The sequence below is a fragment of the Bacteroidota bacterium genome, assembly GCA_039821555.1.
Lineage (GTDB): Bacteria > Bacteroidota > Rhodothermia > Rhodothermales > Rubricoccaceae > JBCBEX01.
Genome location: JBCBNX010000017.1, coordinates 1 through 57,671, shown reverse-complemented (window position 1 = coordinate 57,671; position 57,671 = coordinate 1). Strand labels below are relative to the sequence as shown.

Here is a 57,671-nt window from a genome sequence, read left to right as displayed (position 1 = left end):
ATGGCGTCGGGGCGATCGGTGGCGTCGTGCGCTTGGAGGAGGCGCCGCTCCCCACACAGGTCGGTGAGGTCAGCGGGCAGCTGTCGCTGCACTCGTTCTCGAACAGCCGTCAGGGCGTGGGATCACTCGAGATGGAGGGAGCGCCGCTGCCAGGCCTCGGTGTGCGCGTCCAGGGGAGCCTGCGCCGTGCCGGAGACGCCCACACCCCCGACTATGTCCTGGGCAACACGGCCTTCTTCGAGCGTGGAGCCAATGCCACCGTCGGCCTGGAGCGCGAGCGCTGGGGCGTCGAGGCGCACGGGAGCGTCTTCGCCACCGACATCGGTATCTACCGTGGCTCGCACTTCAATACGCTCAACGGACTCGACACCGTTCTCGAGCTCGGTCGCCCGCCTGTTGACTACGACTTTAGCTACGAGATCGACGCGCCGAAGCAGGACATCCAGCACTACATCGGGGCGGTCCACGGACATGTCGATCTCGGACGCGATGGCACGATCCGCGTCGAGGGCCGCTATGGCTTCCAGCAAAACGAGCGCGCCGAGTTCGACGCCGATCGCATCGGCGGGCGCGACCCGCTGGAGCGGGCCTCATTCGAACTCACCCTCCAGACCCACACCCTAGACCTCAAAGCGCGCACCACCCCCACAGCTATCGCAGGCGGCGACGGCTTCGCGGTCGTCGGCGTGAGCGGGATGCTCCAGCGCAACCTCAACACGCAGGTGGGCTACTTCATCCCCAACTTCCGCGCCTACACCGGCGGCGTGTTCGCCCGCGGTGAGTGGGTGCGAGGGCCGCTTGCCCTCGAAGCCGGGACCCGACTCGACTATCGTTGGCTGCGGGCGTTTCCCCGCGTACGGGCCGGCGGCGGCGAAACGCAGCGCATCATCACGGACTACGTGGGCCTGACGGGCGTGCTCGGTGCCACCTATCGGTTCGGGACGGCCTGGAGCCTCGGTGCCAACGTCGCCACGGCATGGCGTCCCCCGAGCGTCAACGAGCTCTACGCGCGGGGCATTCACCATGGCACGGCTCAGTACGAGGTCGGCGATCCCAACGTCGGATCGGAGCGGGCGCTCGAAGCAAGCCTCACGCTGCGTCATCAGACACCCACGCGCGAACTGGAATTCAGCAGCTACGTCAACCGCATCAACGACTACCTGTACCTGCGCCCCATCAACGACCTGATCGTCACCAACCGAGGCGTCTTCCCCGAATTCCTCTACACGCAAGACACGGCCGTGATCGTCGGCTTCGACGGCGTCGTCACGCAGGGATTGGGCCGCTTCACTCTCGGTGCAACGGTCTCGGTCCTGCGCGGCACCAACCTCACGCGGGACGAGGCGCTCCTCGGCATGCCCGCCGACCGGCTCGAACTCTCCGCCGGCGTGGACCTCGGGAGTTGGGGGGTCCTGCGCGACGTGACTGCAGAGACGAGCGTCGACCTCGTCCGCGAGCAAGACCGCTTCCCCACTCGCCTGGACGAGGATGGCGTCACCGTGATCCCCGTGGACTACGTCGAGCCGCCTGAGGGCTACGCGCTGCTCGGCTTCGACCTCGGTGGCGAGATCGCCATGGGGCCGTCGGTGATGCGCGTCAGCCTCAGCGTCGACAACCTCCTCGACACCCGCTACCGCGACTATCTGAGTCGCTACCGCTATTTCGCACTGGACCCGGGACGCAACGTCGTCCTGCGTCTGGCGCTTCCATTCGGAGCCTGATCCGTCTCTCTCGCGGCGCGCGTTCAGGCCCCGGCGCTCCGCACTCTCACCACGTACATCCCAATCCATCTCACCATGACTCTTACTCGACGCTTTCCCTCTTTCCTTTTTCCGCTAGGCCTGGCCGCGCTGCTACTCGTCGTGCTGCCTGCCTGTGACTCCGAAGACCCCGACGACACCCCCATCGCGGGCGAGGAGGAAGTCTTCTCGAACATCACCATCACGCTGACACCGGTCGGCGGCGGCGCGGCAATCACCGCCGATGCGGTCTTCGACGAGAACGGCGAGAACGGCCAGATTCCGAACATCGCGCTCATGGCCGGCACGGCCTACAACGCCGTTGTTGTCTTCAGCAACCGCTTCGAAGACGAGCCGCTCGAACTCAACGAGGAGATCACCGAAGATGAGGACTTCGCCCACCAAGTCTTCATCATCCCTGAAGGATCGAACAGCGGTGCGATCACCATCTCGGACCGCAACCTGGACCGGTTCAACCAGCCGCTCGGTACCGAATTCCTCCTCACCGTGGCCGCCAATGCGACCGGCTCGGGCAACATCCGCCTCGTCCTGCGTCACTACGAAGGCGGGGAGGAAATGGGCCCGAACAGTCCGCGTGAGCAGAAGGCTGGCGACCTTACGCCGTCTACGCAGGAGACGCCCAACGTCGTGGAGAACGACCTCAACTTCACCTACCCGGTGACGATTCAGTAGGTAAGGGGACTGAATCGACACGAAGCGCCCCGCTCGATCACATTCGGGCGGGGCGCTTTCTTGGTGTCTCTGTGGTGACGACAGTGCAGAATTTAGTAAGAGCCACTGCTTTAAGGTAAGTCAAATATGCTCGTCAGACCATGTTAGTAACGAAATTTGACAATAGCGACATAATCATATATAATGCCCGAGCGACCCCGCCTCACTAACCTGCAACCCTTGCCTAGATGCAATACCCTACGTACAAGTTTTACTGGACTTTTACAGCGACACTTTTTCTCATTTTTTCGACCTCAGTTGCTAACTTCGCGTTCGCTCAGCGCGGAGGGGAAGCAGCTCCAACCGTTTCAGAGAAGGGACCCAAGCCCGCACTAGCGCAGATTGTCGACATCTATGCCGGGGGTAGCTATGGGCTTGCTCTATCGAGCAACGGCGAGGTTTTTCAGTGGGGCAGAACGGATTGTTCCTTTCCATATGAGACTTTCGACAGCTTCCCTATCAAAATCGACTTTCCTGCTGGAGTAACCATAACACAAATTGCCGCAGGAGGCGACCATCGCCTTGCCCTGGACTCAGACGGCACCATATGGAGTTGGGGATGCAACAACAGAGGGCAGCTAGGGATAGGCTCGGTGGACGATTTTGCCTACAGACCTTTTCCCCAACCCGTTGGACCACCGGCTGACTACATTTCCGCTGGAAGCAGCCAGAGTTTTGGCATTAATCAGGACGGTATTCTTTTTGCCTGGGGCTGGAATCACGACGGGCAACTTGGGTTTCCACACCCATCTCCTTACTCAGACCAGGCATCTCCCTTTCAGGTCAATTTTCTACCCACAGCGGAAGTCGCTTCGGGGTTTGATTTTTCCTTGTTCAGGACGACCGACAATCGTCTGTACAGCGTAGGTGAAGGTAGAGATGGAGCCCTCGGTCTTGGTGACTATAGTGATAGGGAGGGCAATCCCACACCTGTAAACCTTTCTCAGGTTAGCGCCATTGCGGCTGGGTCTGGTCACTCTGCCGCCATCAGAGGAGGGGAGGTGTACGTCTGGGGCAACAATTTTGCTATCGGCGGAAGCCCATTGGACGGTCACACCTTGCGACCTATCGAACGCGGAGGATTCAGGAATGCTGTTCAGGTGGAGGCCAGCACAAGAGCTACATTCGTCCGAGTTCAAGATCCTTCTAGCTTTTATCAGGTCTATGCGATTGGGAGCCACAGAAACGGGGAGACTGGGCTAGGCCTTTTGAGTGGCTATAGCAATACGTTTGCCCCCCTAACCATCCCCTCCAGTGAGGATGTAATTGATATTTCTGCTAATGGCGATATGGGTCTGGCACTTACCGAAGACGGAAAAGTCTACTGCTGGGGTGGTAATAGATATTTCTCGTGCTCTCAACCGGGTGGTCCTGTATCCACTCCTGCGGAGATACTCGGATTCACTTCCACAGGAGGCCCCCCTGTTTCTTTCTTTTCGGAAGCTCTCGGCTCTGAGCCACCGGTACACCTTGAGGTTACAAACTACCCCAACCCATTTGTTCACCAGACTCGATTCAGCGTGACAGTTCCGGAGAGCGGTTCGTTCACCCTGGAGGTATTTGATGTGTCCGGTAGGAAGGTTAGTACGGTGTTGGACGGGATTCTAGAGGAGGGCGAACATAGCGTTGCTCTTAACATCCCTAGCCTTCCTGCAGGGATATACTTCTATCGCTACGTCTATGGAGATAGCGTTGGACAAGGGAAGGTGATCAAGACACACTAATCGATCAGTACTCACTTTTCAAGAAAGCGCCCCGCCCGGCTCAGGTCGAGCGGGGTGCGCTTCGCTGGCGCTAGGGGAACGCATCGTTCAACGGGGCCCCTCTCCCTACCGGCGCACCCGCCCCCGCGTAACACGCCACGGAGCTTGCAGTGCCTGTGGTCAGGGGAAGGAGAAGCGCTCGGAGAGGCCCAGGAGCGCCTTAGTGGCCCGGCGGAGGTGATTGGATGCCGTAGACAGCGGTAGCGTGGCGGGCGTCCGGTCGAGGACGGAGGCTGGCAGCCGCGCACTCCAGAGCCCGATTCCTGCGAGACGATCAGCAGCGGCAAGGCCGCGTAATCCTGCAGCAAGGCGATGTACGTGGCCCCTTGGTGATCGAGTGTGTAGAGGTCTGCGGCGAGGAGCGTCGGCGGGGCCTCAGCGGTGGCCTCAGCCAGGAGGCAGAGCGTGGGAACCACCACGACCTCGAACGTCTTGCCGAGGCAGTGCCCGGGGAACACCTGAAGCGAGGAGGCATCCGACACCATCACGACGAGCACACGCGAGGCCTAAGCGGCGTCGAGGTCGAGGCTTTCGTGGCATGCATCATTCGGGGAAACACGAAGTAAGGGGCCGTGCGATCGTGCAACAGGCGATAGAAGGTCCAGGTCATGGCCGAGGGCATTCAGAGTGGGCTTCCAGCAACGGGACCCTAGCGAGGCAGGCTCAATCAGAAATCGCTCACAAGTCTGCTTAATACATGTCCTGACGCGGACGGGCGTGCCCGCCGTGGACGCTCCAGTTGCGCGACGACTCCACCCACCTCGGGTAGTCGCCACGAATCTCCTTGACACGGATTGCCGCAACTACTTTTGTTCCTCTCGACACTTCACCCAAAGCTCCGGTCGCCCCATCGTGCCGCCGTTGATGGGTCTCCATCGCCTACCACCCCGTCAACCATGACGCCGTCTGTCCCAGCTCTGCCCCGTGCCCTCGCCCTGCTTCTCATTCCCGCCTGTCTCCTCGTGTTCGCCGCCTGCGACTCCAACGACGACAGTGCCAGCGACGAGAACGTGATCTCGACCGTCAACCTCACCTTCACGCCACGGGCTGGCGGGAACGGCATCACGTTCATCGCGAACTTCAACGACGCTGGCGTGCTCCAGAACACGACCAACATCATCCTGGATACCAACACGACCTACGACGTGAGCATCGAGCTGCTCAACACGTTTGTGACGCCCGCCGAAGACGTCACCGTTGAGGTCCGCGACAACGAGCCGGAGACGTACCGCTTCTTCTACACGCCCGGTGGCGGCGCCGCCCGCCGCCTCACGGTGTCTGACCTCGACCTAGACCGTGAGGGAGACGAACTCGGCGCTACGTTCGCCGTCACGGTCTCAGACGGTAGCACGACCACCGGCACGTTCCGCGTCAAGCTGCGCAACTACCTGGATCCCGACACACTCCCTGAAGCCAAGCGCGACGACACGGCGACGGCTCCTGAGGTCCCTGGCGTCGTGGGAAACGACCTCAACTTTACGTTCCCCGTCACGATTCAGTAGACGACCCGGACCAACCTGAAGCGCCTCGCTCATCTACTCTCGAGCGAGGCGCTTTTTTGTGTGGGGACACACGCAATGGGGCCCCTCCCCCTGCCGAGCACTCGCGTCCGCTCTAGCCTACGGAGCACGGCACTCGTGGTGGTGGTTCAGGGGGAGGGGGAACTCGTGGAGGTGGCGAGGAGCGCGGCGGCAGCGCGGCGGAGATCGGTGGGGCTCGTGGGCAAGAGCACCGTCGCGTAGGGGCGGCCGACCACCGCCGCAGGCAGCGTCTGCCCCCCCAGTGCCGACTCTTGGGACGCGATCAGCAGGGGAACCCCCCGGTAGGCCTCGCCCAGGAGGTCCAGATCCGGCTCCGTCTGGTGGTCAAGCGTGTAGAGATCCGCCACGAGCAGCTCGATGCCGGTCTGCGCGAGGGCATGTACGGCCGTAACCGCCACGACCTCGAACACTGGGTCCAGGCAGTGCTTCAGGAAGACCTGAAGCGACGGCGCATCCGACACTACGGCGGCGCGGACCCGTCTGGGCGCGTCCAGGTCGAGGCTGTCGATGGCGTGCTTCATGCGCGGGGACACGGCGTAGGGCGCCGTGGGAGTGACCGAAAGGCTCAGGGCAGCCCAGAGCATGAGGGGGAGGGTTCCGTGGTAGGGCTCTCAGTATCGGGAGCCACTGTGCGCGTGCGCGACCAGAAAGCGCGCATAACACTGTTCAGTACGCCCGTGCACGGATGCCGCAAGCCCCTGCGCGCTTTGTGCACAGCACTGCTCTGCTACCGCCTCATCGTGCAACACCAAGTTCCATCCAGAATGACACACGTCAGTGTGGAACTTGGTCGACCTACCCTATTTCTTTGCCCTCGGCGATGTAGGCCGTCGGCGTGCGACCATAGGCGTCCCCGAACGACCGAGTGAAGTAGGAGACGCTGTTGAATCCGACGGCGTAGGCCACCTCGGCCACCGTGCCTGACTCCTTCCGGAGAAGCAACGCTCCCTGGGCGAGTCGGTATGCCCGGATCGCCTCGGTAGGCGTCGCGCTGAGGAGCTCGTGGGTCCGGCGGCGCAGCTGCGAACCGCTCAGGCCGACCGCCTCCGCGAGGTCACGTGCAGAGAACGCGGGGTCCGCGAAGTGCTCGTGGATGGCCGCCTCAATGCGCGCCCGTAAGTCCTCATCTGCGGAAACGACTCCAGGGAACGCGTCGATGACCGGCGTCACAGCAGCGGCGTGACGCTCGCGCCAAGCCCGGCGCGAAGCCAGCAGGCTGGCCACGGTCGCGCGAAGCTCGCGGGGGTCGAACGGCTTGGCGAGGTAGGCATCGGCGCCCGACTCGAGCCCGGCGACGCGGTCTTCTACGTCGGCCCGCGCGGTGAGGAGCACAATTGGCACAAAGCCGAGGTCGGGGTCGGCGCGTAGCGCTTCGGCGAGCGCCAGCCCGTCCATGCGAGGCATCGCCACATCGCTCACCACGAGGTCCGGCGTCCGCTCGCGGGCCTTGGCCAGCCCAGCCTCGCCGTCGGCGGCCTCCACGACGAGGTAGTCGGCCCGAAGCAGACTCGCCAGGTAGGCCCGTACGTCAGCGGCGTCTTCGACCACCAGCACCGTCGTTCGGTCCGCGGCAGCGTAGCCCGCAAGTCGGCCTGTGACGGTAGGTGGCTGAGCGGGAACGGCATCGGCCAGGTCTGCCTGCGGCACGTAGGCTTCGCCGACGGGAGCCCCGTCTAGCTGAGCGTCCTGGACAGGAAGGCGCACGGTGAACGTGGTGCCAAAGCCTGGACGGCTCTCCACACCGACGGTGCCGCCGAGGAGTTCGACGGCCTCCTGCACGAGCGCCAGCCCGATGCCGGTGCTGCTCGCCTGCCCCTCGTCCACAAGCGCAAACCGCTCCCAGATGCGATCGATCTGGTCTGGGGGAATGCCGATGCCCGTGTCGCGGACCCGCAGCGCAGCGGTCGCGCCCTCGTCCTCGACCGAGAGCGACACACGCACCTTGCCACCCTCGGGCGTGTACTTGATGGCGTTGGCGGTGAGGTTGAAGAGGATGTGTTCGAGCAACGCCACGTCGAAGTCGCCGACCACGCGCTCGTCGGGAGTCCCCCAGGAGAGGACGAGTCCGCGCCGGGTGGCATGGCCTTCGAACGCGACCGCGAGCGCAGCAACGAACTCGCCGAGGTCGACGCGCTGGAGGCGGACCTGGGTCTGCCCGACTTCCATGCGCGAGAGGTCGAGGATCTGGTCGATGAGGTGGAGTAGCCGGCGTCCGTTTTGCCGGACGCGCTCCAGCATCGCACGCAGGTCGTCCGTGAGGTCGTCGCGAGCGAGCGTGTCTTCGACGGGGCTGAGGATGAGCGTGAGGGGCGTGCGCGTCTCGTGACTGAGGTTAGCAAAGAGGCGCCGCTGCTGCTGGTTGGCGACTTCGAGCGCTTCGGCCTGCCGGGCCGTCTGCGCCTGTTCTCGGGTGAGGTCGCTGGTCCGGTTTGCCACCTCGATGCGCAGCCTCCGCGCGCGGGCGCGCGCCTCGGTCGTTCGCCACTGGACGAGGGCGCCGATGGTCCCCAGCACTCCTGCAACGAGCAGCAGCTGGAACCACCAGGTAGCCCACCACGGAGGTGGCAGCACAAGGCGCGCCAGCGTCACGTCGTCGCTCCAGACGCCGTAGGCGCTGCGAGCACGTACACGAAACGCATAGGAGCCTGGAGGCAGGTGCGTGTACCGGGCCTCGCGGCTCGCCGTGAGAGGCTGCCAGTCCGCATCGGCCCCGTCGAGGATGAACTGGTAGCGGTTCTCCTCTGGCGCGGCGTAGTGCAAGCCGACGTACTCGAACGAGAGCACGTCTTGGTCGGACCGTAGGCGCAGTGACTCTCCGTCGTCCAGCATTGCGGCAAGCGCACCGGGACCTGGTACAAGGACGTCGGCGCCGGCAACGATCCGCCGAAGCTGCACAGCGGGCGGGTATGGGTTGTCGCGCAGCCGTGACGGCTTGAATACGTTGAGCCCGTCGATTCCGCCGAACATCAGGGTCCCATCGGCTGCTTTGTGGTAGGCCCCACGGTTGAACTCGCGGCCTTGCACCCCACGTGTTGCGCTGAGCGTGGTCACGGCGCCAGTAGCCGGGTCGAGGCGCGCGAGGCCGCCGTTGGTGCTCACCCAGACGTACCCCGTGTCGTCCACAAGCACGCCGTTGACGAAGTTGTTGGGGAGCAGCGAGTTGGACCGGGAGTAGCGTGTCGCTTGCCCGGTCGCCACGTCGAAGCGCGCGACGCCGGCGGCGCTGCCGAGCCAGAGCACGGAGTCGCCCTGTGCCGCGACGGCCTGGAGAGCGTCGTTCGGGATCGAGGCGGGGTCGGCGGGGTCGTGCCGGAACGAGGCGCGGGCGCCCGTTCGCGGGTCGTAGCGGAGGAGGCCGTCGTTCGAGGCGAGCCAGAGCACGCCGTCGGCGGCTTCGTGGACCGCGCGTACGATCGTGGGGAGGCTCTCCTCGAACTGCCCGGTCACCGGATCAAGCGTGGCGAGGACGCTGCCCCCTACCCACAGAGTGCCCGCCTGGTCCTCGTGCACGAACGCTGGGCGCCAGATACCATAGGCCGCGCTGGGGAATAGGTAAGTCTGCGCCACGGCGCCCGAGACGGTGTGCCGCCGCACGCCCCACTGTACCACCGACCACAGCCGCCCTTGCCGGTCGAAGTCGAGGCCGTACACCGTGGCGTCGTCCTGGTTGGTCCAGGGGACCCCCGGCGGCGGCGCAGGCAGCGGGTAGCGGGTCACCGTGCCGGTCACGCGGTCGATGCGGTTCAGGCCTTGCGAGTTCAAGCCCGCCCAAATCGCAAGCGAGTCCGACGCGATCGAGCGGAGACTCGGTGAGGCCAGAGCACCGGGCTCACTGCGGTAGACGCCGATGGGCGAGGTCTGGAAGTCCGCGTAGGCCACCCCACTGCCTGCCGTGGCGATCCAGAACATCCCTGCGGAGTCGTAGAGCACATCCAGCGCGGGGGCCTGCGGCAGGTTGATCGCGTTGCCCGGAGCGTTCGAGCGCACCGTGATGACCTGCTCGGTGTTCGTGTCGAAGAGCACAAACCCTTCGGGGGTGGAGAGCCACAGCCACCCGTTCGGCTCAGCAAAAAGCGTCTCGATCGGCTGCTGGAGCAGCGCCGCATCGAAGGCCTGTGCCGTTCCGGTACCTGGATTGTAGGCGCGCAGCCCGTCAGAAGTACCCATCCACAAACGGCCTTCGCGGTCGTGCAAGCTGACCACGCTCACTCCCGACGCTTCCACGCCAGCGAGGTCCTGACGCCGGAGCACGCGTGTGCCCGGGGCCACGTGGTAGAGCCGCCCGTTTTGCATACCCACCCAGAGGCCGCCCCCCTCGGCGTCCGCGAGCGCCGTGACGCTAAAGCGGCCGCCATCCCGCAGGTGCACTAGCGCTCCCGTCGCCGGGTCGCGCCGCACGAGGCCGTCGGCAGTTCCGATCCACAGCGCACCATCCGCACTCTGGTGGAGGGCGTTGACCTGGCCGTTGGGAAGATGCGCGGCGTCGGGCACACCGACCGGGATGCGCTCGAACTGCTGCGTGCTCGGTAGGAAACGCGCGGCCCCGGCGCTGTTCATCCCTACCCACAGGGTGCCGTCGCGGGCCACGAGCAGAGCACGCACGACCGGATCCGGCAAGGAAGCCGGGTCGTCCGGGTCTAGCTCGAAGACATCGAACTGATACCCGTCGTAGCGCGCTAGGCCGCCTGCCGTGCCAAACCAAAGGAAGCCGAGCGAATCACGAGCTACGGACGTCGCGAACGTCTGCGGCAAGCCGTCTTCGATCGTCAGATGCTCGAAACGCAAATCCGCACGCTGCGCGGCACCGCTTCCGACCGTCAGCGCGCCCAGCAATATGCAACCAATCCAGCGACCCAGCACCTTACCCCAGGGTACACGCTCTAACGACTTAGCCTCGCCGTCAGAATACGCACGGGCCCGGCTCGCTGCTAGACTTTTTGACAGTATTCAGGCCGCGAATCGTCGCAGAGTCAGCAGGTCGCTGGGGCGTCACCAAATTGCTCCCTTCGAGGAGACTGTCACGCCCGGTCCTTCGCCGCGAATCGCCGTAGTTTCTCGCCGTCTGCTTCGCTCATCAACCCCCGCCGCCATGGGCCGCGTCATCCAAACCGGCGACACGCCCGCCAAGCGCCGTCGCGCTCACCAGCGCTCGTGCGCCGAAGTCCTCCGCCTGCTTGCCCAGAACGCGGGCCTCGCCACGGGTCGCTTCGACGAGGAGGCGCGCGACATGGTAGCCTTCCTCGTCCACAACCTGCGCGGCATCTACCGCACCATCGACGAGAGCGCGCACGCCTGGGACGAGCGCAACTACTGGAAGAAGTCCGAGAAGCTGCGCGCCGACTGGCTCTGGGCGCGCTACGCCGCCGACGACCTCGAAGCGCTGCTGCTGGCGCAGGACTGGGCAGCCATCCCGCCCGCGCTGATTGCCCTCGTACCACGCTTCCAGGACGTGACCGTGACCAAGCTCACCCGCGACTCCGACTGGTGGTGCGGCGCCTACCGTGCATTGCAAAAAGCAGCGGCGAAGAAAGGGGAGGCGTAATGGGGCCGGTGCTCGTTTGCATCGCCGGTGCATTCCGGCACTCGTCCTGATCGGCGGCCTCGTCTGGCATGGCGTCACGCGGGCGCGCACCCGGGCGCACCAGCATAGCGGTTAGTAGCGAGCCGCCTCAATCGAACAGTGCGCCGCTGGCCAGGCGTGTCGGGAGCGTGCCAGTGGCGTCGAGGAGCGTGAGCACGGCCACGTTGTAGGCGCGGACCGCAGCGAGTTCAGCGGCGCGGGCGTCGAGGTCGGCGCGGACAGCAGCGACGAGGTTGTCCGTCGTCCCGAAGCCGAGGTCGGCGTTGATCTGCTCGGTGCGCAGCCAGTCGCCCGCGATGGAGGTCGCTTCCTGGCGAGACACAAGCGCCTCCTCGGCGATCACGAGTTGCCGGTAGGCCTCCTCGACGTCGAACAGGATGAGTTGCTCGGCGGCGGTGCGCTGGGCGCGGACCTCGTCGCGCTCGGCGATAGCCTGGGCGACCTTGGCGCGCGTCTGGTGGTAGGCGAGGTTGAGGCGAATGCCCACGCCAGCGCGGAGGCCCGTCCCCAGGAAATCATCGGAGACGTAGGGGTTGGCCTGCTGCCGACGTCCGGCCGCATAACGTCCGCCCTGGGTGATGCTGAGGAAGAGCTTCGGGTAGAAATCGGAGCGCGCCACCCGGACGAGCGCGTCGCGCGCGGCATAGCCTGCCTGCGCCCGGCGCATCTCCGAGCGCTGTGCCAGCGCGACGTCCTGGTAGACACCAAGGGCGTCCCGTTGAAAGGTCACCGCCGTGAGGTCGAGGTCGGCGGGCACGACGACGGCGTTGGGCGTGAGCACCTGCCGGGCGAGCGCGATCCGCGCCAGCGCCGCCTGCTCGCGCACTTCGGCTACCTGGCGGCGGTACTCCTGCTCGAAGAGCCGCAGTTGAAAGAGGTCGGCGTCGTCCACGTCCGGATCGCCCTCGTCGAGGAGCGCCTGAAGCTCGCGCTGCGCCACGCTGAGCGCATCGCCCGCCTCCGCGGTGAGCGCGTCGAGGCGCTGCGTGAGCAGGAGCGTGTAGTAGAGGTCGCCGGTCCGCAGCGCGACCTCGCTTGCCTTCTGGTCCACCTCCGCCGCTTCCAGACGGACACCGGCCTCCGCCGCAGCGATCTGCCCGCCCAACTCACCCGCGGTGTAGAGCGGCTGGAGGAGTTCGACCTCGTACTGGTTGTAGGGCCGCGGGTCAGCCCAGTCGTTGCGGAGTTCGGAGTTGAGGTACTGCGCGTTGGGATCCAGCACCGGGTCGACTCCTCTCAGGCCGGGTGCGACGGCATGGCCGGTGGTGAGCGTGAACTCGGTGGCATAGCGCGAGCGCCGCGCCTGCTGCGCGCGGGCCTCGGCGAAGTCCTGCCCCGCTGCTTCGATGGCAACCTCCGGGCTGTCGTTGAGCGCGCGCTGCATGGCCTCGGCGAGGTCGAGGCGGAGCGTGTCCGGCGAGGCGGACGGCTGGGCCGCCGCGAGCGGGGCCGTGAGCAGGAGCAGCAGGAGCAGGCGCATGAAACGAAACCGAAGGCTGATGGACGACGGCCGCAAAGTACCCGCGCGGTGCGAGTCGAGGACGAACCGAAGTCCCGGACAGCCGAGCCGCGACGCCGACGGGTAACGCCGCCGCGATTCTTCGCTTGACACGGCACCAGCCCACCAGCACCTTTACAGACCACCATCCCCCTCGCCTGATGTCCTCCAGCAGTCCCCAATCGCTCGGCGCCGTGCTCCAGTCCGTCATCGACCGGATGGGCGCCCGGCAACGCATCGACGAGGTGCGGGCCATCGAGCAGTGGGCGCACCTCGCCGGGCCGACGGTCAACGGCGTCACGTCGAAGGTGTGGGTGCGCGAGGGCGTGCTGTTCGTGCACCTCACCTCGGCGATGTGGCGGCACCAGCTCCACCTCCAGCGCGAGCGCTGGCGCGAGCGGCTCAACCAGCACCTCGGCCGCGAGGTCATCCGCGAGATCGTGTTCCGGTAGACGCAACGAGGCCACCGCGTCGGAACGCAGTAGCCTCGGTGTCGAGAACGTACAGCAGGGTATCACTCCACTCTTGGAGCTTGTCGCTGCCGTAGCATCTGAACGCTTCCTAGTGCGAGGGCACTTGCGAACACGATGAGCGGAAACGTCTCACCGCGCGCGAAGAGTGCATAACCAACGTAGAGCGCGAGCGGGGCCGCGATGGCGAGCCGCCACGAGGCGGGCAGCCGCTTCGAACCCACGTATATGCCTGTGAGGATGAGCGCGATGAGAAGAATTGAGATCCATTCCATGGCAATATGGCGTTTAGTTTTTGTCTGGCCGGCCGTTCCGTGATCAGCATTCTGCACAGAAGCCACAGTAGCACGATACACCGCAAAGCGTTGCCACGATGATAGTCGGAGAAGCTAGCCCACACGCTATAGCACAGGCGTAGCCGCCTAGCCCACAGCCATCTTCTTTCGCCGCAAATGCGGTGCGAGCGCTGTCTGCAACGAGAGAAGCCACGAGGTCGAGTTGGTCTGTACCCTGAGCACAACCCTGACGAGCTTCTTCTACAACTTCGTTCGGGTACTCATCGCGCAGCGTCTCAAACGCTTGCGAATAGGTCTGGTCTAGCAAAGACACCTCGGAGGGAGAGAGCGCGATCGATTCATACATCGCGTCATAGTTCTCGGCAGCATAATCGGCTTTCAGCTGCGCGATGTCTGCGCCGCTGCCGACGGCTGCCGACGGCTGCCGACAGGTGATTGTAGACCGTGCGCTGCGTCTACAGCATGGTCCTATAGGCTGGATGCTCGGCAATGCTGACGGAAGAACTAGCGCTTAAGCTCTGAACATTTGGCCCTGTCGGAGCTTGTTCGTCACATCCTGCAAACAGCGATATCGCTAGGCATAGCATCAGAGCCAGAGCACTACTGACGCTCGTAAGGTGGGGGGATTAGATTTAGCATCTGTGAGTAGTTGTAGATGAACCAGACTCCTCGAGTAGGAAGCCGTTACCCAAACTGTAATCAACTCAGACTACAATGTCGACTTTCATCTAGTTACTTCTTTGGAGTAGGCACCTATAGTCCCAAGCCAATACCAAGTCGCACGCTCGGGTCCTGTGCGCCGAGTTCGCCGTAGACCACGAGGCCGCTCTCGAACTGGTAGGCGCCGCGCACGAACGGATCGATGAAGACGCGAAACGCGCGGGCGCGGCTGGCCGCCGTCTGCTCGTAGAGCGCGAAGAGGAACGACGGCCCGAAGCGCAGACCCACGTCGAGGTCGGCACGCTCGGCGTTGAGCGCGCCGGTGAGGTTGCCGGCCCGCAGCACCCGAATGCTCCCACCGACGCCCGCCGCGATGCGCAGTTCGCCATCGGCGCCATCCTTGCGCGGGGTGAAGCCCGCGTAGAACGTCGCCTCGCGCGTGAGGAGCGTTGCGAGGGGGAGCGCATAGCTCGCCTGCAGGCCGATGCCGGGGACCGTCCCCGCGCCCAGCCACAGCACCGGCGCGTCGGGAATGCCGAGCGTCTCCTGTGCCACCGCAGAAGTCGGACCGAGAAGGAGCAGGACGAGCAGCGCGCGGCGCATCGGTTTGGGGCGGGCGTGTGGTGAGCAAAACCAGTCGCGATAGAGTACGCACAAGCCCTGCCAAGAGCGCGCCGTCGAATCCGGTCCTCCCAGTACCCCCGTCCCCTCACCACCGGCTTCTTCGCCGAGAATCAGAGGCGCTGGCGCGACCACTTCACCGGGGCAACGTATGCTGCCCGGCTGTGGCTTCAGCTACCTCCACACGTTCACACCCTCACACCTGCACACAGAACCATGGCGCTGCGCGTCGGCATCGTAGGCCTCCCCAACGTCGGCAAGTCCACGCTCTTCAACGCGCTCAGCGAGGCGGGCGCGGAGGCGGCGAACTACCCCTTCTGCACCATCGAGCCGAACGTAGGCGTGGTGCCGGTCCCGGACACGCGCCTCGACCGGCTCACCGAGCTCGCGGACTCCGCGCAGACGATCCCCGCCGTGATCGAGTTTGTGGACATCGCCGGGCTCGTGGCGGGCGCGTCCAAGGGCGAGGGCCTCGGCAACCAGTTCCTCAGCCACATCCGCGAGGTCGACGCCATCGTGCACGTCGTCCGCTGCTTCGACGACACCAACGTGGTCCACGTCAGCGGCTCCGTCGACCCCGCGCGCGACATCGAGGTCATCGACACGGAGCTGATCCTGAAAGACCTCGACACCGTCGCCAAGCGCATCGACCGCGTGCGCAAGCAGGTCAAGGTCGGCGACAAGGACGCGAAGGCGGAACTGACCTTCCTCGAACGCCTCGACGCGCACCTCGCCGAGGGCCTACCCGCGCGCACGCTGGAGACGACGGACCAGGAGCGCGACTTCCTGCGCCCAATGTTTTTGCTCACGAGTAAGCCGGTTCTTTACGCGGCCAACGTGGCCGAGGAAGACCTGCTGGACGGCAACGCCTACGTCGAGCAGGTCCGCGCGCTCGCGGAGAAGGAGGGCGCGGGCGTGGTGGTCGTCTCTGCCGAGTTCGAGGCGCAGCTCGCCGACCTCGACGACGAGGACCGCGCCGAATTCCTGGCGACGGCGGGCGTGGAGACGCCGGGCCTCGAACGCCTCGTGCGCGCCGCCTACGCGCTCCTCGGGCTCATCACCTACTTCACCGCCGGGCCGAAGGAGTCGCGCGCCTGGACGATCACGCGCGGCACGAAGGCCCCGCAGGCCGCGGGCGTGATCCACTCCGACTTCGAGCGCGGCTTCATCCGCGCCGAGACGATCAAATTCGCTGCCTACGACCAGCACGGCTCCGAGGCCGCCGCCCGCGACGCCGGCGCGATGCGCTCCGAGGGCAAAGAGTACGTCGTGGAAGACGGCGACGTGCTGCTCTTCCGCTTCAACGTGTAGTCTTCAACGCGTCCCCCCCTCCGATGCGCTGTTGGTTGCTCGTGCTCGTGCTCGCCGTCGCCGCGTGCGACCGTGCGGACTTGGGCGCAGCGGCCGACGAGGACAGCCCGCTCGATACCGTCGTAGGCACGTTCGAGGCCGAGGCGGGCAGCCTGCTCGGTGGCGGCTATGAGCGCCTGGAGGGCATCGCCCGCTTCTCCGTGGTCGAGACGCCCGGGGCCCCGACCGTACTCGTCGTGCGCCTCCGCTCGATCCTCGAGGACATCGTCCAGCCCGACTCGGTGGTCGTGGATACCTCGTTCGTGGACCTCGCTATCGGTCAGGCGACGGGGCCACCGATTGGCATCTACCCCATTGCCGACCTCGCCAAGGTCGCCGCCGCTACGGACACGACCTTCGCCGCGTGCTACCGGACTCGCGCGTTTCCCGACGGGGCCTACCGCTCCGACGTCGGCACCGTCGAGATCGTAGCAAGCGGCGAGCGCCTCATCGGCACGTTCGACGTGGAGGTCTACGCGCGCTACCGGACCAACACGGGCGCGACTGAGCGCCGCGTCCTGCCGATCACCGGACAGTTCGACGCGCTGACGGAGCGCCCGGATGAACTAGACGCCGCTGCCGTGTTTCGATGCCGCACGGACGGGTGAGGCGAACAGCTGGACGGAACGCCCGAACACGGATAGGTCCGCAGTATCGCGTATGCTAATTTTTTAGCATAAGGAGTAACTTAAGTCATGAGGCTCCGTACGGCGTCAGCGTTCTCGGGCACCCGCCTCTCACCTTCGGATCGCTCACCCCATGATCAACGCCCTGACTCGCCGCGCCGTGCTCCTTCCTGTGCTTTTCCTCACTGCGTGCAACGTGGCCCCGCAGACGGAAGACATCGCAGGGGTCTCGGCCGAGCGCGCCCTCGAGTTGGACCGCGCCCTTGCCGACGTGATGGAGCAGCACGAGATCAACACGGCCGGCATCGCTGTCATCAAACAAGGCGACGTCGTCTGGAGCACCTACTACGGCCAGCAATCACCGGGCATCCCAGCGTCCAGCCAGACTTTGTTCAACGTCGCTTCGCTGACCAAGACGGTGGTTGCGGAGACCGTGCTCCGGCTCGCCGCCGACGGCGAACTGTCGCTCGACGAGTCCATGTCCACGCACTGGCTCGACCCCGACCTGGAGGACGATCCGCGGCATGAGCAACTCACGCCCCGCATGGCGCTGTCCCACACCACCGGGTTCATGAACTGGCGGTACTTCTCAGAGGACGGCACGCTGGGGTTCGTCAGCGAGCCCGGAACGCGCCACGGCTACTCAGGCGAAGGGTTCAACTACCTCGCCCGGTTCGCCGAGGCCAAGCTCGGCGAGCCCTTCGAGGACCTGGCGCAGCGCTATGTCTTCGAGCCCGCGGGCGTCAGCGATGCGGCGCTGAGCGTGCAGCCCGATCTCTTCGAGCGGATCGCGCAGCCGCTGGACGCAGACGGGCAGTTCCCTGGTCACTATTGCCGCCCAGAAGGGCGGTGCCGAGATACCGGGAGCTTCTCTGCCGCGGGCGGTATGGTGATCACCTTGGAGGACTTTGCCCGCTTCCTGATCGCGACGATGTCTGGCGACGGCTTGACGTCCGACCTCCTGACCGAGCGCAACACCATGCATTCCGACCAGGAGTTGATCGACTGCAACCCGGTCCCCGAAGCACTATGCCCGACACGCGTTGGGTATGGCCTGGGGTGGAATATCTACGAGGTGGAGGACGCCAAGACCATCGGCCACCGCGGCTCGGATTGGTCGATGGTGACCCTAGCGTACTACTACGAAGACAGCCAGGACGCCCTCGTCGTACTGTTCAACGCCCCCAACCCCGCCGGAATGGCGGCGATGGTGGACGTGCTTCGACTGCTCGACCCCGACTCGCCGGAGTTGCACGGCTACATCGCCCGGCGAGACCGCACGCGAGGCTGAGGTACCCGTGTGGGCTAAACAGCGCGTGGGACGACCGCAGGGTCGTACGTTGGAGGGTCGTCCTCGTCACGTAGCCCTGGTCCCATGCGCTGGTTGCCGTTTGCCATCGCCTTGTTCATTGTTGCCGCTCCTGTTTGGGGGCAAGCCGGTCCTCGCTTCGAGGACGGCCAGGCGCAGATCGTCCCCGACTTCGAAGACGCCGACGCCTGGATCCGCGAGGAGCTCTGGGTCGAGACCGAGTCCGACTCCGATGGCGACGGTACGATGGACCGCGTGCACGTGGCCGTCGTGCGGCCTGCGCAGACCGAGACGGAAGGACTGAAGGTGCCCGTCGTCTACGAGACGAGCCCGTATTTCGCAGGCACAGCAGGCAACGAGCCGGGCCTGTTCTGGAACGTCGAGCACGAGATTGGCGAGGTGCCACCGCCGCGCAACGTCGGACCAGACGTGCCGCTGCGAGCACGGCCTGGCATCGCCGGGAGCCACATCCAGACGTGGGTGCCACGTGGCTTTGCCGTCGTCCACTCGTCGTCGCCAGGCACGGGGCTCTCGCAGGGCTGCCCGACGGTCGGCGGTCCAAACGAGTCGCTCGCACCGAAGGCCGTCGTGGACTGGCTCAACGGGCGCGCGCGGGGCTTCACGCAGCCCGAGGGCGGCGAGGCCGTCACCGCCGAGTGGAGTACGGGCAAGGTGGGCATGACAGGCACGTCGTACAACGGCACGCTCCCGCTCGCGGCAGCCACCACCGGCGTCGAAGGGCTGGAGGCCATCATCCCTGTCGCGCCCAACACGTCGTACTACCACTACTACCGCTCCTACGGCCTCGTCCGGCATCCCGGCGGTTACCTCGGCGAGGACATCGACGTGCTCTACGACTTCATCCACTCGCGCGACTCCGACCGCCGCGCCTACTGCGACGCGACCGTCCGCGACTCCGAGATGGCCGAGGGCATGGACCGCCTCACCGGCGACTACAACGACTTCTGGGCGGGCCGCGACTACCTCAACGTCATCGACGACGTGCAGGCGGCCACGCTCATGGCACACGCCTTCAACGACTGGAACGTGATGCCCGAGCACAGCTACCGCATCACCGAGGCGCTCAAGGCGCGCGGTGTGCCGGTGCAGATCTACTACCACCAGGGCGGCCACGGCGGCCCGCCGCCGCTGGAGCGCATGAACCGCTGGTTCACCCGCTACCTCTACGGCGTCGAGAACGGCGTGGAGGACGACCCCAAAGCCTGGATCGTGCGCGAGGACGACGACCGCCAGGAGCCGACGCCCTACGCCGACTACCCGAACCCGGACGCAGCGCCCGTCACGCTCTACCCTGTCGCTGCTGAGACGATGGCCGACGGCTCTGCTGATGATTCGGGAGCGACGCTGCACGGCGTCGGTACGCTGTCCCTCACGGATGCGCCCGATCAGGGCGTCGCGACGGTGACCGACAACGTCTCGTTCGGCGGGCGGGCGCTCTCGGCAGCCGAGTGGACCGAGCACCGGCTGCTCTTCGTCACACCGGAGTTGGCCGCGCCGTTGCACCTCTCGGGCGTCCCGCGCATCCAGCTCCGCGTGGCGTCCGACGAGCCCGCCGTCAACCTCTCCGTGTGGCTCGTATCGCTCCCGTGGACCGATGGGCGGCGTGCCCGCGGCGGCATCGTCACGCGCGGTTGGGCCGATCCGCAGAACTTCATCGCGTCTGCGGAGGGCGTGCTCACCGAGAGTGAACCGCTCACGCCGGGCGACTTTGTGGAGGTGACCTACGAGCTCCAGCCCGACGACCAGATCATCGCCGAAGGCCAGCGCCTCGGCCTGCTCGTCTTCGCCAGCGACCGCGACTACACGCTCTGGCCCGACCCCGGCACGAAGCTGATGGTCGACCTCGACGCGACGGCGCTTGACCTGCCGGTCGTCGGCGGCGCGGCCGCACTCAATGCGGCGTTCGACGGCGAGTAGGGCGTCCTACCCTGCGCAGAACTCGTCCAGGAGCGCCTGGGCATCAGCGCTGCGAGGACCCTGCTCTCGGACGACCCGCTCGAAGGCTACGCAAGCTTCGGGGCGACGGTCCTGGTAGAGGCGAATCGCACCAACAGCGAATTCGGCGTCGAGGGCGAGGTCGGGGGCGACGAGGTCCTGGGCGGTGACGTCCCGGAGGAGCACGGCGGCGCGATCCAGGCCAGCGCTGTCGTACCCGTCGAACAGACCAAGCACACCGGGCGCGTAGGCGGCGTCTACCTCGGCGAGGGCGTCGGCATACGCATCGCGGACGACTTCATACGAGAGCGTAGCGGCAGTCGTGTCGCTGGGAGAGGCACCGCGCACCGGCGCACGCAAAATTGGGAGGGCCGCCGTCACACTCTCCAGGTCGGCGCGCTGCTGATAGGCCGGCTGTAGCAGGGGCTCGGCAGCGAACAGCCCGATGCCCGCCACTGCAACGAGCACCACCGCTGCGACGGCCCATCGCGGGAAAGCGACACGGCGGAGCGGACGTGCCTGGCGCGCTGCGGGGCGGTCGATCGCGCGGGCCGGTGGATCTGGACGCGGTACAGCCGTGAGCGCCGGGGCATCGAGGCGGTGCCCCGTCAGCCGCTCGAACTGCGCGAGCGGTGACTCGCTTGCTTCGTGCAGAGCCTTGAGGCGGGCTTGCATGCGCTCGTAGGTCGCGCGCAGCGTGGGGTCAGCCTTCAGGGCCGCTTCAACGCGGGTTTGTTGCGCCTGGGTCTCCTCGGTCTGCGCTCCGAAGTGACGCGCTACAAGCGTCTCGGCGAGGTCTTCGTCGGTGAGGGTGGCGCGGGCACGGAGCCGCTCCGCAAGGGCGTGCAGGCGTTTCGCGTCGTCCAGGAGCAGGCGGAGGGTAGGGTTGGCAGCCACATACGCCTCCACCTCGGCCTGCTCGGTAGGCGAGAGACTGGCGTAGAGCGTAATTTTTTCTTCAGGCGTCATCAGTCCAGGAGGTGACCGCCGCGGGAGCGCGACAGCCAACGGCAACTGCTATGCATTGCGCCAAAACGGAGCGTCGGGGCGCATGAGGACGAGGTGGAGAGCGCGGTGGAGTCCGAGACTGAGCGGATTCAGCCTGGTAGACCCCTGTGCAGGCGGCGCATAACCTCGACGGTAAAAAAAGTCGATCACCATTCGTCCCACAGGGCCCGCACGGCGACGTCCTCGCGCAGCCGTGAGATTGCTTTGTTCACGTAGGTCCGGACGCTTGCCAGGGGCCTCCCGGTTGCTTCGGCAATCGCATCGTAGGCCTCGCGCTGAAGCAGTCTGCGCCGTGCAACCTCTTGCAGCGACGGCGGCAACCGGCCGATGGCACCATTCAGGGTATGGCGGATTACTGCGCGGTCGAGGTGCTCGGCGGCCTCCGGTTGGCTCGGCTCCAGGTGGGCGTCCTCGTCCAGGGCCGTGGTTCGACGGCTGCTACCGCGGAGGAAGTTGAGGAAGGTGTTGCGGCAGATCTTGCTCACCCACGCGGCGAAGCGGGCCGGGTCCTGCACGCGGCCGTAGTTCTGCCGGGCACGCATGAACGCCTTTTCGACGAGCGCGTCGATGTCGGTGATGCCCATCGATTCCTCGCGGAGGAACTTCGTGTGGTAGTAGCGCAGCACGTAGGCATAGGTCCAGAGATCGACCGTCTTGGCCGCGGGCGTCTGCGCAGCACCGGTGCCGGCAGACGCCGCGCGCATGGCGGCGAAGGCGGCGTTGGCCTCGTCGTAGGCGTCGAGAAGAAAGGGGAGCTGGGCGCACAACGCGTCGAGCGCGCGCCGGTGGGCCTGGGAGGACATACGGCCACAAGTGAGGTGGGAGCGGCAAGATACCGCGCCGTACGGTTTTTCCCGAACGACCGCTGCCGCGGTCTCCCATCGCCAATGCGCCTACTCTTCACGGACCCTGCCCAGGCCGTGCGTCTATATTTGAAGGCTCTGCGTGTCGCATAGAGGTCGGCTATCCCGTGCAGGTTGTCCCTCGCCACGCGCCCCCAGGCGCATCCGTCGCGCCGTCCCCCGACTCCGAACGTCCAGACCCGGACCTCCAGACTCAGACCCATGGACCACAATTCGTTCAAGACCTTCAGCGCCAAGCCCGCCGAGGTGGAGCGCCGCTGGCTCGTCATCGACGGCGAGAACCAGGTGGTCGGGCGCCTCGCCGCGCAGGTGGCCACGCTGCTGCGCGGGAAGCACAAGCCGACCTACACCCCCCACGTCGACACCGGCGACTTCGTCGTGATCGTGAACGCCGACAAGGTGCGCTTCACGGGCAAGAAAGAAACCGCCAAGCAGTACTTCCGCCACTCGGGCTATCCCGGCGGCGCGACCTACACGACGCCGAAGGAGTACCGCCAGAAGAAGCCGACCTTCATCGTCGAGAACGCCGTGCGCGGCATGCTGCCCAAGACCAAGCTCGGTCGGCAGATGATCAAGAAGCTCAAGGTCTACGCTGGCCCCGAGCACCCGCACGACGCCCAGCAGCCCGAATCGTTCGACCTCAACCAGTAGCAAGTGCCAAGTAGCAGGTGCCACGAGACGATGTCCGGCTGCTTGCTCCCTTGCCACTTGAGACTTGTCCCTTGACACTCTTCTCATGGCAGTTTCCACCCAGTACCAGGCCATCGGCCGCCGCAAGACCTCGACGGCGCGCGTCTACCTGCGCCCAGGCACCGGCACCGTGACGGTCAACCACCGTCCGCTAGAGCAATACCTCCCCACCGAGATCCGCCGCAAGGCCCTCCTCGCCCCGCTCGACGCGACGGGCACCCTGGGCCAGTTCGACGTGCTGATCAACGTGAAGGGCGGCGGCCTCTCCGGCCAGGCCGAAGCGTCGCAGCTCGGCATCGCGCGCGCACTCGTGCGGTTCAACGAAGAGCTGCGCAGCCCGCTCCGCCAAGGCGGCTACCTCACGCGTGACCCCCGCATGGTCGAGCGCAAGAAGCCCGGCCAGCCGAAGGCCCGCAAGCAGTTCCAGTTCTCGAAGCGCTAAACGCTTCAGTGGCGAGAGCCAAGTGTCACGCAGCAAGAGTTGCCTCTTGTCACGTGCTTCTTGGCACCTGTCACTCTCCTCATCCCTCACTCCGCTCGATGCCGCAGCGGGTGTCCGGGCCGAGCGTCGGTCCGGATCGCAGGCGGCGCGTGACAGCGGGGGTGGCCCAACCCGACACGACCCATGGCACGAGTATCCCTCGAAGACCTGCTGCGCGCAGGCTCCCACTTTGGTCACCTGACCAGCCGGTGGAATCCGAAGATGAAGTCCTACATCTTCATGGAGCGCAACGGCATTCACATCATCGACCTCAAGCAGACGCAGGCGATGCTGGACGAGGCTGCCAACGCGGCCGCCCGCTTCGCCGGGCGCGGCAAAGACATCCTCTTCGTCGGCACCAAGAAGCAGGCGCAGGAGATCATCAAGACCGAGGCGGAGCGCTGCGGCATGCCCTTCGTGGCGGATCGCTGGCTCGGCGGCATGATGACCAACTTCCAGACGATGCGAAAGTCGATCCGCCGGATGGAGACGCTTCAGCGCCAGGAGCAGGACGGCACCTTCCAGCAGCTCAAGAAGAAGGAGCGGCTCATGCGCCGCCGCGAGACCGAGAAGCTCGACCGTGTGCTCGGTGGCATCGCCCAGATGGGCCGCCTGCCCGGCGCCATCTTCATCGTCGACATCCGCCGCGAGCACATCGCCGTGGATGAGGCCCGCAAGCTCGGCATCCCCGTCATCGCGATGGTGGACACGAACGTCGATCCTGACCTCGTGGACTTCCCGGTCCCGGCCAACGACGATGCGATGAAGTCCATCCAGCTCGCCACGCGCACCATCGCGGACGCCGTGATGGAAGGCCGCAAGGCGAGCGAGCTGAAGCGGGCCGAGGAGTCCGCCGAAGCCCAGAAGCGCGCCCAAGACGCCGCTGAGCAGGAGGAAGCCACCGCCGACGCCTAGGCCCACTCTCCCAGCATACTCCCGGGGGCGGTCCGCGATGCGAGCCGCCCCCTTCGTCTGCCTACAACCTGCGGCAGGAAGCCCTTTCACACGTTCTCCCCGCCGCGCGCCAAAACCCGCCGACGGGCGGTGCGTACCCCAACCGCTATACCCGCCCCACATTTAAACCGACGTACGATACTCATGAGCATCAAAGCTGCTGACGTAAAACGACTCCGCGACGCCACCGGCGTTGGCATGATGGACTGCAAGAAGGCCCTCGTGGAGGCCGACGGCGACTTCGAGAAGGCCGTGGAGATTCTCCGCAAGAAGGGCCAGAAGGTCGCCGCCAAGCGCGCCGACCGCGACGCCACCGAGGGCGTCATCGCCACGGCCCTCGCCGACGACCGCACCACCGGCGTGATCGTGGAGGTCAACTCCGAGACCGACTTCGTGGCCCGCAACGAGGAGTTCGTCGCGTTTGCCGACCGCATCGCGGTGCTGGCCCTCGCCGAGCGTCCCGCTGACCTCGCCGCCCTCCGCGCGCTCGACCTCGACGGCCAGACCGTGGAGGCCGCGCAGACCGAGATGACCGGCAAGATCGGCGAGAAGATCGAGGTCAGCCGCTACGCGCTGATGAGCGCCGACAACGGCGAAGTCGTCGCCTACGTCCACCCCGGCGCCAAGCTCGGCGTGCTCGTGCAGATGACCGGCTCGAACGGCGTGCAGGACACCGGCCGCGACGTCGCGATGCAGGTCGCCGCGATGAACCCGATCGCTGCCACCCGCGACGACGTGCCCGAGGAGGTCAAGCAGAAGGAGCTCGAGATCGGCCGCGAGCTGGCGATCAACGAAGGCAAGCCCGAGCAGATCGTCGACCGCATCGCGACGGGCAAGCTGGAACGCTACTTCAAGGACAACGTGCTCGTCGAGCAGCCCTTCGTCAAGGACTCGTCCATGACCGTCAAGGACATGCTCAAGAAGAGCGAGGCCGGTGTGATCGGCTACGTCCGCTTCGCGCTCGGCGCGTAACGCGAATCCCCCCGCAAGGAGGCGCTTCGGCTGACAAGCTGAGGCGCCTTCTTGCTAGACAGGGGGCCCCTCCACCGTACCTTCCCTCCGCCCTTCTCCTCGTCCGCCCCGCACCATGTCTGACGCCCCTGCCCTCCGCTATCGCCGCGTGCTCCTCAAGTTCAGCGGCGAGGCGCTCCTCGGCGACAAGGCCTTCGGCATCGACCCCGACGTGCTCGACCACTATGCCGCCGAGGTCAAGCAGGCGGTCCACGTGGGGGCTGAGATCGCCATCGTGATCGGCGGTGGCAACATCTTCCGGGGCGTCTCGCCCGCCGGGCGTCACATGGCCAGCCGCGCCCACGCCGACTACATGGGCATGCTCGCGACGATGATCAACGCGATGGCGCTCCAGGACGCGCTGGAGCAGCAGGACCTCGACACGCGCCTGATGTCGGCCATTGAGATGGACACCATCGCCGAGCCGTTCATCCGCCGCCGCGCCGTACGCCACCTCGAAAAGGGCCGCGTGGTCATCTTCGGCGCGGGCACCGGGCACCCCTACTTCTCGACGGACACCGCCGCGAGCCTCCGCGCTGCCGAGGTGGACGCCGAGGTGATCCTCAAAGCCACGAAGGTCGACGGCGTCTACACGGCTGACCCCGAGAAGGACGCCGACGCGCGCCGCTTCGCCACGATCGGGGGCGACGAGGTGCTTCGCCGCAACCTCCGCGTGATGGACATGACCGCGATCACGATGGCGAAGGAGTCGAGCCTCCCGCTGATGGTCTTCGACGGCACCAAGCCCGGCAACCTGCTCCGCACGCTCCGGGGCGAGCCCGTCGGCACGCTCGTCCACTGGACCGCCGACGAGCCAACGTTTGCGAGTACGGCCGTGTAGCGGTGCACTTCGACAAAGCAGCGCGCCACGCCGTTCATACTTTCAGACGTTCTTACCTTCACACCTCTCCCCTTGTCATGATCGACGAACACTTCCAACTCATCCTCGAAGAGGCACGCGATGGGATGCAGAAGTCCATCGAGCACCTCGCGCACGAGCTCGGGCACATCCGCGCGGGCCGCGCCAACCCCGCGATGGTCGAGGACGTGCGTGTGGACGCCTACGGCTCGCAGATGCCGCTCAACCAGGTCGCCACGATCAACGCGCCGCAGTCGGACCTGATCGTGATCCAGCCGTGGGACAAGTCGATGCTCGGCCCTATCGAGCGGGGGATCATGCAGGCCAACCTCGGCCTCAACCCGACCAACGACGGCGTGCTGATCCGCATCGCGATCCCGCCGCTCACGGAGGAGCGTCGCCGCGACCTCACCAAGCAGGCCCGCTCGAAGGCGGAGGACGCCAAGATCGCCGTGCGCAACGTGCGGCGCGGCGCGAAGGACCAGATCGGCAAGACGTTCAAGGCCGAGAGCCTGTCCGAAGACATGCGCTACGAAGCCGAGGACCGGCTTCAGAAAGCCACCGACGAGTACGTCGGCAAGATCGACGCGATGGCCGACAAAAAGGAAGTCGACATCATGACGGTGTAGCGAAGCGCCAGCCCGCTTTTTGAAGGATCTACACTAGGAATCGCAGCGGGGCGCGCTCATATTTCAGACTCCCCGCTCCCGGAGAGGTGCCCGAGTGGTTGAAGGGGCTCGCCTGGAAAGCGAGTGTGCCGGTTATCCCGGTACCGAGGGTTCGAATCCCTCTCTCTCCGCTTTTTTCTGAGGTCTGTGTCGAGCCTCGTTCCAGCGTCCTTGCGGGCTGGTTGCGCCTCCCTCGACCCGGCTTCGGTTCAACCAGAGTACAAGGCTGGTGCCCTCCGGTGCCAGCCTTTTTCTGTAGCGGCTTCCCCCCACCCACCCGCTTGCCCCCCGATGCTTGAGAGCATGACCGGCTTCGGCCGCGGCACCGCCCGCGTCGAGCAGACCGAAGTGACCGTCGAACTACGCTCCGTGAACGGGCGCTTCTGCGAAGTGACGGTGCGCGGCCCGCGGGCGCTCGGGGCCTACGAGGACCAGATCCGCAACGGCCTCCGCGACCGTCTCCAGCGCGGCAAGGTCACCGCCTCGATCACGCTCCAGCAGGCGACCACCGAGGCTCCCCTCAAGGTCAACGTGGCCGCAGCCCAGGGCTACGCCGCGCTCCTGCGCGACCTCCACCAAGCAACAGGGCTCGATGCGCCGATCACACTCGACCAGTTGCTCCGCTTCAACGACGTCCTCGTCCCCGACGAGAGCGACGCGGCCGACGAGACAGCCTGGGCTGCCACACAGCAGGCGCTCGAAGACGCAGCCGCTGCCCTCGAAGCGATGCGCCGCCGGGAAGGCGAAGCGCTCCGCGTCGACCTCGCTGCCCGCGCCGATGTAATCGAAGCCGAGTTGCAGGCTGTGGAGGTGCGCGCGCCCCAGCGCGTCGGGGAGCACCAGGCCACGCTGCGCACGCGCCTCGCTGAACTGCTCGCCGACGACCGCCTCAACCCAGACCGCCTGGAGACTGAGATCGCCATCCTCGCCGACAAGCTCGACGTGACCGAGGAGTGCGTCCGGCTGCACTCGCACCTGGCCGGCTTCCGCGCCGCGCTCGCCTCCGACGAGGCCGTCGGGCGACGACTCAACTTCCTCGCGCAGGAGTTCAACCGCGAGATCAACACCATCGCCTCGAAGGCCAACGACGCCGAGATGGCGGCGCGCGCCGTGACCATGAAGGAGGAGCTGGAGAAGATTCGAGAACAAGTCCAAAACGTCGTATAGAGCCAAAACGTAGCGTAAAGCCGCGCTGTGCCACGCGTAGACTGCACGCCTCCCCTACGTTCTCGCTGCGACCTTCACGCATGAAGCTGATCGTCCTCACGGCCCCGAGCGGCTCGGGCAAGACCACCATCGCCCGCCGGGTGCTGGCGGCCTACCCGCAGCTCTCGTTCTCGGTCTCCGCCACTACGCGCCCCCCGCGCCCCGGCGAAATCGACGGCGTGGACTACGTCTTCCTCACCGAGCACGCGTTCCGGGCTCGCATCAAGACCGGCGCCTTCCTCGAACACGAGGAGGTCTACCCGGGGCGCTTCTACGGCACGCTGCGCGCCGAGGTCGAGCGTCGGGCATCGGAGGGCGGCGTGCTGCTCGACATCGACGTCAAGGGGGCGCTCAACGTGAAGCGGCTCTACGACGCGCAGGCACTCACGCTCTTCGTACGCCCGCCGTCGCTGCAGGTGCTCGCCGAGCGCCTCAGCCGCCGCGCCACGGAGACACCCGAAACGCTCCGCGTCCGCCTCGAACGCGCCGAGCTCGAACTTGGCTACGCCGATAGCTTCGACCACATCGTCATCAACGACGACCTCGACGCTGCCGTCACGGAAACCCTCGGCCTGGTAGGCACGTTTCTGGGCGGCTGAACCTGCTGCATTTCAACGCAACTCCGACTATGTCGCTCAAGACCCTCGACACGACCGAACTCGCCACCAAGACAGGCAATCTCTACGAGTCCGTGGTCGTCCTCGCCAAGCGCGCCCGCCAGATCGACGCCCGCGTGAAGCAGGAGCTCGACGCCAAGCTCGCCTACTACGACGATCTCAGCCTCGACGCCGTGGACGAACTCCGCAGCAACGAGGACCAGGCACGTATCTCCGTCGAGTACGAGAAGAAGGCAAAGGCCAGCCTCCTCGCCGCTGACGAGATGCTCGACGAGGAGATCTACTTCCGCAACCCGAACATCGAGGAGTAGTCCTCGGTCACGCGTTCCGGGTCATCGATAGGGTGCTGAAGCCGCGACAGGGGATCCATGACCGAAGGCCAGAGCCTGAAGGGTAAGCGCCTCCTCCTCGGTGTTACGGGGAGCATCGCGGCCTACAAGGCGGCGGAGCTCGTCCGCGCCCTCAAGAAGGCCGGAGCCGAGGTGCAGGTGCTCATGACGCGCGACGCGGCGCGGTTCATCACACCGCTCACGCTGGGCACCCTCTCCGAGCGCGAGGTGCTCGTCGAGATCTTCCCCGAGAACGCCACCGGGTCGTGGACCAAGCACGTCCACCTCGGACTGTGGGCCGACCTCTTCGTCGTCGCGCCCGCCACGGCCACGACGCTCTCCAAGCTCGCGCACGGCGTATGCGACTCGATGCTCACGGCGACGGCGCTCTCGGCGCGATGCCCGCTGCTCGTCTGCCCGGCGATGGACCACGACATGTGGCTGCACCCGGCCACGCAGCGCAACCTGGGCCTCCTACGCGAGGACGGCGTACACATCCTTGACCCGGAGCACGGCGAACTCGCCAGCGGCCTCATCGGGCAGGGCCGCCTCCCCGAGCCGAACGCTATCGCCGCGCACGTGGCGGCGCTGCTGGGCGAGCTCGAAGACGAGGCAATCCCGCAGACGCTCGCGGGCCAGACCGTGCTCGTGACGGCGGGGCCGACGCGTGAGCCGCTCGACCCGGTGCGCTTTCTCTCGAATCCGTCCACGGGCACGATGGGCTATGCGCTCGCCGCCGCCGCTGCGGAGCGCGGTGCCGATGTCACGCTTGTGAGCGGTCCGACCACGCTCGCCACGCCGCCCGATGTGACCCGCATCGATGTCACGACCGCCGACGAGATGTACGCTGCCGCGATGCAACATAGCGGGGCCGACCTCGTCGTTGCGGCGGCGGCTGTGGCTGACTACGCCCCCACCGAACCGAGCGCGCATAAGCGCAAGAAGGAAGCGGAGACCACCAACGAAGCCGGGGAGGTTGTGCTGCGACTGCGGCGGACGCCCGACATCCTGGCGGCCATCGGAGCGCAGAAGCGACGCGGCCAACTCCTGGTGGGGTTTGCCTTGGAAACCCAGGACGGCTTTGACCACGCCCGCGGCAAGCTCGAGCGCAAGCACCTGGACTGGATCGTGCTCAACTACGCCAACGAGGAGGGCGCAGGCTTTGGAACCGGTACCAACCGCGTCACGCTCCTGGGGCGCAACGGGGCGCAGCAGGCTCTTCCTAAAGCAAGCAAAGCCAGCATAGCCGGGGCTATTTTAGACGCCCTCGGCATGTAGAAGAGACTATCTTTCTCCCAGGAAAAACAGGACCCTGGGCCCTACAAGAGCCTCACGTGCGTGCGGCTCACCCTAGAGATGGAGGCGAGAACCTGGGAGATACCTTGTAAAAGCCAGGGGGGCGTGCTAGATTTCGCCCGCTTGTTCGCGTACGTTTACCACTGCGCTACACCAAGCCACATCCCCACCCGCCACTTCCACGAGCCGCCTCCAGCCAGCCAGCTTAGGTCTGCGCTCTCTTCTGCGCGCTCCCGTGTGGTCCGGGGAACCCTGTCTTTCACACACCAACCGGACTTTCTCATGAAGTCTATTCGCTACATTCTGCTGGCTATGCTGCTCGTCCCGGGCGCTGCGCTGGCGCAGGTGGTCGGCGAGACCAACGCGATCCTCACGATCGCGGGCAACGAGTATGCCGTCGCTGCAACCCAGAACTACGGCGTCCAGTTCGAGAACGGCGCCACCTTCGGCCCCAACCTCCTCGTCCAGTCCGTCGGCCCTGCCGGAGACGGCACGACTATCGACGGCTGCCAGCCCTTCGACAACGCTGCCGACATCGCCGGCAACATCGCCCTCATCAGCCGTGGTGCCTGCGCCTTCGTGACGAAGGCCGAGAACGCCGCCGCTGCTGGTGCCGTTGCCTACATCGTCTACATGGACGAGCGCGAAGGCCAGGAGGGCGAGACCCTCGTCAACATGGGCGGCGACTGCGACGAGAGCGTCTGCTCGGTCCCGGGCGTGTTCCTGTCGCGCCGCGACTACAAGTCGATCCTGCCGGACGTGAAGTTCGAGGAGGAAGCCTCGATCGCGGTCGAGTTCCCGGACGAGCCCAGCGTGGGTGAAGTGGCCCTTACCACCTGGAACGTGCCGGTCTACGACGACGGCTTCTTCGGCGCCACGGCGGCGTTCAGCCAGACGTCGGCGGGCGAGCTCCCGCTCACGTTCGGCGCCTTCAACCCGCTGTTTGTCGGCACGGCCCTCGTGGGTATCGACGGCAACGTGGTCGGCAGCCCGTACGGTGGTACGCCGGAGTACATCCGCAACGGCACGGTGCTCACGGGTACGGTCAGCGAAGGTCGCGACCCGGCGGCGCAGGCATCGTTCGCGAACGCGGACGCAGGCGTCACCGTGACCAACCTCACCTTTGGTACGCCTGAAGGTGCTGATGGCCCCCTCTCCACGCACATCATCATGCAGCTCTCCGTGGCCAGCACGACCGGCGCTGACATCGAGAATGCCTACTTCGGCATCTTCGCCGACTGGGATATCGTGGACGACGGTGACGACGCCTCCACCAACGACTCCGGTGGTTGGAACGGGCTCTACAACCTCGCCTACGTCTTCGACGCCGACATGGCGCAGTACTACGGCGTGATGGCCGTCGTTGACGAGACCGCCTTCCCGGGCTCGACCCTCGGTGGCTACACCACCGATTCGGGTGGCGCGGACGAGGACATGTTCACGGCGCTGACAAGCCCGGTCGCTCCCGCCGAGGGTGAGGCGGAGCGTGCTGTGGTCGTGGGCCAGGGGCCGTACACGCTCCCGGCCAGCGGTGACCCCGTCACGCAGGTCTTCGCTCTCGTGGCGGGCACCAGCGAGGAGAGCCTGTTGGCCAACGCGCAGGGCGTTTGTGACCGCTACGGCATCATGACCTGCGGCATGGTCGCGGAGGAGCAGGAGACGCTCGTGGGCACCTACCGCCTCGAGTCGGCCTTCCCGAACCCGTTCGCAGCCACGACGCAGATCGGCTTCACGATCCCGCAGACCGAGGAAGTCAGCATCGCTGTCTACGACATGCTCGGCCGTGAGGTCGCTACGCTGGCCAAGGCCGCCTACCCGGCCGGCAGCCACCAGGTCACCTTCGATGCCGCCAACCTCCCGAGCGGCGTCTACGTCTACCGCATGACCGCGGGCGAGACGACCCTGACCGAGCGCGTGACCATCGTGCGCTAAGCGTTTCGACGCAACCTGGACTGACGTCAGGGGACCCCTGACGCGCTGATCCGAGGGGCCTCGCTGGAGTGATCCGGCGAGGCCCCTTTTCGTTGCCCCTTTTCGTTGCGGAGTCTTCGGGCTCCCGACCGCCCCGCTTTGATTTCCCGGACCGTGTAGCTATCGTGTCTAACCTAGTGTCCCTTGTCTAGCTACCCGCTTCCATGCGCGCCCTCCGCTACACGCTGCTCTTTGCTCTGCTCGTCCCGGGCGCTGCGCTGGCGCAGGTGGTCGGCGAGACCAACGCGATCCTCACGATCGCGGGCAACGAGTACGCCGTCGCCGCCACCCAGAACTACGGCGTCCAGTTCGAGAACGGCACCACCTTCGGCCCCTTCCAGGTCGTCCAGGCCCTTGACGCCACTGAGCCCAACCTGCCGGGTAACACCATCGACGGCTGCTCACCCTTCGACAACGCTGCCGACATCGCCGGCAACATCGCCCTGATCAGCCGTGGTGCCTGCGCCTTCGTGACGAAGGCCGAGAACGCCGCCGCTGCCGGTGCCGTCGCCTACATCGTATACGGCGACGAGCGCGTGAACGGTGATCCGCTCATCAACATGGGCGGCGACTGCGACGAGAGCGTCTGCTCGGTCCCGGGCGTGTTCCTGTCGCGCCGCGACTACAAGGCTATCCTGCCGGACGTGAAGCTCGGGGAGGAGGCGACCATCACGATTGAATTCTCCGACCTGCCTAGCGTCGGCGAGGTAGCGACGGGCGTGGTGAACCTGCCGATCTACGACAACGGCTTTTTCGGCGCGGTGCCCGAGAACAACTACGCGCCCGTTGCTAGCGAGCTTCCGTTCACGTTCAACGGCTTTACCCCGCTTCGCATCGGCTCCGTGCTCGTGAGTACCGACGGAACCGTGGCGGGAAGCCCTTACGCTGAGGCCTCGGAGTACGTGCGTACTAGCACCGTGTTGACGGGGACCTTGAACGAAGGTCGTGACCCCGCGACACAGGCATCGTTTCGTTCGGAGGAACTGGGCGTGAAGGTAGTGAACCTCACCTTCGGTACCCCTGTAGATGCAGGCCCTCCCGCATGCACACACATCATCATGCAGCTCTCCGTGTCCAGCACGACCGGCGCTGACATCAACGACGCGTACTTCGGCATCTTCGCCGACTGGGACGTGGTGGACGACGGTGACGACGCCTCCACCAACGACTCCGGTGGTTGGAGCGGGCTCTACAACCTGGCTTACGTCTTCGACGCTGACATGGCCCAGTACTACGGCGTCATGGCCGTTGTTGAGGAGAATGCCTTCCCGGGCTCGGTTCTCGGCGGCTACACTACCGATTCGGGTGGCACGGACGAGGACCTGTTCACGGCCCTATCGTCGAACGTAACGCCTGCCGACGGTGAGCTTGAGCGCGCTGTGGTCGTAGGCCAGGGGCCGTTCACGCTCCCGGCCAGCGGCGACCCCGTCACGCAGGTCTTCGCCCTCGTGGCGGGCACCAGCGAGGCTAGCCTGCTCGACAACGCGCAGGGCGTCTACAGTAGATATTTTCCCTGCCTCACGAATGCGGCAGGCTGTCCGCTCGAATCAGGCAGGATTGCACCGTCCACTGCGCTGCAGCCCGATGGGTTGCTATCTGCCACGGCGCAAGGCCCCTCTGAGTGCGGACGTACCAGCGACACACAGGACCTCCCTACTCTGGGCACCTACCGCCTCGCCTCGGTCTATCCCAACCCGGTCTCCACCACGGCCCAGGTCGACTTCTCGCTGCCAACCGCCGAAGAGGCCCGCGTGGAGGTCTACGACCTGCTCGGACGCCGCGTGGCCGTCGTGGCTGAGGGCGTCCGCCCCGCCGGCACGCACACGGTCACGCTCGACGCGACCGGCCTGCCGAGTGGCGTCTACGTGGTGCGGCTCTCCACGCCCAGCGTCGCCCTCACCGAGCGCGTCACGGTGGTGCGCTAGCTGATCATCGCCGTGTTGTAGCGGGAGGCCAGGCTCTCCTGCGCGGTGACGACCACCTTGAACGCGTCGCGCAGGTGCGTGCGCTCCAGGCGCGAGAGTTCGCGCGGCGCGATGCGGTTGTCCGGCGTCTCAGCCACACGAAGCTGGCGGCCCTGGTGCCGCAGCCGCGTCATCGCCACGTACTCGAAGGCGTCGTCCTGGCTCGTGGCGTCTTTCGGGTTGACCGCACCCGCCTCGGCGATGGCGGCAAATCGGTCGTGCGTGTTCACGGCCATCACCCCAGACGCAAGCGCGTATACCCGCGCGATGTCAACCAGCGGCGCGAGGCCGCGCGTCTTGATGTCGAACGTGTCTTTGTGTTCCCCAGAGCGGTCCACGACGAAGGTGCGAAAGAAGCCAAGCGGCGGCTCGAACTGGAGCGCGTCGACGGCGAGGGTGGCGAGGAAGATCTGGTTGCTGCGAGCCGACTCGCGGATGTGGGCGCGGAGGGCACGCGTAAGGGCTTCGTCGCCGTAGCCGTGGCGGAGGTCGAAGAAGATCGTGGTGTGCATGACCGCCTTCGGGTCGGGCCGCTCGATCCACGTGGTGAAGGTGCGCTTCCACGCGGCGAGCGGCTGCCGCCAGCGCGGGTTCGTCGCCATCACGTCGCCGGGGCAGTAGACGAAGCCCGCGCCGTGGAGCCCGCCGGAGACGTACTGCGCCAGCGCGGCGAAGTAGGCGTCGTGCGCGCCGGGGTCGAAGTCGTCGTGGAGGAGGAGCGCGTTGTCCTGGTCGGAGTGGGCGTTCATCTCCTGGCGCGCCTGCGAGCCGAGGGCGAGCCAGGCGTAGGGCACCGGCGGCGGGCCGAGCTTCGCCTCGGCGAGCGTCAGCAGCCGCTCCGTGAGCGCGTCGGCCACGGCTGTGGCCACCGTCCCGATGTCGCGCGGCTTGGCGTCGGCCTCGATGAGGCGCAGTAGCAGGTCGGGGAGCCGCTCGGCCACCCGGGCAAGGCCCTCGGGCGTGGTCTGTTTGGCGATGTCGCCCACGATGAAGACAGGCGACGACGCCTGCAGGCGCATCAGGTCGGTGACGGTGACGATCCCCGCGAGCGCACCGCTGTCCAGGACGGGCAGGTGGTGGATGTTGCGCGCGGTCATGCGTAGCAGTGCCTCGAAGGCGAGCGCGTCCGCGCCGATGACGGCCGGGTTGGGCGTCATCACACTGCGCACGGGGCCGTCGGGGTCGCGGCCCTCGGCAAGCACGCGCGTGCGGAGGTCGCGGTCGGTGAGGATGCCGAAGAGTCGCCCTGGCCCGCCCGGTTCCTCCGCGGCCTTCTCAACGACGAGGAGCGACGAGACGTGCGCCTCGGCCATCGTCTGCGCGGCGGTGCGGATCGAGGCGTCGAGCGGGATCGTGACGGGCGCGCGCTTGAGCAGGCTGCGAACCGGCGTGACGAGTTCGGCGGCCTGCGTGCGGCGGTCGAGGGCGGCCCGGAGGCGGTGCGCCTGCGCCTCGTCGAAAAACTCGGCGAAGTCGGCGTGCCGTGCGCGCAGCGCGCGAAAAGTCTCCACCGGCAGTTGGTAGAGCAGCGTGTCCTCGATGGCCGTGGCGTGCGCGCTGGCAATGCCATCGCCGAGGAGCGAGGGGTAACCGAAGCTGTCGCCCTCGCCGTACCGGGCCACCAGCCCCCCTTGCGGCCCCGTCACCTCGACGGCGCCCTTGCGCACGACGTGCAGGTGTGCGTTGGGCTGACCGAGCGCCAGAATCGGCTGCTGACGACGGACATAGCGCACGTCGAGCGACCGGATAGCCCGCTGTAGGTCGGCCTCGGGCAACGCGTCGAAGGGGGCGTGGGCCGCGAGGAAGTCGCGGAGTTGAGCAAGCTCAGGCGTCATCGGCAAGGCCGCGGAAGTCGAAGAAGCAAAGCAACGAGTCGGGCGCAAAGTAGCCGCTTCACACGCTCGGTGACGGCCCTTGGACAGTCTCGCGCCTTTTCCCTACAGCGCCGCCGCGCTCGTCCCCGACAAGGTCCGTACGCCTTCCCCAAAAACCGCCGACCGGATGATCCTTGACGGGCGACCGTTGCGCATGTAGGGTGCTGTGCCTTCCATTCCTAACCCGATCGTTACTATGCGACTCGCCCTCCTCGCTTCGCTCTTCCTCGCCACCGCGACTGTGCAGGCACAAACACTCCTCGGAACGTGGCACGAGCCCAACGTCAGCATCACGGTCGTCTTCAACAGCGACGGATCCTACGCTGCCCAGGGCGTGCAGGCCACCGGGGGTACCTACCACGTCGACGGCACCATCATCACGCTCTACGAGCAGACGGGCGCGGTCTGGCAGTACCAAGTCACCGGGATCAACGACACGCAGTTTGCCGCTGTAGACCCGCAGGGCAACGGCTACCAGTTCCAGCGCGTCGCTGCTCCCGGCCAGACGCCCGCGTCGTCCGGGGGACAGGCGCTCGCGCAGAAGAACGGACGGGCCCTCACCGAGGGCGATGTGGAACTCGCCGTACAGTTGCTCAACTTTATGATCGGGCAGCCTATCACGAGGCAGGAGCGCCGCGAGATCAAGCAGTTCGCGCTCGGCGAGTTCGACAAGGATCCGCAGGCCTACCTCGCGGACGTGGCTGACTTGCGCGAGGCGATGACCCAGATTCTCCGCCTCAGCGACCCCATCGCGGTGGGCGGGATGCGCCAGGCGCTCGTGGGCGCGTTCCACACCCTCGCCGAGGGCATGGACGAGACGCCGCGCTTCGTGACGGTCCTGCGGCGCTACGTGCAGGTCGTGGGACAGGACCCGGCCAACAACCTCACCCTGACCTCGTGGGATGTCGATGGGATGGTGAACCTGACCGCGCTTACCGCCGAGGCCAACGGCGCGGCTATGTCTGAGCAGGCGAAGGCAGAATACCGCGCCTACCTCATCGAGGCCTTCCCAACGATGCCGCTGGCGGAGAAGCAGCAGCTTTCGTCGGCGGGCATCACGTGGGACCTCGTGGCGGCCAACCTCGCCGCATTCACAGCCCAGCAGCAGCAGGCGCTCCAGGCGCAGATGCAGCAGCAGGCACAGGCTGCCTACGGCGCACAGCCGATCCCCGACTGGTCGAGCCAGTTGCAAGGCCAGGACGTGGACCCAGCGACGTGGGCGCAGCTCAGCCAGATGTCGCAGGGCATGCATGCCTCGATGATGAACGGCATTGAGGCGATGGGTGGCTCCTCGAACTACTGGGAGGTGCGCGAGATCGACCCCGCGACCGGCCTGCCTCGGTACTAGAGCCTTCCGCTGCTGCCTGTCTGCCACGGGTGACGGCCGCACACTGATACAAAAATGGGCCTTGCCGGGATTGACCGGCAAGACCCTAGGGCTCTTCGTCGGGGCTGGGCGTGTCCGCTCTAGAATTCACTCGTCACAGGTCCGATGGCGATCCGGTTCGATGGCGCCGAGAACTCGGTCCAGAGGAAGTCTTCGCGGCAGAAGTAGTTGGTGCGGTACTCTGCCTTGGGGTCGGACGAGCCGCCAGGACCGTAGGCTGGATCCGTCACCGTGATCGAGCCGCCCGAGCCCACCGCGCTGGTCGTCGCAAACGTTTGCCAGGTACCGCCGTTGATGCTTCGCTGGAACGTCAGGTTTAGCGCGCCATTGGTGACCTGGGAGGCTGTGACCTCGATGGTACCGCCACGGACAATGGCTGCCGCTGTCGTTACGGAGGTAGTACACTCGGAAGACACGTCTGATGCTGCAAGCTCTGTGGCGGCAGGGGCAAGCTCTGTGACAGTCGGACCAGCAAAGTCGTCAGCGCATCCGGAGAAGCCTACGAAGAACAGCAGCGTGAGTAGGGAAAAGAATGACCGCATGAGAGAGTAGAGACGAGTTGGAATGGACAGGAGAGATGACTATACAGGCGCTATCTGCTCCGATTATTAAGGTTTAATAACTTACCAAGATCTTACGCTAGATTAATCCAACTCCTACATGCTTATTGTCACGTGGCCTACACTATTGTTCTCTCAGGGTTTTTCAATACTAGAATGTACCGACCTTCAGGAGGTCACGCGCTCACAAAGCGGAGGCAGGGTCGAGGACACGAGCGACCGTCAGCTTGAATGTCACCGTGACCTAGGAGGGACCCACGGTAGACCGCGGCCCGCACGGGAATCGCGACAGGGCCGCGGCCTCTTGTGACCCGCTTCCCACACGACTGCAGGCGCTCCGCCACAGCTCTGTGACATTCGCCGCACCCAGGGTGGTCAGATTGGAGGCACAGTTCGCGGGCCACGGTGGTCCGCTCTCGTGTTCATCCAACCACACGTGCCATGACCTACTGCGCCCGCCGCGTCACCAGCGGCTCCGACCTGCTTGCCATGCCCGCGCTCTTTGTTCTGCTGCTTGCACTCGGCCTCCTTCTCACGGGCTGCGACTCGGCCGACGAGGCCAGCGACGCTCTCACGACGGACACCGTCACCCTTGCCTCCGCCGTCACGGGCGTGGCTTCCGATGCAGGCGCCGCGTCCGACGACCTCGTAGCTGCCTCCCGCTCGTTCGAAGAGCGCCACCTTGAGCCAGGCATGCTCTGGACGGTCGCGGCAGAGGTGCACAGCCGGCTCACGCCCGAGCAGCTCGCGCGCCTCGAAGCAAAGCTCGATGAGCGCCGCGCCGAACGCCAAGACCGTCGGGCCGAGCGCGGCGACCGGCCGCGGGGTCCGCGCGGTAGCCGGGGAGGTCCCCGAGACGGCGCGCTCGACCGCGTGCTGACCGACGACCTCGCCCTCACCGACGCACAACAGGCTGCCATCGACGCCATTCGTGAGGCCTACCGCGCCGAGTTCGCGGCCCTGCGTGAGGGCGACCTCGCCAACGACGACCGCCGCGACCAGGCCCGCGCGCTCGCCGGGGCGATGAAGAGCGAGATCGATGCGGTGTTGACCCAAGCTCAGATCGCTGCCCTGGAAGCGCATCGTGCAGATCGAGAGGCCCAGCGCGAGGAGCGCCGCGCCGCCGAGCAGGCTGCGATGGCTGACGCGCTTGACTTGACAGAGGCACAGCAGACGGATCTGGAGGCGCTTCGGGCCGAGATGGAAGCCCAGCGCGGGACCGTCGACCGCAAAACGGCGCGCGAGGCGTTCCAGGCAGGGCTCGCGGAGATCCTCGACGACACACAGGAGGAGATCGCGATGGTCCACGCGGCGCTGCGGCTGCACCTAGCGGGTGGGCCAGGGCGCCGTGGACCGCGGGGACCTGGCGGTCCGGGCGGACGCGGATAACCTCTCGGTCCGTGCTCTCTCAGCGCGGCGGTTGGGTACTCGGTGCCTGGCCGCCGCGCGCGTATCGGAGAGACGCCTGCCCTCCGCGACGCTCGGCACCACCCGCGCCTCGGGCGTCACCCTTGCTCGCTGGGAGCTGCGACTGCTCGGCGATGCTGAGCCTCACGGAGCAGCGTCACATCGCGCTGCACGCCTACATAGTGATCGGGACGCGCCCTCCCGCCGGCGACAGGGACCAGAGAGAGGCGATTCCAGAAGGGAGTGCCGTCCTTGCGGTAGTTCAGCAGCTCGACATCCACCGGTTTGCCGGCGGCAAGGCCCCGGCGGATCGCCTGCACTGCTTCGGGGTCCGTGTCGGCCCCTTGGAGGAAGCGGCAGTTGCGCCCCAGGGTCTCCTCCGGTTTGTAGCCGGTGATGTCATAAAAGGCGCGGTTGGCGAACACGAGCGGCTCGCCCTCGCGGCGCATGTCGGCCACCGTGATCCCCTCGGCGATAGCGTCGAGGGCGAGACCGAGCGCGCCGAGCACTTCGAGGGCACGTCCCATCGGGTCGTCATCGTCACTGGCAAGGGCAGCCATGCCCGTGAGGCCGCGCAGCCCAAACACTTCCGGGTGGAGCAACTCCGCGTCCCCCTGGCGTACGAACCGGAGCACCTCGGCTAGGGAAACGCGGCGGTGTCCGCCGGCCGTGCGGTGCGCCTTGAGGCGGCCAGCGTCAACCCAGCGCTTGAGGGTGGATTCACCTACACCTAGGCCCTCGGCGACTTGGCGGGGAGAGAAGAGTTGCTTGGTAGCATTCACGGCGGATGGGAGCCTTGACTGGCGGACGATTTGAATGTTTGGCTCATACAACCTCCCTGCTCTTACGTTTCGCTACGGACGCCACGTAGGCTCGCGTCTGCAGAGAGTGCGGCCATGAACGGGTTAGTCACGTTCGATATATGACGTCCCGACGGGTTCGAGGCGCACGGGTACTGCCACGCCCGCGGGCATCGGCGCGGCATCGGGGTGCAGCAGATGTGCGAGGAGTTCGACGCTCTCCACGAGACGCGGGCCCGGCCGCGCAAACAGCCCTGAGCCGTCTACGACGAACACGCGCCCGTCACGTGCCGCCGGCACCGTCGCCCAGCCCTCCACCGCGTCGAGCACCCCGATGTCTTCGAGCGCGCGCGGGATTTCGAAGCCGCAGCACGCGACCACTACAACCTCGGGCTGCGCCGCGACGACCTCCTCCCACTGGAGCGTCCGCGACGCCGTGCCTGTACGGCCCAGCACCTCAGTCCCGCCTGCGAGGTGGACCAGTTCGGGGTTCCAGTGGCCAGCCGAGAACGGCGGGTCGAGCCATTCCACCATCGCCACACGGGGCCGAGAACGCCTCGCCACGGCGGCAGCGACGGCCCGGATCCGCGCTTCGAGCGCAGCCACCACGGGCGTCGCGTCCACGCCGGTAGCGTCGCCCACGGCGCGTATGGACCCGAGCACCTCGGCCAGCGTCATCGGTTCGAGGTTGAGCACGCGGGGCGACCCCGGCAAGCGACAGGCCGCGGCGGCGACCTCGGCCTCAGCGACCGCGCACACGTCGCAGAGCGCCTGCGTCACGAGGAGGTCCGGCGCGAGCGTGGCCAGGGTCTCCTCGTCGAGCGTGTAGAGCGCGGCCTCGGTCTGGAGTTGCTCGCGGACGAGCGCGTCGATCTCAGCGCTGCTGGCGTCCGCTGGAATGCGCGAGCGTGTCACGACGGGCAGGCCTGCGACCTCCGGCGGCCAGTCGCACTCGTGCGTCACACCGACGAGCCGGTCCGCCAGCCCCAGCGCGCAGACGATCTCCGTGGCGCTGGGCAGCAGCGAGACGATTCGGGGAGTACTCATGCCGCGATCCTGCGTGTTTGTACGAAGAGAGTCCTGTCGACCGAAAGGTATCTCACGCAGCGTCGGTCACGCGGCGGCAGTCACGCGGCGGCGCAGACACCACTTGGCGACGCAAACGACTCCGGGCGCCACTGGTGCCACGAAAGAGGGGTCGGAGGTACAGGATTGGCCGCGTAAGTTGCTGCTGCTCGCACCGTTGCCTCTGACCTCTCGCTCGTGGCCTCACCCCCCACATCTAGCACACCCGCCGCAGGGCGCTTCGGCACCTTCGCCGGGGTGTTCACGCCGAACGTTCTCACGATCCTCGGCATCATCCTCTTCCTACGGACGGGGTGGGTCGTGGGTCAGGCCGGGCTCTACGGCGCGCTCCTCATCATCGCGCTCGCGAATGCGATCTCGTTCCTGACGGGCCTCTCGCTCTCGGCCATCGCGACGAGCATGGACGTGAAAGCGGGCGGCAACTACTACCTCATCTCGCGCTCGCTCGGGCTGGAGATCGGCGGGGCCATCGGCATCCCGCTCTACCTCTCGCAGGCGATCTCGGTCGCGTTCTACATCATCGGCTTCACCGAGGCGATCTCGGGGCTGGCGGCCGTCCAGGGCATCCCGCCGCAAACCATCGCCACCGGCGTGGCGCTCGTGTTCGTGGTGATCGCGTGGGTGGGGGCCGACTTCGCGCTCAAGATCCAGTATGGCATCCTTGCCATTCTTATCGCGGCGCTGATCTCGTTCTTCACCGGCGGGTGGGGCGAGTTCGTGGAGCCGAACCTGACGCAGAGCTACACCGACGGCATCAGCTTCTGGGTCGTCTTCGCGGTGTTCTTCCCCGCCGTGACGGGCATCGAGGTCGGGATCAGCCTCTCGGGCGACCTCAAGGATCCGTCGCACAGCATCCCGCTCGGCACGATCACCTCCATCGTGGTGACGGCGCTCGTCTATGTTGCGGCGGCGGTGTGGTTTGCGTTCCAGCTTCCGGCGGACATCCTCATCAGCGACAACCTCTCGATGGAGCGGATCGCGAGCGTGCCGGTGCTCATCCTCGCAGGCGTGGCGGCGAGCACGCTCTCGTCGGCGCTCGGCAGCGTGCTCGCGGCCCCGCGCACCTTGCAGGCGGTGTCGAAGGACCGCGTGGTGCCGGGCTGGATCGCCTCGAACCTGGGCAGTCCGACCGAGCCGCGCATGGCGGTCCTCATCACGGGCGTGGTCGCCGTCGTCGTGATCTGGGCGGGCGACCTCGACTTCGTCGCACCGATCATCACGATGTTCTTCCTGAACACCTATGGGATGGTGAACCTCGTCGCCGGTATCGAACGGCTCGTGGGTAACCCGAGCTACCGCCCCCGCTTCAACGTCCCGCTCATAGTGCCGCTCCTCGGCGCGGCGGGCTGCTACGGCGCGATGTTTCTCATCAACGCCCCGGCGACGGTTGCGGCGATCGTGATCTCGTACGGCCTCTTCTTCGCGCTCAGCCGCCGGGGCACCCGCCGCGCCTGGGGCGACGTGCGCAGCGGCATCTGGACCTCCATCGCGCGGTACGCGCTCCTCAACCTCGACCGCACGCCCGCGGCCGACGACACGCGCAACTGGCGGCCCCACCTGATGGTGTTCACCGGGCAGCCGCACAACCGAGAGCACCTCGTCGCCCTAGCGGAATGGCTCAGCCGAGGACGAGGCCTCGTGACGTTCTTCCAACTCATCACCGGCACCGTCGCGGAGGCGAACAAGCCCAAACTCCGCGAGACGGCCGAGCGGCATATCCGGTCGTACATCCAGGACCGCCAGATGACGGCCTTCGCCGAGGCGCAGATCGTGCCCGACTTCCGCGAGGGAGCCGTGGCGGTCGCGCAGGCGCACGGCATCGGGCCGCTGGAATCAAACACGGCGCTGATGGGCTGGAGCGGGACGCCCGGCGGGCGCGTGCTGCTGATGGACCTCGTGCGTAGCTTCTCCGACCTCCACAAGTCGGTCCTCTTCCTGCGCATGGACGAGACGAAAGGCTTCGGGCAAAAGCGCCGCATCCATGTCTGGTGGGGCGGGCGCGGCGGCAACGGCGACCTGATGCTGCTCCTCGCCTACCTCCTCACGCAGCACCGCTTCTGGGACGACGCCGAGATCTGCGTCCACCGCATCGTGGACGCGAAGGAGGCCATCGACGCCACACGCGCCCACACGGAGGCGCTGCTCGACGACGTGCGTGTGGAGGCCAACGTCGTCATCATCGTCCGCAAGCCGCCCAGCAGCCCGGACCGGCTCCCCATCCTCGACCTGATCGCGCGCAACAGCGTCAACGCCGATCTCACGTTCCTCGGCATGCCCCGCCCCGCCGATGGCGAGTCCGAGGCCGCCGCCGAGCGCCTCGACCGCCTCGCACAGGCCGTCGGCACCGCCGTGCTGGTCCACAACGGACAGGATCAGGAGGGACTGCTAGAGGGCGAGTAGGCGCATCAAGCTGGCACCACCGTCGGCGATGCCGTCGCGCCGTCACCGCCGAATGCGCCGGTCTGCATCTCACTGGTGCGCGCGTCCTCGTCCACCAACTCGGCGTCCGTGCTGGCGTCGGGGTCGTAGGCGAAGTCGCGGAAGCGGAGGCGGTAGAAGAGCGTGTAGAGCACCGGCACAAGGCCCGGCGTGAGCGCGGACGAGGCTACGAGGCCGAAGAGCATCGCCACGGCCATCGGCGCGAAGAGCGGGTTGCCGGAGATCCAGAGCGGGATCAGGCCGCCCGCCGTCGTCGCGGCAGTGAGCAGGATCGGGCGCAGGCGCTGCTCGGCGGCGTGGATCACCGCCTGCTCGCCATCGAGCCCGCGCCGTCGGAGCGAGCCGATCCGGTCGAGGAGCACCACGGCGTTGTTGATGAGGATGCCGAAGAGCGCGATCGTGCCCAAGAGCGGCATGAAGCCGAACGCGTAGCCGGAGACGAGCATCCCGAGCGTGACGCCGATGAAGGCGAACGGCAGCGTCAGCAGCACGATGGTGGGCGGGCGCAGCGCGTTGAACTGGAGCACGAGCAGGAGCAGGATCACCACGATGGCGATGCCCTGCTTGGCGTTGATCGCATCCTGCGAGTCGGCGCTCTCCTCGATGTCGCCGCCGTATGCGTAGCTGTACCCGGCGGGCCACGCGGCGTCGGTCATGTATGCCCCGACCTCGGCCTGCAGCGAGAACGGCGTCACGAAGGGCCCCGCGTCGTGCGCGATATCGGTTTCGACGGTGATGGTGCGCTGCCCGGCGTAGCGCTCGATGGTCCCGGGCTCGTAGACGACCGTCGCCTGGGCAACCTGCCCGAACGGCACGGTGCGGCCCGTTGCCTGGCTGTAGAGGTCGAGCCGGTTGAGTGCTTCGGCCCCGGCGAGCGCGTCCGTGGAGCGGAGCACCACCGGCACGAGGTCGTCGCCCTCCTGGAGCGCGGTCAGCGGCACCCCGTCAAGCGCGGTCTGGAGCGAGGTCGTGATGTCGGCCGTCGAGAGCCCGGCGCGGCGCGCGGCGTCGTGGTCCACGGCGATGTCGAGCGTGGCCTGGCGGCGGCCCCAGTCGGTGCCGACGTTCGCGGTGCCGGGGACGGCGCGGAGGTGGTCGCGGAGGTCAGCGGCGAGGCCTTCGAGGACAGCCGGGTCGGGGCCGGAGATGCGGACCTCAACGGGATAGTCGATGGCCGGACCGTTGCGGACGCGCTGGGCGCGCACGGTCACGTCAGGGTGCGCGCGCTGGAGGTACTGCTCCGTGCGGATAAAGACATCGGGCTGGATCTCGTGGCTTGTGCCTGTGACGAGGAGGTAAGCGTAGCCCGGGCGCGGGGCCTTCGGGGCGTACGACAGCGTGTATCGCGGCGGCGCGGAGCCGACGTAGGCCGCCCACCGCAGCACGCCCGGCGTCTCGACCTCGCCGTTGGCGGCAAGGCTCCCCGCGAGGCTGTCGGCGTAGAACCGCTCCAGGTCGGCGACCACGCGCTCCGTCTGGGCGATGGAGGTACCGTAGGGCAGATCGAGTTCGACGTTGAAGACCTCGTACTCCTTCGTCGGGAAGAACTGCTGCGGCACGAGTGTCCCGAAGAGCGCGAACGCGCCGAAGAGCACTGCCACGAAGCCGCCGAGCGAGAGCCACGGCCGCCGCACCATCGCCGTCAGCGTGCCGCGGTACGTCCGGTAGAGCTTCGAGTCGTAGGCGTTGCCCTCGTCCTGCTGCGCAGGCTGCTCGGTGCCAGCCGTCTCGTCGTCCGTCGAGCGACGGAAGCGCTGCGTAAGCCGCTCCCAGCGCGACATCTTGGCATCGTCCTCGCCCGTCCCGCGATCCGCCTTCAGGAAGACCAGGCAGAGCACCGGAATAAGCGTGAGCGCGAGCATCCACGACACGACGAGCGAGAACAGCAGCACCTCGAAGAGCGCGCTCGTGTACTCCGCCGACGAACTCTCGGCGAGGTAGGTCGGCAGCAGCGCCGCGACCGTACACATCGACGCGACGAGGAGCGGCAGCGCCATCTCGCGGGTGGCTCCGAGGATGGCGGCGCGCTTCGACTTCCCGCGCTGGAGATCCGTGAGCGTCTGCTCGGCTACGACGATGGAGTTGTCCACGAGCAGCCCGAGCGCCACGATCAGCGCCGTGAGCGACATCTGGTTGATCGTGATGCCGAAGAACTGCATGCACAGGAACGCCGCAAACATGGTCAGCGGGATCGACGCCGCGACGACGAGGCCCGTCCGCACGCCGAGCGCGAGCAGCAGCACGCCGATCACGATGGCGACGGCCTGGATGAGGCTCCATACGAACTCCGACGTGAGTGACTGCACGACCTCCGGCTGGTAGACGACCGTGTGGAAGTCGAGCCCCGCCGGGAGGTCGGCCTCAGTCTCGGCGACGACGCGCATCACCTCGGGGCCGAACTCGGTGAGCTTGCCGTCGTCGGCCATCGACACGCCGACGGTGATGGCAGGCTGGCCGCTGTACCGGACGAGCTGCCGCGCCGGGTCCTGGTAGGCGTCGCGCACGGTGGCGATGTCGCGCAGCGAGACGACCTCGCCGGTCGACAGCCGCAGCGCCATTGCTTCGATATCCGCGACGGATTCGAATGCGCCGTCGGTGCGGAGCGCGATCTGCTGGCCATCCACCTGGAGGTCGCCGCCGGGCGCGACGAGGTTGCGCTGCTGGAGCTGCCCGATCAGGTAGCCGGTCGAGACGCCGAGCGCCGCGAGGCGGGCGGGGTCGTACTCCACAACAACTTGTCGCTGGAGCACGCCGTCGAGTTGCACGCTGCGGGCGTCGTCGAGAGCGAGGATGCGGCGGCGGAGTTCGAGCGCCGCGCGTTCGAGTTCGACGGGCGTGTAGTCGTCGCCGGTGATCGCGATGACGGTGCCGAAGACGTCGCCGAAGTCGTCGTTGATGAACGGCCCGATCACGCCGGGCGGCAACCCGGGCACCACGTCGGCGATAGCCTCGCGCATCTCCGTCCATGCGCCCTCCACGTCGGCGACGGCGTACTCGATCTCGAACGAAAACCCGGCCGCGCCCGCCTGGATGCTCGTCTCGACGTGCGAGGCCCCTTTGACCTCTTCGAGCGCACGCTCCATCGGCTCGGCGATGTGCCGCTCAACACGCTCGGCACTGGCCCCCGGCCAGAGCACCGACACGACAGCGTTGCGGATGACGAAGCCGGGGTCCTCGGCGCGCGGGAGCGCGAGGTAGGCGCGGAGCCCGGCGAAGGCGAGAAGGGCCACCGCCACGTAGACGACGACGCGGTTGTCGAGGGCGGAACGGGTGAGGCGCATGGGTCGGGAAGGCAGAAGGGCGAAGGAAGAAGTGAGAAGTCGATGCTGCGTGACTTTTGTGCGCGGCACCTTGCTTCTGGTGCTTCGTCAGGGGCGGACGGGTTTGGGTACGGTTGTCTGAGCCGACTAGAGCTCGACCTAGCTCCCCTCCTGTCCAGGAGGGGCTGGGGGTGGTTAACCGTGTGAGCGCGGTGTCACTCTGTGCTCGGCAGATCTACCCCCTCCCGCTTCGCGGACTCCCCCTGTCCAGGGGGAGAGCTTGGAAGGGTGAACGTGGACTCAGCGTCCGCTGAACGAGAGGAGGTCGCGGGCGAGGGGGTCGTAGTCGGCGAGGCGGACGCGCTGGCCGTCGGCCAACTCGCCGAGGCCAGCAGCCACCACGTGGTCAGCCTCGGTCAGCCCGCTCGTCACCTCGACGCCGTCGCCGCGAAGAGTCCCCGTCTCGACGGCGCGGCGGCGCACGACAGCCTCACGCTGGCCTGTGGCAGGGTCGCTGGACGCGGCGGTGGTGTCCGCGGGCGGGACCTCCACGACCATCACATAGGTCCCCTCGGTGTCGGCGTCGATGGCGGCGACGGGCAGCACGAGCGGCCCTGTTGCTGCGGCACCGTCTGCGTCGGGCGCGAACTCGACGCGCGCCGTCATGCCGCTGCGTACGTCGGCGTTGGCGCTGTTGAGACGGACGACGACAGGGAATGTCGTGGCCCCGCGTCCCGCAGACACGCCGACCTCAGCGACGCGGCCATCGAAGAGGACATCGGGAAACGCGGTCAGCGCGACCGTCGCGACGTCCCCCGCGCGGAGGCCCGTCACGGCGTTCTCGGGGACGCTCACCGTCACCTCCATTGGGCTGCCCTGTGTGGTCACGAGCGCCACCGGCTGCCCCGGCGCGACGAGTTCGCCCGCTTCCACCAGCACCTCGGCGATGGCGCCGTTGACGGGCGCCATGAGGCGTGCGTAGCCCAACCTGCGCTCGGCGAGCGCCACCTGGTCGCGGGCCGCCGTCGCTCCAGCCTGGACCGTTTCGAGGCGTGTCCGCGCGGCATCGTACTGGCTGACCGGCACAACGCCCTGCTCGTAGAGCTGGCGCACGCGGTCGTAGCCGGCCCCAGCGAGTCGGGCCTGGCTCTCGGCCTGCTGCAAGCCGGAGCGGGCCTGCTGCGCCTGGAGGGTGAGGTCAGCCGGGTCGAGCCATGCGACGAGGCTACCGCGACGGACGCGGTCGCCAATTTCGACAGCAACATCCGACACGACGCCGCCCACCTGAAAGGCGACGCGGGACTCGACGGCGGCGCGTGTCACGCCGGAGAACGACTCCGCGGTGGTGCCACCCGGCGCGACGGCTACGGTGCGGACGAGCGGAGGCGGTGGCGCGGTCGGCTCCTCCGCCGAGCAGCCGGAGAGCAGAAAGAAGAGGGCAATGAGCACTCCGAGGAAAAAGCGCGCCACGAGATGGGCGGCAGGATGGGGAACGGGAGACGTGCACATGACGGCTGAAGGGATCGGGGTCGAAAGAGGTGCGATGGGGCAGCTAGGGACGGCGCGCGGTGAGCGCATCGGAGGATGAATCGGCGACGTCGGGGCGGTCGAGCGCGTCGAAGCGGCCGGTGGCGCGCTGGAGGTCCACGTAGGCCTCAGCCACGTCATAGGCGGCGCTGGCGGCGAGCTCTTGCGTGATGCGCAGGCCTTCCTGCGCTTCCACGAGCGCCGTCACCCCGACGACGCCTTCGCGGTAGAGGCGGGCCACATCGGCATAGGCCACGGCGGCGGAACGGGCGGCGTCCTCGGCCTGGCGGTAGGCCGCGTGCGTGGTGCCGAGCTGCGTGGCGGCCGCGCGGGCGCCGAGCGCGAGTTGCTGCTGCACGAGGTCGAGCTGCGCCTGCGCCTGGAACACCTCGGCTTCAGCGAGGCGACGCTGCGCGGCCTTGCGTCCGCCGCTGAAGAGGTCAAAGTTCAATTGGACCCCGACCGCCCACGTCTCGTCGGGAGCAGGCGGGACAGGAAGGCCTTGGGGAATGGTGAGGCCGGCACCGCCGTCGGCGAGACGGGTGCTCGCGCTGGCGAAGAGGCTCAGCTCAGGGAGATAGAGCGAGCGCTGCGCCGAGGTGAGTTGCCGCTGCCTGGCCGTCACAACGGCTTGGAGCGCCTGCGACGCCGGGGCGTCGGTGAGCGCGTTCGCCTCGGCCTGTGCCGCGAGCTCTCGCGTGGCACCGGGCGCGTGCACGAGCGACAGCATCGGGATCTGAGCAAGGAGGGCACGCGGCGTCGCGAGGGCATCAGATACCCCAGCATCAGGAATAGCGGGCAGCTTGGCCGTGGAGGCGAGGAGAACCGCTCCACCTTCTTCGTCGGCCTGCACCACGACTACGCCCTCCACGGCAACCTGCACCGATGCGTCGATGGCGAGATCGAGCGTCTGGTTGAGCACCAGTCCGGCCACCTCCACGCCACCCCAGGCGAGGACGAGGTCCTGCCGCGCCCGTGCCACCTCGGCATGGAGCCGCGCCACGTCACCTGCGCTCGCCACTCCCGCATCCGAGCGCGACCGTGCAGCATCGAGGTCGACCTGCGTCCGCGCGACGCGCTCTTCGGCGATGGCCGCGCCGGTCTGCGCACGCAGTACGCCGAGGAACGCTAGCGCCCCGTTCGAGGCGGCATCGAGGCGGACCGATTCCCGCTCGTAGCGCGCCGCCACCGCGAACCGCCGCTGTGCCGCGATGCCCGCGAACGCCGGCTCGGAGAAGAGCACCTGGAAGACTTCGACCTCCGACGTCCACAGCCGCTCCGGTACCGCGCCCCCAAGCGCCGACGTGGCAAGGTCGTCGTTCACGAGCCGCGCCGTGCTCGACAGGCGTACCTGCGGGAGCACGCGGCTCCGCGCCAGCGCGACGGCCGCCTCGGCGGCTTCTGCTCGGTAGACCTCCGCCCGCAACGCCGCGTTGTCGCGCGCTGCGATCTGCACCGCATCGTCGAAGCCGAGCGGTGCGGCCGTCGCCGCCGCCTCGCCCAGCACATCGGCCTGGAGAAGCACGTCCCACGGGAGCGCGAGGCCGAGATCGGACGCCGTCGCAGCGTTGATCGTCAGCCGAGCCGGCAGCGGCCGCGGCGCGGTGAAGGCCGTCGGTGCCAGGCTGTCCGACCGCGCCACGTCGGCGAGCGTCAAGGCCAGGCGGCGCGCGAGCGCCTCCTCGAAGTCGGGCGACGCGCTCGCGAGGAAGCCGTGACGGACGAGCATAGGCGTGGCGGCGAGCATCGGCGTGCCACGCTCGGTCAGGTTCCTCGCCACGTCGCGCAGTGCCGTGTCAGAGAGGCCGGTGCCCGCATCCACGTAGACGATAGCCCCTTCCGGCACGGCACTCGCAATCGCTGCGGCGCTCGTGGCTGGGACGACGTCCAGGCGGGCCACGCCCAGCGTCCCTGCGAGGTCGGCGCGGCGTGTCGCAGGCACCGTCGCCCAGTCCGGGTGCACCACGAGCGTCAGCGTCTCCGTGCTCAGGGCGAGACTCTCGAGGAGAAGCGCTACATCGCGCTCGAGCGCATTCGGACGACGCACGGCGCGCTGGGTCTCCGCCACGAGAACAGGATCTACCAGCGCAACCTGAATGCCTCCGGGGTTGTCGGTGGTGGACCCGAATGGGTCAGCCACGGAGGGCCACGCATCGTCAGCAACGTGGTGACCGAGGCGGCCGAGTTCGGCTTCGAGGGCAGTTTGGAGCGGGGCTGACAGGGCAGCAGGCTGCTGCGCACGAGCGTCAAACGACACACTCAGCAGGCCAAGAAGGAGGAGGCAACGCATCGACAGGGCGAGGAGAAGGGCAGGATAGAGAGGAGCCACCCGGCTTGTCCAACCAAGTGGTTGATCGATGAGACGAGCCCGAATGAGGAGCGTTCCGCCCGGTTTAACCATTTAGTTGAATCGCTTGGATAGCCCTGCTAGAAAAGGCCTCATATCGACCAAATCGGTCACATATTCCAGTGTGTCAAGCTTTAGCGAAGCCGCCCATGCCACCAGGCGCTCGGTCGCTGACCCACGCCGTGCCCCTCGCGAGCGCGAAACCAAAGCGGCAGCCTAGCGCGTACCGCACCGCCTGCCCCACTGCACCGCCGACCTCTCCCACGTGCCTTTTGCTGGTATGGCCCTGCACGACGCGCATCCCGCCGTGACCGACCTCGCGCCGCCCGACGACATCGACGAGGCGGAAGTCAACATCCTCGACGCCGCGCACCGGGTGTTTCTCCGCCAGGGCACCGATGGCGCGCGCATGCAGGAGATCGCCGACGAGGCCTGCGTCAACAAGTCGATGCTGCACTACTACTTCCGCAGCAAGGAACGCCTCGCTGAGGCCGTCTTCATGCGGGCCGTCCGCGAGACGTTCCGCCGCTTCGAGCCCGCGATGCAGCCCGACGTCCCGTTCCGCGACTTCGTCCGCGACCTCATCGTCGCAGACCTCGCGATGATGGACGACCACCCGTACCTGGTCGGTTACATCATCTCCGAATTGCACCACCACCCGGAGCGCTGGCGGCAGACCATCGCGCTTGAATTCCCCGACGGGCGCACGGCCATGCAGGCGAAGCTCGATGCAGCCATTGCGGCAGGCGAAATTCGCCCGATCACCCTGCTGGAGTTCACCACATTCCTCGTGTCGATGACGTTCTTCCCAACCGTGGGCGGCGGCCTCGTGCGCGCCTACGCGGGGGCCACCAAAGAGGAATGGGACGCTTTCCTCAACGGGCGCGAGGCGCACTTCGTGGACCTGTGTCTCAACGGCTTGCGCCCTGCTTAAGCCCGGATCTACCAGTCATCGCACGACCGTGACACGCTCCGTGAGCGTAGCACTCGGCGTGACGAGGCGCACCGCATAGACGCCGCTCGGCAGACTCGTCGCGTCCAGCGTGACGCGGTGCTCGCCCGCTGCCCGAAAGCCGTCGGCGAGTGTGGCGACGCGCCGCCCGAGCAGGTCGAGCACTTCCACGCGCGCCTCTTCGGCCGTGGGCAGTGTGAAGCCAACCGTCGCGGTCGAGGTAGTAGGGTTGGGGTAGGTCGAGGCGAGGTGGAGGCTGTCTGGAACGCCGTCCTGGGTGCTTACGAGGGTGGCAAAGCCGCAGTAGGCGTAGGCCGCCCCCCTAGCGGTATTGCTTCCTTCGGCGCCGACCAGCGCGCAGCCGTCGGAGATCGCCACGGCGCCCCCGAACAGGTCGACGGCGCCCCCATCGCTGGCGGCTAGCTTCGCGATCTGCGTCCACGTGCTCCCCAGCCGGTTGAACACATAGGCGGCACCTGTGCCAGGGCTCGATCCGTCCGCGTTGAACGAGCCGATCACGGCAAAGTCGTCGTCGATGGCCACGGAGACGCCGAAGAAGTCGCTCGGCACCCCATCCTCGGCAGCGAGCTTGTCCTGCAGGACCCAGTCGTCCCCGTTCCGCTCGAAGACGTAGGCGGCCCCGGTGAGCGCATCGCCTCCATCTGCCAGGGTCGACCCAACGAGGGCGTAGTCGCCAGACAGGCCGACGGCGAATCCAAACGAGGCACCGGCACCGCCATCGCTCACGGTGAGCTTGGTCTGCTCGATCCAGACGTCATCGGTACGCTTGAAGACATACGCGCTGCCGGAGCCTGCGGCCGTGTCGTCGTCGCGCCAGGCGCCCACGATGGCGTAGTCTCCAGAGATCGATACGGCGATGCCGAACTCATCGTTGGCCGCCTCGTCGCTGGCCACGAGCTTGGCCTGTTGGACCCAGCTTTCTCCGACTCGTTCGAAGATGTAGGCGGCCCCCGAATCGAATCCGATCCCATTGTGCTTGGGGGCTCCCACGATAGCGTAGTCCCCAGAGACGGCGACGGACGTACCCGAGTCGTCCTGGCCGTCCACGTCGCTGGGGGCCACCCTGGTCTGCTCCGCCCAGCTGTCGCCGTCGCGCTCAAACAAGTAGGACGCCCCGCCGTTCGTAGCGCCCCCGTGATCGAACAGCGGAGCGCCGACGATGGCATAGGTATCGGTCATGGCGACCGAGCTGCCGAAGCCTTCCGCGTCCGTACCATCGGCTGGAACGAGCATACCCTGCTCTACCCACCCGTCACCGACGCGGCGATAGCTGTAGGCCGCGTTTCCTTCCAGCAGGCCCACCCCTACCACGGCACGGTCACCGGCCACGGCCACCGCCTGGCCGAATAGAATGCCTTCACCGGCAACCAGCTTCGTCTCCGTGATCTGCGCCAGAGCCGTGCTCATCCACAGCATAGGGACCAAAAGGAGGGTTGCGAGTCGGGCGTTCATGGCTGCACCTCGTGGGATGGTTGAGCGGCGTGTACCAGGAGATGGGTAGAAACCCACCGCAGAGGCTCAAGAACTCCGTCCACAGGCATCCACGCAGTGCGGAGCCGCAAGCGAACCGTCATACAGCGTGGGCGCTCCGAGGCAACCGATCGCGACAAACCCCTTCGCCCAGAGCCGACCGAGTTTCACGTAGCGCTAGCCGTAGTCAAAAGCCCGTGCGGCCGTGCGGTGGCATGGGACCGCATCGAGGCTGCGTTCTCGCCTACATCATCCGCCGCTTTCCATCGTCGCGCGCCCGCCTTTCTGGGAGTCAACGGTGACGGTGTAGGGGCCGCCGCCGCGCACGATCCAGGCAACGGTCACGGCCCCGTGGCCGGGCACCGACTGGACGCTCACGCGATCGGGGCGCGACGCCTGCGGCTCGAACACGTCGTCGAGGCGGCTGCGCTTGACGCCGCTCGCGAGCACGTCGGCGCCGGAGAGCGTCACCCAGTCGGGGCGCGTGAGGCCGTGCTCGGTGTCGACCTCCAGCCGCGTCGGGACGGTGCGGCGGTTGACGATGGTCGCGGTCACCTCGGTCAGCCCGCCGCCGAGCGATTCGGTCTCGACGTCCACGACCTCCAGCACGGGCAGCTCGTAGGCGTGGAGCAGCGTGAACGCCATGTTGCGGTGCGCCTCCTCTTCGAGTAGGAAGGACGGCGGCATGCGACGGAATGTCTTCTTCATCCCGCCGACCTCGACGGTGCCCCAGTCGGGGTGCTCGACCTCCGTCCACGGCACGATGCCATCGCCGAAGAGCAGCAACTCGTCGAAGCGGTAGAAGTCGGCCATCGCGCCGAAGAAGCCGCCCTCGCTCTCGGTGCGGAAGAGGTTGTAGGGCGTGAAGAGCTCGTTGGTGAAGGGGAGGATGCCCTCGCGGTAGTACATCCAGTCGGTCTCGCCGCCGTAGACGGTGTAGAGGTCGTCCCAGATCACGAGCGACTCGTAGCCGGGCAGCATGCGTTCCCCGACCTCCGCGATGCGCTGCATGACGGCGTCGTCGCGGCGGTAGGTCGGGTCGCCCTCGACGCCGGGGCCGCGGAGGATCATGCCGCCGGTGTTGTGGTAGCTCTGCCCGCCGAGGATGTTAGGGTGCGCCTTGATGAAGTCGGCGACCGCGCGCGTCTCGGGGAGGCTGAACGGGTAGTGGTGCGAGCCGCGTTGGGTGTAGTGCGGCGCCCAGCCCCAGCCCCAGTTGCGGTTGGGGTCGTAGTAGCCGTCACCGTCTTCGTTGAGCGCGCCGTCGCCGTCGTTGTCGTAGCCCTCGGTGAACCAGACCTGCCAGCCGCAGGCCTCGTCGATCTCGCAACGGATCATCAGGCGGTCGTCGTCGGGGTGCTTCTTCCAGCGGCCGCCGGGCATCGCGCGGCGCATCATCGTGATGTGGCCGTCGCCGTCGAGGTCGTCGGGCGGGTCCTCGTCGGTGAGCCCGTCGCCGTCGTTGTCGAGCGGCACCTGGCCCGTGCGCGGGGTGTTGGCGGTGTTGGGCTCCTCGAAGAAGGCGTCGCGGCTGTCGGGGCTTGTCCCAGGGACGATGTAGAACGTCTTGGTCCGCAGCAGGTCCTGGATCCAGGCGTTGGTGGCGTGGCTTTCGAGGAGGTACCACGCCGTGTAGAGCGCCACCTCGACGGTCTGGATCTCGTTGGCGTGGATGCCCGCGTCGATGAACATGGCGGGCTTGGTGTCGTGCGCGCCCGTCGCGGGGTCGGTAATGGTGATGACCCAGAGGGCACGGCCCTCGTGCGACTGCCCGATCGACTCGACGGTGGCGAGGTCGGGGTAGGCCGCTTCGAGCGCCTGGAGGATGGCCGTCACGCCGGCGTGGTCGTAATAGCGGTTCCACGCGACCTCGACCTGCGGGCTGTTCGGCGCGCCGAGCGCTTTGTAGGCAGACGGGGCTGCCTGAGGCCGCTGCGCCTGCGCAGGCACCGCAAGGGCGACGAGAAGAGCCGCGAGGAGAGCAAAGGCGAAGCGTGGCATTCGGCGTAGAAGTCAGGTGCAGGCAAGAAGCGCCCCCCATGGTACCGAACGAACACGCGCGCGTGCACCAGCAGGCGAGCTTAGACGGCGCGTGGAGCCGGTCTGCATGCGGCGCTTGTTTGAGTGCCTTTGCTACCCTCCGAGAGCCCGTGTCCTGATCTTCGGGTCGCTGCCCTCAGAAGCCTCTCAAAATCCGGTCCCATGCCTCGCCTCTTCGCCGCGGTCCCTCTGCTCGTTTTCCCCCTCCTGCTCGGCTGCACCGCGCAGCCCGTCTCGCCAGACACGACACGTGGAGAGACGCCGTCCGCGATGGCACCATCACCCCAGGCGACCGCGCTCCTCGGCCACCTGCTGCTCCCCGGCGAGGGCGGCCGTCGTGGCGTGGAGGTCCACGTGTGGGTGGCCGAACCGGGCGGCGACGAGCGCCAAGTCTGGATCCTTCCCGATGCCGATGGTCGCTTCGCGCAGGAGATGTCCGGGGTGCTGACGCGCGTACACGTCTCCGCGGGGTCGGACGTGCATCGCATGGCTGCCAACGATCTTCCGGCTCCGGACGATGGCGGCCAGATCGATCTTGGCACGATCGATCTGCGTGAGCGTCTCGTTGAGCGCCGGGTGCGTGTGCGTGCGACGGAGGCGACGCCAGGCGGCGTGGTCCGTGTAGGCCTGTGGATCGGCCCACCGCAGACGGGTCCGCAGGGCGAACTCCCATCGCTGGGATCGAAGCAGTTTCCAACGGTGGAGCTAGGCCGCGAGGTCGCGTGGTTGCTCCCGCCCGATGCGGGCGCCGTGCATTTCCTCGTCGAACGTCCAGCCGGTCCCGATCACGCCACGACCTGGCGCAGCGGCGCGCAGCAGGTGTTCGGGCCGTACGAGTCCTCCGCGTTCCCGCTCGACCTCGTGCTAGACTAAAGGGCCCGTCTGGACGGCACCTACGTGCTCGCTGGGGCGCTTCAGAGGTCGAGCGCGCGGACGAAGTCGCCGAAGTGGACGTAGTTCGCCTCGAACGGACCGGGCAGGCCGCTGTAGATCACCGCCGCGCACGTCGCCTCGTGCGTCCAAAACAGCGCTTCAGCCTCGACGCCATTCGTCACTATCGCCCGGTACAACGTTGCGCCCTCGACGAGATCGGACGGCTCGGCAGGCTCGGTCATACCCGCTTGTTTAGCCCACAGCGTCTCGAAGGCGGCGCAGTCCTGCCCGCTCAGCACCAGCATGAGCGTGCTTTGCGACGTGGACTCGTTGGTCAGATTGCGGTGGTGGAGCGGCGACGTGACTAGGATGTCGGTGTCGTAGCCCTCGACCGGCGTGCGGACGAGTTGCCACGTCATGAAGTAGTAGGGCACGCGCACCGCCCATCCCCGGTCGGGCGCGCCGAATCGCAAGAACGGCGCTTCGAACGCGACCTCGAAGAGCGAGTCGGTAGGCAAACCGGGCTCGATACCTAGCGACGAATCCGCGAGGCTCTCGGCGATGAGGTCGGCTCCGATGACGCCGACGCGGCTCGCCCACGAGAAGAGGCGCGGGGTAGGCGGCAGGTCGGCAAGTTCCTCGAAGAGGCCCGTCTCCTCGTAGCGCCCTTGCGCGGCCCGCCCGATCAGCAGGTACAGGCGCTCGCGGATCTGCGGCCACTGCGCCATCGCCAGCTTCTCGTAGTTCTCGCCGAGCCACTCGAAGGTCTGGGCGCCCTGCCTGGCCCACGCGTCCTGGTCGAGCAGGGGCTCGGCCTCCAGGGGCGCGGTGGAGTAGGACGGCTGAGCAAGTGCGGTGCTGACTCCGCCTGTCCACACCCAGGCGAGGAGCACTGTCCAACGAAGCAGCGACATGGTCATCTCTGGAAGTGACGCGAAGGAAGCTTCAAGTTCGGCACTGCACCGCGAATTTCAGAGAGCCTTGTGGATGCAGGCGGTGAGGCTCCGCGTCACACCTACTCGATGGTGGCATCGTGGAAGTTCTCAGGCGGGATCGGCGCGCCTGCCAGCCGCCGCAGCAACGCGAGCTGGCCCGCGTGCGTCAGGGCGTCGGAGAGCGGCCCCTGCACGAGCCGCTCCGGCGTCGTGCCTGCGGGTAAGGGGTGGGCGGCGAGGCGGTCGCGGAGGTGCTGCGCGACCTCGAAAAAGCGCGCGACTTCCTCCTCATGGGTCGGGAGGGGATTGAGACGGGTAGGGCCGCCGAGGAACGCCCGCGCGTGGTTCAGCACGGCGCTCATGTGCCGGACGAGGTCCTGCGGCGTACGCACGCCCTGCCCAGCACTGAAGCTGCCGAACGAAGGGGGCGCCCCGCGCAGCGCCTTCTGGGTCCGGTAGACCAACGTCGCCAGCAGGTGATCGAGGAGGCGATGCGTGTCGTCCATGGCGGTGCGGGTGGATACAGAGCCTAGGCTCTGTCTGGAAAATGTGAGGTGACTTCGGCGCTTTTCCAAGCCACGCCGATGCCACCCAAGCGACACGCCCTCACCGACGCCCAGTGGGCCCGCATCGC

At 66.9% G+C, this 57,671-nt stretch carries 45 protein-coding genes and 1 tRNA gene (1 of these 46 running past the window's edge); 28 read left to right on the top strand and 18 right to left on the bottom strand.

Annotated features, from left to right (window positions below; all coding sequences use genetic code 11):
- From AAFU51_15465 to AAFU51_15450, 4 genes are all read left to right on the top strand, one after another.
- A protein-coding gene (locus tag AAFU51_15465; protein ID MEO1572654.1) for a TonB-dependent receptor crosses the window boundary here: on the top strand, positions 1-1,721 show its 3' portion. It extends 673 nt beyond the left edge of the window; only the last 1,721 of its 2,394 coding nucleotides appear in the window; its start codon lies off the left edge, out of view; it ends in the stop codon at positions 1,719-1,721.
- A 75-nt stretch (positions 1,722-1,796) separates the two neighbouring features.
- Positions 1,797-2,432, top strand: coding sequence for a hypothetical protein (locus AAFU51_15460; GenBank protein MEO1572653.1), 636 nt, complete (start codon positions 1,797-1,799; stop codon positions 2,430-2,432).
- A 227-nt stretch (positions 2,433-2,659) separates the two neighbouring features.
- The gene (locus AAFU51_15455; protein MEO1572652.1) at positions 2,660-4,195 is read left to right on the top strand and encodes a T9SS type A sorting domain-containing protein; all 1,536 of its coding nucleotides are present in this window, start codon (positions 2,660-2,662) and stop codon (positions 4,193-4,195) included.
- A gap of 935 nt (positions 4,196-5,130) precedes the next feature.
- Complete coding sequence (locus tag AAFU51_15450) at positions 5,131-5,736, top strand: hypothetical protein (protein ID MEO1572651.1); 606 nt, start codon at positions 5,131-5,133, stop codon at positions 5,734-5,736.
- A 146-nt stretch (positions 5,737-5,882) separates the two neighbouring features.
- On the opposite strand, the gene AAFU51_15445 is transcribed toward AAFU51_15450, so the two are convergent.
- Together AAFU51_15445 and AAFU51_15440 are read right to left on the bottom strand one after the other, a co-directional pair.
- Positions 5,883-6,359: a hypothetical protein gene (locus AAFU51_15445; protein MEO1572650.1), complete on the bottom strand. Its 477-nt coding sequence runs from the start codon at positions 6,357-6,359 to the stop codon at positions 5,883-5,885.
- Positions 6,360-6,570: 211 nt separating this feature from the next.
- Positions 6,571-10,527, bottom strand: coding sequence for a two-component regulator propeller domain-containing protein (locus AAFU51_15440; protein MEO1572649.1), 3,957 nt, complete (start codon positions 10,525-10,527; stop codon positions 6,571-6,573).
- 337 nt (positions 10,528-10,864) lie between these two features.
- Between AAFU51_15440 and AAFU51_15435 the strand changes: the two genes are divergently transcribed.
- Entirely contained in the window at positions 10,865-11,317 is a 453-nt protein-coding gene (locus AAFU51_15435; protein MEO1572648.1) for a hypothetical protein, read from the top strand.
- Positions 11,318-11,444: 127 nt separating this feature from the next.
- Here the strand turns inward: AAFU51_15435 and AAFU51_15430 are convergent, their stop codons facing one another.
- On the bottom strand, positions 11,445-12,836 hold the full coding sequence (locus AAFU51_15430; protein ID MEO1572647.1) for a TolC family protein: 1,392 nt from the start codon (positions 12,834-12,836) through the stop codon (positions 11,445-11,447).
- 179 nt (positions 12,837-13,015) lie between these two features.
- Here AAFU51_15430 and AAFU51_15425 point away from each other — a divergent pair, with 179 nt between their 5' ends.
- Positions 13,016-13,306 carry a DUF721 domain-containing protein gene (locus tag AAFU51_15425; protein MEO1572646.1) on the top strand — a complete coding sequence of 97 codons (291 nt, stop codon included), beginning with the start codon at positions 13,016-13,018 and terminating at the stop codon, positions 13,304-13,306.
- A gap of 62 nt (positions 13,307-13,368) precedes the next feature.
- On the opposite strand, the gene AAFU51_15420 is transcribed toward AAFU51_15425, so the two are convergent.
- Together AAFU51_15420 and AAFU51_15415 are read right to left on the bottom strand one after the other, a co-directional pair.
- A complete protein-coding gene (locus AAFU51_15420) occupies positions 13,369-13,599 on the bottom strand; it encodes a hypothetical protein (protein MEO1572645.1) in 231 nt (76 codons plus the stop codon).
- Positions 13,600-14,373: 774 nt separating this feature from the next.
- On the bottom strand, positions 14,374-14,883 hold the full coding sequence (locus tag AAFU51_15415; GenBank protein MEO1572644.1) for a hypothetical protein: 510 nt from the start codon (positions 14,881-14,883) through the stop codon (positions 14,374-14,376).
- Positions 14,884-15,117: 234 nt separating this feature from the next.
- On the opposite strand from AAFU51_15415, the gene ychF reads away from it, so the two are divergent.
- From ychF to AAFU51_15395, 4 genes are all read left to right on the top strand, one after another.
- The gene (ychF, locus tag AAFU51_15410) at positions 15,118-16,212 is read left to right on the top strand and encodes a redox-regulated ATPase YchF (protein ID MEO1572643.1); all 1,095 of its coding nucleotides are present in this window, start codon (positions 15,118-15,120) and stop codon (positions 16,210-16,212) included.
- A gap of 23 nt (positions 16,213-16,235) precedes the next feature.
- A complete protein-coding gene (locus AAFU51_15405) occupies positions 16,236-16,859 on the top strand; it encodes a hypothetical protein (protein MEO1572642.1) in 624 nt (207 codons plus the stop codon).
- A gap of 151 nt (positions 16,860-17,010) precedes the next feature.
- Positions 17,011-18,168: a serine hydrolase domain-containing protein gene (locus AAFU51_15400; protein MEO1572641.1), complete on the top strand. Its 1,158-nt coding sequence runs from the start codon at positions 17,011-17,013 to the stop codon at positions 18,166-18,168.
- 84 nt (positions 18,169-18,252) lie between these two features.
- Complete coding sequence (locus tag AAFU51_15395) at positions 18,253-20,124, top strand: Xaa-Pro dipeptidyl-peptidase (protein ID MEO1572640.1); 1,872 nt, start codon at positions 18,253-18,255, stop codon at positions 20,122-20,124.
- A 6-nt stretch (positions 20,125-20,130) separates the two neighbouring features.
- On the opposite strand, the gene AAFU51_15390 is transcribed toward AAFU51_15395, so the two are convergent.
- Together AAFU51_15390 and AAFU51_15385 are read right to left on the bottom strand one after the other, a co-directional pair.
- Positions 20,131-21,111, bottom strand: a complete 981-nt coding sequence (locus tag AAFU51_15390) for a hypothetical protein (protein ID MEO1572639.1) — start codon at positions 21,109-21,111, stop codon at positions 20,131-20,133.
- A gap of 185 nt (positions 21,112-21,296) precedes the next feature.
- On the bottom strand, positions 21,297-21,953 hold the full coding sequence (locus AAFU51_15385) for a sigma-70 family RNA polymerase sigma factor (GenBank protein ID MEO1572638.1): 657 nt from the start codon (positions 21,951-21,953) through the stop codon (positions 21,297-21,299).
- Positions 21,954-22,214: 261 nt separating this feature from the next.
- Here AAFU51_15385 and rplM point away from each other — a divergent pair, with 261 nt between their 5' ends.
- From rplM to AAFU51_15320, 13 genes are all read left to right on the top strand, one after another.
- Positions 22,215-22,664 (top strand): 50S ribosomal protein L13, encoded by a 450-nt coding sequence (rplM, locus tag AAFU51_15380; GenBank protein MEO1572637.1) that lies wholly within the window; start codon positions 22,215-22,217, stop codon positions 22,662-22,664.
- Positions 22,665-22,749: 85 nt separating this feature from the next.
- The gene (rpsI, locus tag AAFU51_15375; protein MEO1572636.1) at positions 22,750-23,145 is read left to right on the top strand and encodes a 30S ribosomal protein S9; all 396 of its coding nucleotides are present in this window, start codon (positions 22,750-22,752) and stop codon (positions 23,143-23,145) included.
- Between the two features lie 183 nt (positions 23,146-23,328).
- Positions 23,329-24,099, top strand: a complete 771-nt coding sequence (rpsB, locus tag AAFU51_15370) for a 30S ribosomal protein S2 (protein MEO1572635.1) — start codon at positions 23,329-23,331, stop codon at positions 24,097-24,099.
- A 183-nt stretch (positions 24,100-24,282) separates the two neighbouring features.
- Positions 24,283-25,110, top strand: a complete 828-nt coding sequence (tsf, locus tag AAFU51_15365) for a translation elongation factor Ts (protein MEO1572634.1) — start codon at positions 24,283-24,285, stop codon at positions 25,108-25,110.
- Between the two features lie 115 nt (positions 25,111-25,225).
- Complete coding sequence (gene pyrH / locus AAFU51_15360; GenBank protein ID MEO1572633.1) at positions 25,226-25,990, top strand: UMP kinase; 765 nt, start codon at positions 25,226-25,228, stop codon at positions 25,988-25,990.
- A gap of 77 nt (positions 25,991-26,067) precedes the next feature.
- A complete protein-coding gene (frr, locus tag AAFU51_15355; protein MEO1572632.1) occupies positions 26,068-26,637 on the top strand; it encodes a ribosome recycling factor in 570 nt (189 codons plus the stop codon).
- Between the two features lie 80 nt (positions 26,638-26,717).
- Positions 26,718-26,807 (top strand) — tRNA-Ser (locus AAFU51_15350).
- Between the two features lie 172 nt (positions 26,808-26,979).
- Positions 26,980-27,843 (top strand): YicC/YloC family endoribonuclease, encoded by an 864-nt coding sequence (locus AAFU51_15345; protein MEO1572631.1) that lies wholly within the window; start codon positions 26,980-26,982, stop codon positions 27,841-27,843.
- 80 nt (positions 27,844-27,923) lie between these two features.
- On the top strand, positions 27,924-28,481 hold the full coding sequence (gene gmk, locus AAFU51_15340; GenBank protein MEO1572630.1) for a guanylate kinase: 558 nt from the start codon (positions 27,924-27,926) through the stop codon (positions 28,479-28,481).
- A 29-nt stretch (positions 28,482-28,510) separates the two neighbouring features.
- Positions 28,511-28,810, top strand: a complete 300-nt coding sequence (locus tag AAFU51_15335; protein ID MEO1572629.1) for a DNA-directed RNA polymerase subunit omega — start codon at positions 28,511-28,513, stop codon at positions 28,808-28,810.
- A gap of 57 nt (positions 28,811-28,867) precedes the next feature.
- Entirely contained in the window at positions 28,868-30,106 is a 1,239-nt protein-coding gene (gene coaBC, locus AAFU51_15330) for a bifunctional phosphopantothenoylcysteine decarboxylase/phosphopantothenate--cysteine ligase CoaBC (protein ID MEO1572628.1), read from the top strand.
- A gap of 300 nt (positions 30,107-30,406) precedes the next feature.
- Positions 30,407-32,056 carry a PA domain-containing protein gene (locus tag AAFU51_15325; protein ID MEO1572627.1) on the top strand — a complete coding sequence of 550 codons (1,650 nt, stop codon included), beginning with the start codon at positions 30,407-30,409 and terminating at the stop codon, positions 32,054-32,056.
- 203 nt (positions 32,057-32,259) lie between these two features.
- On the top strand, positions 32,260-34,020 hold the full coding sequence (locus AAFU51_15320) for a PA domain-containing protein (protein ID MEO1572626.1): 1,761 nt from the start codon (positions 32,260-32,262) through the stop codon (positions 34,018-34,020).
- Here AAFU51_15320 and AAFU51_15315 read toward each other — a convergent pair.
- Entirely contained in the window at positions 34,017-35,894 is a 1,878-nt protein-coding gene (locus AAFU51_15315) for a putative nucleotidyltransferase substrate binding domain-containing protein (protein MEO1572625.1), read from the bottom strand. The genes AAFU51_15320 and AAFU51_15315 overlap by 4 nt on opposite strands.
- Before the next feature lie 235 nt (positions 35,895-36,129).
- Here AAFU51_15315 and AAFU51_15310 point away from each other — a divergent pair, with 235 nt between their 5' ends.
- Entirely contained in the window at positions 36,130-37,281 is a 1,152-nt protein-coding gene (locus AAFU51_15310) for a hypothetical protein (protein MEO1572624.1), read from the top strand.
- Positions 37,282-37,400: 119 nt separating this feature from the next.
- On the opposite strand, the gene AAFU51_15305 is transcribed toward AAFU51_15310, so the two are convergent.
- Entirely contained in the window at positions 37,401-37,862 is a 462-nt protein-coding gene (locus AAFU51_15305; protein ID MEO1572623.1) for a hypothetical protein, read from the bottom strand.
- 459 nt (positions 37,863-38,321) lie between these two features.
- Here AAFU51_15305 and AAFU51_15300 point away from each other — a divergent pair, with 459 nt between their 5' ends.
- A complete protein-coding gene (locus AAFU51_15300) occupies positions 38,322-39,269 on the top strand; it encodes a hypothetical protein (protein MEO1572622.1) in 948 nt (315 codons plus the stop codon).
- A gap of 116 nt (positions 39,270-39,385) precedes the next feature.
- Here the strand turns inward: AAFU51_15300 and AAFU51_15295 are convergent, their stop codons facing one another.
- Both AAFU51_15295 and AAFU51_15290 read right to left on the bottom strand, forming a co-directional pair.
- Positions 39,386-40,069: a PAS domain-containing protein gene (locus AAFU51_15295; protein MEO1572621.1), complete on the bottom strand. Its 684-nt coding sequence runs from the start codon at positions 40,067-40,069 to the stop codon at positions 39,386-39,388.
- 123 nt (positions 40,070-40,192) lie between these two features.
- Entirely contained in the window at positions 40,193-41,134 is a 942-nt protein-coding gene (locus tag AAFU51_15290) for an ABC transporter substrate-binding protein (GenBank protein ID MEO1572620.1), read from the bottom strand.
- A 216-nt stretch (positions 41,135-41,350) separates the two neighbouring features.
- Between AAFU51_15290 and AAFU51_15285 the strand changes: the two genes are divergently transcribed.
- Positions 41,351-43,573, top strand: coding sequence for an amino acid permease (locus AAFU51_15285; GenBank protein MEO1572619.1), 2,223 nt, complete (start codon positions 41,351-41,353; stop codon positions 43,571-43,573).
- A gap of 5 nt (positions 43,574-43,578) precedes the next feature.
- Here the strand turns inward: AAFU51_15285 and AAFU51_15280 are convergent, their stop codons facing one another.
- The 3 genes from AAFU51_15280 to AAFU51_15270 all read right to left on the bottom strand — a co-directional run bounded on the left by AAFU51_15280 (position 43,579) and on the right by AAFU51_15270 (position 50,689).
- Complete coding sequence (locus AAFU51_15280) at positions 43,579-46,893, bottom strand: efflux RND transporter permease subunit (GenBank protein ID MEO1572618.1); 3,315 nt, start codon at positions 46,891-46,893, stop codon at positions 43,579-43,581.
- 279 nt (positions 46,894-47,172) lie between these two features.
- Positions 47,173-48,381, bottom strand: a complete 1,209-nt coding sequence (locus AAFU51_15275; protein ID MEO1572617.1) for an efflux RND transporter periplasmic adaptor subunit — start codon at positions 48,379-48,381, stop codon at positions 47,173-47,175.
- Positions 48,382-48,424: 43 nt separating this feature from the next.
- Positions 48,425-50,689, bottom strand: a complete 2,265-nt coding sequence (locus tag AAFU51_15270; protein ID MEO1572616.1) for a TolC family protein — start codon at positions 50,687-50,689, stop codon at positions 48,425-48,427.
- 322 nt (positions 50,690-51,011) lie between these two features.
- Here AAFU51_15270 and AAFU51_15265 point away from each other — a divergent pair, with 322 nt between their 5' ends.
- Entirely contained in the window at positions 51,012-51,680 is a 669-nt protein-coding gene (locus AAFU51_15265) for a TetR/AcrR family transcriptional regulator (protein MEO1572615.1), read from the top strand.
- A 15-nt stretch (positions 51,681-51,695) separates the two neighbouring features.
- Here the strand turns inward: AAFU51_15265 and AAFU51_15260 are convergent, their stop codons facing one another.
- Together AAFU51_15260 and AAFU51_15255 are read right to left on the bottom strand one after the other, a co-directional pair.
- Positions 51,696-53,126 carry a T9SS type A sorting domain-containing protein gene (locus AAFU51_15260; protein MEO1572614.1) on the bottom strand — a complete coding sequence of 477 codons (1,431 nt, stop codon included), beginning with the start codon at positions 53,124-53,126 and terminating at the stop codon, positions 51,696-51,698.
- 312 nt (positions 53,127-53,438) lie between these two features.
- Positions 53,439-55,190, bottom strand: coding sequence for a M14 family metallopeptidase (locus AAFU51_15255; GenBank protein ID MEO1572613.1), 1,752 nt, complete (start codon positions 55,188-55,190; stop codon positions 53,439-53,441).
- A gap of 201 nt (positions 55,191-55,391) precedes the next feature.
- On the opposite strand from AAFU51_15255, the gene AAFU51_15250 reads away from it, so the two are divergent.
- Positions 55,392-56,102 (top strand): hypothetical protein, encoded by a 711-nt coding sequence (locus AAFU51_15250; GenBank protein MEO1572612.1) that lies wholly within the window; start codon positions 55,392-55,394, stop codon positions 56,100-56,102.
- Positions 56,103-56,143: 41 nt separating this feature from the next.
- Here AAFU51_15250 and AAFU51_15245 read toward each other — a convergent pair whose 3' ends face one another.
- Together AAFU51_15245 and AAFU51_15240 are read right to left on the bottom strand one after the other, a co-directional pair.
- Entirely contained in the window at positions 56,144-57,016 is an 873-nt protein-coding gene (locus tag AAFU51_15245; GenBank protein MEO1572611.1) for a hypothetical protein, read from the bottom strand.
- A 101-nt stretch (positions 57,017-57,117) separates the two neighbouring features.
- Positions 57,118-57,543: a hypothetical protein gene (locus tag AAFU51_15240; protein MEO1572610.1), complete on the bottom strand. Its 426-nt coding sequence runs from the start codon at positions 57,541-57,543 to the stop codon at positions 57,118-57,120.
- Positions 57,544-57,671: the final 128 nt, after the last annotated feature.

Bases quoted from the DNA above. Each gene is read 5' to 3' on its own strand.
- AAFU51_15405 (MEO1572642.1), top strand. From the start codon at position 16,236: ATGCGCTGTTGGTTGCTCGTGCTCGTGCTCGCCGTCGCCGCGTGCGAC.
- AAFU51_15390 (MEO1572639.1), bottom strand. From the start codon at position 21,111: ATGACGCCTGAAGAAAAAATTACGCTCTACGCCAGTCTCTCGCCTACC.
- AAFU51_15445 (MEO1572650.1), bottom strand. From the start codon at position 6,359: ATGCTCTGGGCTGCCCTGAGCCTTTCGGTCACTCCCACGGCGCCCTAC.
- AAFU51_15305 (MEO1572623.1), bottom strand. From the start codon at position 37,862: ATGCGGTCATTCTTTTCCCTACTCACGCTGCTGTTCTTCGTAGGCTTC.
- AAFU51_15275 (MEO1572617.1), bottom strand. From the start codon at position 48,381: ATGTGCACGTCTCCCGTTCCCCATCCTGCCGCCCATCTCGTGGCGCGC.
- AAFU51_15315 (MEO1572625.1), bottom strand. From the start codon at position 35,894: ATGACGCCTGAGCTTGCTCAACTCCGCGACTTCCTCGCGGCCCACGCC.
- AAFU51_15325 (MEO1572627.1), top strand. From the start codon at position 30,407: ATGAAGTCTATTCGCTACATTCTGCTGGCTATGCTGCTCGTCCCGGGC.
- AAFU51_15345 (MEO1572631.1), top strand. From the start codon at position 26,980: ATGACCGGCTTCGGCCGCGGCACCGCCCGCGTCGAGCAGACCGAAGTG.
- AAFU51_15425 (MEO1572646.1), top strand. From the start codon at position 13,016: ATGTCCTCCAGCAGTCCCCAATCGCTCGGCGCCGTGCTCCAGTCCGTC.
- gmk (MEO1572630.1), top strand. From the start codon at position 27,924: ATGAAGCTGATCGTCCTCACGGCCCCGAGCGGCTCGGGCAAGACCACC.
- AAFU51_15270 (MEO1572616.1), bottom strand. From the start codon at position 50,689: ATGCGTTGCCTCCTCCTTCTTGGCCTGCTGAGTGTGTCGTTTGACGCT.
- coaBC (MEO1572628.1), top strand. From the start codon at position 28,868: ATGACCGAAGGCCAGAGCCTGAAGGGTAAGCGCCTCCTCCTCGGTGTT.
- AAFU51_15290 (MEO1572620.1), bottom strand. From the start codon at position 41,134: ATGAGTACTCCCCGAATCGTCTCGCTGCTGCCCAGCGCCACGGAGATC.
- AAFU51_15430 (MEO1572647.1), bottom strand. From the start codon at position 12,836: ATGCGCCTGCTCCTGCTGCTCCTGCTCACGGCCCCGCTCGCGGCGGCC.
- rpsB (MEO1572635.1), top strand. From the start codon at position 23,329: ATGGCACGAGTATCCCTCGAAGACCTGCTGCGCGCAGGCTCCCACTTT.
- AAFU51_15420 (MEO1572645.1), bottom strand. From the start codon at position 13,599: ATGGAATGGATCTCAATTCTTCTCATCGCGCTCATCCTCACAGGCATA.
- AAFU51_15300 (MEO1572622.1), top strand. From the start codon at position 38,322: ATGACCTACTGCGCCCGCCGCGTCACCAGCGGCTCCGACCTGCTTGCC.
- AAFU51_15415 (MEO1572644.1), bottom strand. From the start codon at position 14,883: ATGCGCCGCGCGCTGCTCGTCCTGCTCCTTCTCGGTCCGACTTCTGCG.
- AAFU51_15455 (MEO1572652.1), top strand. From the start codon at position 2,660: ATGCAATACCCTACGTACAAGTTTTACTGGACTTTTACAGCGACACTT.
- rplM (MEO1572637.1), top strand. From the start codon at position 22,215: ATGGACCACAATTCGTTCAAGACCTTCAGCGCCAAGCCCGCCGAGGTG.
- AAFU51_15260 (MEO1572614.1), bottom strand. From the start codon at position 53,126: ATGAGCACGGCTCTGGCGCAGATCACGGAGACGAAGCTGGTTGCCGGT.
- AAFU51_15245 (MEO1572611.1), bottom strand. From the start codon at position 57,016: ATGTCGCTGCTTCGTTGGACAGTGCTCCTCGCCTGGGTGTGGACAGGC.
- tsf (MEO1572634.1), top strand. From the start codon at position 24,283: ATGAGCATCAAAGCTGCTGACGTAAAACGACTCCGCGACGCCACCGGC.
- rpsI (MEO1572636.1), top strand. From the start codon at position 22,750: ATGGCAGTTTCCACCCAGTACCAGGCCATCGGCCGCCGCAAGACCTCG.
- AAFU51_15280 (MEO1572618.1), bottom strand. From the start codon at position 46,893: ATGCGCCTCACCCGTTCCGCCCTCGACAACCGCGTCGTCGTCTACGTG.
- frr (MEO1572632.1), top strand. From the start codon at position 26,068: ATGATCGACGAACACTTCCAACTCATCCTCGAAGAGGCACGCGATGGG.
- AAFU51_15250 (MEO1572612.1), top strand. From the start codon at position 55,392: ATGCCTCGCCTCTTCGCCGCGGTCCCTCTGCTCGTTTTCCCCCTCCTG.
- AAFU51_15400 (MEO1572641.1), top strand. From the start codon at position 17,011: ATGATCAACGCCCTGACTCGCCGCGCCGTGCTCCTTCCTGTGCTTTTC.
- AAFU51_15435 (MEO1572648.1), top strand. From the start codon at position 10,865: ATGGGCCGCGTCATCCAAACCGGCGACACGCCCGCCAAGCGCCGTCGC.
- AAFU51_15320 (MEO1572626.1), top strand. From the start codon at position 32,260: ATGCGCGCCCTCCGCTACACGCTGCTCTTTGCTCTGCTCGTCCCGGGC.
- AAFU51_15335 (MEO1572629.1), top strand. From the start codon at position 28,511: ATGTCGCTCAAGACCCTCGACACGACCGAACTCGCCACCAAGACAGGC.
- ychF (MEO1572643.1), top strand. From the start codon at position 15,118: ATGGCGCTGCGCGTCGGCATCGTAGGCCTCCCCAACGTCGGCAAGTCC.
- AAFU51_15240 (MEO1572610.1), bottom strand. From the start codon at position 57,543: ATGGACGACACGCATCGCCTCCTCGATCACCTGCTGGCGACGTTGGTC.
- pyrH (MEO1572633.1), top strand. From the start codon at position 25,226: ATGTCTGACGCCCCTGCCCTCCGCTATCGCCGCGTGCTCCTCAAGTTC.
- AAFU51_15385 (MEO1572638.1), bottom strand. From the start codon at position 21,953: ATGTCCTCCCAGGCCCACCGGCGCGCGCTCGACGCGTTGTGCGCCCAG.
- AAFU51_15310 (MEO1572624.1), top strand. From the start codon at position 36,130: ATGCGACTCGCCCTCCTCGCTTCGCTCTTCCTCGCCACCGCGACTGTG.
- AAFU51_15255 (MEO1572613.1), bottom strand. From the start codon at position 55,190: ATGCCACGCTTCGCCTTTGCTCTCCTCGCGGCTCTTCTCGTCGCCCTT.
- AAFU51_15450 (MEO1572651.1), top strand. From the start codon at position 5,131: ATGACGCCGTCTGTCCCAGCTCTGCCCCGTGCCCTCGCCCTGCTTCTC.
- AAFU51_15460 (MEO1572653.1), top strand. From the start codon at position 1,797: ATGACTCTTACTCGACGCTTTCCCTCTTTCCTTTTTCCGCTAGGCCTG.
- AAFU51_15395 (MEO1572640.1), top strand. From the start codon at position 18,253: ATGCGCTGGTTGCCGTTTGCCATCGCCTTGTTCATTGTTGCCGCTCCT.